Raw genomic sequence first — 57,671 nt, 5'->3', positions numbered from 1 at the left:
ATAGAGTTCAGGGAATGCGATCTCAAGGGCGCCAACTTTTCCCGGGCCCGCTTTTACAATCAAGTCAGCCATAAAATGTACTTTTGTGCGGCTTATATCTCAGGCTGCAACCTGGCCTATGCCAATTTGAGTGGCCAATGCCTGGAAAAGTGCGAGCTGTTTGAAAATAACTGGAGCAATGCCAATCTCAGCGGTGCTTCCTTGATGGGCTCCGACCTCAGCCGCGGCACCTTCTCCCGCGACTGTTGGCAACAGGTCAATCTGCGGGGCTGTGACCTGACCTTTGCCGATCTGGATGGACTCGATCCCAGGCGGGTCAACCTCGAGGGGGTCAAGATCTGTGCCTGGCAACAGGAGCAACTGTTAGAGCCTCTGGGGATAATAGTGCTTCCGGATTAGCCTGAAGGCAACTTAAGAGGCAAATATCACTTGAGTTCCGCGCTGCAACAGGGCAGATTCTGCTATAGCAGAGCATTACCGCAGGAATGCCGTTTTCTCTGCTGCCGCAGCCGACGTTATACCTTCCCTTCAAAGGAGGCATTATGAAGACTCAACTGCACGCCGAGCTGGCTCAGGTCAAGCGCTCTTTGGCAATCACCCAACTACTGGGAGCACCAGGCATCTTACTCATAGGTTTGGCACTCTATGGCCTGGTTATCGCCGAAGGAGATGCCTTCATCCAGGCGCTCAATAATCCTATCAATTGCTATCTATTAATCGCCATTGGCTCGGCCATCACGCTCTGGGAAGCATTAAAGATTATTAAGCTCTCCAAAAAACAAACTCAGCTTCTCAAACAACTCGATGAATGTAATGAGTTGTCGGAAAAGGAAAACGCTTGATGCTGAAAAACACCTAATGAATTAGACACATAGGAGAAATAATGGAATTAGAGATTCAAGTTACTTTTCGCACAGGAGACAGCATAAGAACCCGACGCTACAAGAGTGAACAAGGTGCCTTACGGGGCATTTGGAAATGGCTCAACAAGCATCAGGAGCAAGGAGATATTCAAGCCAGCTTCTTTTCCCCCGAACAGGGCCACCGCATCTTTACACAACCAGAGCAGCTCAGTGAATTTGAGCCCCAAACCATAGATAACTTTTATCAATCCAGGGCTTGGCTAGCGCTCAGATATCAGGTGCTGCAAACTCACGAGCACAGATGTGCAAAGTGTAACCGTACTAAAGCCGAACACAATATAGTGCTGCATGTTGACCATGTACTACCTCGCAGCAAACACAAAGACAAGGCATTAGATATCAATAATCTGCAAATACTCTGTGAAGAGTGCAACCTTGGGAAGTTGGACAGATGATTTATTGTTCAGTAAATCACCCGTCAAAAAAACAACTCATTTACCGCTCAGAAACAAAGCTGCTAACATTCAAAGTTGGGCAAAGCACGTAATTTTATAAAAAATATAAGTCAACAACATAGACAAAAATCAGCTTTCAACCAGGCATTCTCTCAAGCTTAGGTTTTTGAAAGCATACTTTTAAGTACTCAGCAGCAGACACATGAGTAACAACATACGGAAATTTGCATATGAAAAATATAATAATTGCGGTCTTTTTAACCGGACTAGTAGCTTGCAGCTCTACGCCAACAGCCATGGTTTTCGACGGCAGCAGTGCAGAATCCACCCAACGAGGTGTTATTAGTATCATGAGAACATTAAATTCTCATGACAAACAGGAATTCGTGATGGCCTTGATGAAAATCCAACATGCCGAATTCGACAGTCCTCTGGCCGCGATGAAACACTCAGATCAAGCGGGTCAAATTGACTTTGCCCTGGTGGGTAAAAAAATCGATGGACTCACCTTAGAGCAAGTGCTCAAACTTGCACAAAAACCAAGCAACAGGTAAAAACTGCACAACAAAGCCGCTAACACGTTAGATAATAATAGCGCGCATCAGCAGTTATCCCGACACAAAGAGCCATATTTTGGCTCTTTGTTGCAGTTGGAGGCGGGAGTCTACCGGGAGTTCTGATTGAGTAAGCATGTCTATAGCACTTCTTGCCAGGTATGAGTATCTTCTCATGCCACCAAACCAAGCTCAGTTTAGTAAGACATTGAGAGTTAGAGGTTAATTATCCAACAGCAAGTATTGAATACTGTCGGGCGCAGTGTTGCCTCTACTGCTATTATCGGCTGAAACAGCAAAAACAGGGCATAAGTCACAGTTCCCCTATCATGAATGGCAGGCTCTGCTATAATTTGTGCCCGAAATTTCTCAGCCAATTCCAGACGAGCGGTAAGTCATGTCCACTACAGGTGTTGAACTCTTTAATCCCGGCCAACAGACACAAGCCCCTGCTGCGGCCCCCAAGCAAATGGTGCAATTGGCCGATAACAAGTTAGAGCTGATGGCGCCGGCCAAGAATGCCGACTTCGGTATTGAGGCCATTCGCCACGGGGCAGATGCGGTCTATATTGGCGGCCCGGCGTTTGGTGCCCGTCATACCGCCGGTAACAGCATAGAGGACATTACCCGCCTTTGTGAGTTTGCCCATAGATATCACGCTCAGGTATTTGTCACCATCAATACCATATTGCTGGACGATGAACTGGAAGAAGCCAGGCGCCTGATCTGGGCGGTGTACGAGGCAGGTGCCGATGCCATTATTGTGCAGGACCTGGGGCTGCTTGAGCTGGACTTGCCCCCAATTGCACTGCACGCCAGTACTCAGATGGATAATCGGGTTCCGGCCAAAGTCGCCTTTCTCGAGCATGTGGGCTTTTCTCAGGTAGTGTTGGCGCGGGAGCTGAGCCTGAGCCAAATTCGCGCCGTGGCCGCCGAGACCAAGATGCGACTTGAGTTCTTTATCCATGGCGCCCTGTGCGTGGCCTACAGCGGCCAATGCTATATCAGTGAAGCCTACACAGACCGCAGTGCCAACCGCGGCGAATGCTCACAACAATGCCGGATGCCGGGTAATCTCAAGACCCGCCAGGGCGACATTATTGCCAGCAACGACCATATGCTGTCGCTGAAGGACAACAACCAGACAGATAACCTCGAAGCGCTGATCGACGCCGGGATCCGCTCCTTCAAGATAGAGGGCCGACTCAAGGACCTCAGCTACGTCAAGAATGTTACCGCTCACTACCGCCAGCAACTGGATGCTATCATGGCGCGTCGGCCCGAGTTTGAACCCTCGTCCCACGGCCGCTGCAGCTACAGCTTCACCCCGGATCCTGACAAGAGCTTTAACCGCGGCAAGACGGACTACTTTGTCAATGAGCGCAAGGCGGACATCGGCGACTTCCGCACCCCGAAATACTTGGGAATAGAGGTCGGCAAAGTCAGCAAGATAGGCAAAGACTTTATCCAGGTCGACTCGGATACCGAGTTCCACAACGGTGATGGCCTGGGCTTCTTCGCCGCCAATTATCAAAAGGCCAGATTGTCGGATGACAAGCTGACAGGTTTTCGGGTCAACCGCGCCGAGGGCAACACCCTGTATCTAAAAAACATGCCGAAAGATCTCTATGTCGGTGCCACCTTGTATCGCAACAAAGATCAAGCCTTTGAAGCCCTGCTGGCCAAAGAGTCTGCCGAGCGCACCCTGTTGGTGGACTTCAGCCTCAGCAATACCCAGACAGGTCTGGCGCTGACCGCTGCCGACCGTCATGGCCATCAGGCGACAGTGACCGCTGACTTCGAAAAACAACAGGCCAAGGATATTGGCCGCAACCGTGAATCACTCGGCAAGCATCTCGCCAAGCTGGGCAATACAGATTTTCGCCTCGGACAGGTAGATTTGGGCGATGCCGAAGCCGTTTTTGTACCGGCATCCATCATCAATGGCCTGCGCCGTAATGCCGTTGCCGCCCTGGACGAAGCGCGCATTCAAGGGTATCAAAGACCCACGCCCTGGGTACGGGACGACAGTGCCCGCTTCCCGCAGCGCAGCCTGACCTATCTTGGCAATGTGGCCAACCAAAAAGCCAAGGACTTCTATACCCGTCACGGGGTGGTATCCATCCGTGATGCCTATGAAGTACGGCCGGTGAAAGGCGATGCACCTTTGATGATCACCAAGCACTGCATACGTTACAGCTACAACATGTGCCCCAAAGAAGTGCCGGGGATCAAGGCCGAGCCGCTGGAGATGGAGCTGGGTGGCAAGCAGTTCAAGCTGGTGTTCGACTGCCATAAGTGTGAAATGCTGTTGGTAGGTTAAGGAGAAAAATATGGGATTTTTAAATGCCTTGATGGGCAATGCCAGTGAAGTGGATCTGGATAAACTCAACGAAGAACTGGCGCCTATTATGGCCGACAGCGAACAGTTGCAACTGGCCTATAAACTGGTACGCGACATCTTTGTCTTCACCAACAAGCGCCTGATCTTAATAGATAAACAAGGCATGACCGGCAAGAAAGTGAGTTATCACTCCATCCCCTACAAGGCGATAGTACACTTTGAAGTGGAAACCGCCGGGCGCTTCGATATGGATGCCGAACTCAGGCTGTGGATCTCAGGCCAGACAGAGCCCCTGGTCAAAGAGCTAAAACGCGGCACTGATGTGGTGGGTATTCAAAAGACCATAGCCAAATTCACGCTCTGAGGTTAAAAAGGGAAGGATTCCCCCTCACCTATTAGCTCGAAATGGACGTATTTACTGTGACTGTTTCGCTGGAGCGCCCTGCAAAGAATGTTAAATTTGGAGGGATTAGGGGTAGGCAAGACGGGTGTTTGCACCGAACACCAACCAAGGCAAAAGTGTGTAACGCCTTATTTTAGCCACAAAAAAAACCGACTCAAGGTCGGTTTCTGCTCTCTCTAAGAGAGATGGTACCAGAGGTCGGAGCGACGGGGCTGGTCTTCCAGCCGACACGCGCGTGGCGCAATAACCTGCCCAAACCTGCCCAAACCTGACTCGGAGCTAAAAACGAAAAAACCGACTCAAGGTCGGTTTCGGCTCTCTCTAAGAGAGAGATGGTACCAGAGGTCGGAGCGACGGGGCTGGCCTTCCAGCCGACACGCGCGTGGCGCAATAACCTGCCCAGACCTACCCAGACCTGACTCGGAGCTAAAAACGAAAAAACCGACTCAAGGTCGGTTTCGGCTCTCTCTAAGAGAGAGATGGTACCAGAGGTCGGACTCGAACCGACACGCTTTTAAGGGCGGGGGATTTTGAATCCCCTGTGTCTACCAATTTCACCACTCTGGCACATTTAGATTGTTTCGCGACGATGTCTCATCGGCGAGTGAACGGAATTATACCTGTGCTCACTTCAATGGCAAGCGCTTTACGAGCCTGTTTACCAAAATCCTGTTCGGTTGGACAAAATTCGCTCTGACTACTGGGCTCCGCGGGCAATTAGGAAGCCTGTGTACTCCTTGTCACTGCCCTGAATATGGTTGATAAGCCAGGATTTAAGGAAGGCCATCAATTCATCGGCAACATCTTCACCACTGGCCACTCGCTTCTGGAAATCCAGTACCTTAGCCACCAATTGTTGGTGCTTAAGCTTGTGCTGTTCGGTCTGCGGGTAACCGAAACGGGCAAACAACTCCTCTTCATAGGCGAAATGATTGGCAGTGTAATCCACCAGCCCCTGTACTATGCGTTTAATTGCTTCCAGGCCATAAGCTTCTTCCAGAGTGCGGTGAAGTTCATTGATCAGGGATACCAGACGTTGGTGCTGACGATTAATCTCTTCCATGCCGAGATCCAACTGCGGCCCCCACTCAACAAAGCGATGGCGTTTCTCCAACTGCTCCATCGCCCGTTTGTCGACATGGAAACGCCCAAGCAGGGAACTGATCTCCTGCGACATATTGAATACTTTCAGACTGGATAAGTTGGTACTGTGAGTTTCTTTGGCATTTTCGACCGCCACTTGCGCCATAGAGGAGATATTGTTGCTAATCTCTTCGGCAACTGTCTGCTGTTGTTCCGAAGCCGCCGCTATTTGATGCGACATATCTGTAATGCTTTCAATCTGCGCCACAATTTGCCCCAATGCCTGCTGCGCCTGATGAGCCATCTCATGGCTGGCACTGGCCTGCTCGACACTGGTTCTCATCACTTTCACGCCTTCATCGGCACCCTGTTGCAACTGCAGTATCTGCTGTTGGATATCGACTGTAGCTGTGGATGTGCGCTGCGCCAGACTACGGACTTCATCGGCAACCACAGCAAAACCTCGGCCATGCTCGCCGGCGCGGGCACTCTCAATAGCGGCGTTCAGCGCCAACAGATTGGTTTGCTCAGCCACTTGGAAAATGGTGTCAATAATGGTGCTTATGTTGTTGCTGTCTTCGGCCAGACGAGCGATAACTAACTGGGTTTGCTCAACCTGAGCCGACATATCATCTATCTGCCGTACCACCTCTTTGACGGTTTGGTCGCCGCTGCGAGCTGCCTGCATGGCTTCCTCCGCGGCATTGGCAGCACAAGCTGCGTTACGGCTGACTTCCTGTACGGTAGCAACCATCTGATTCATAGCGGTCGCAGCCAATTCAGCTTGTTTTTCCTGCTCCTCCACTCCGGTATGGGCGGCATCGCTGATAGACTTGATATCCATGGCCACGTTCTTCATCGTATCGGCAGTATTGACCAAAGACAGAATGGTGCGACCAACGTCCTCTCCCATACGGTTGATACCGTGGACCACAGAATGGAACATGCCGGCATCCTGCTCCGACAACTGATAGCTGAGATCGCCTTCTCCCAGATGACGGGCGGCATTTTCCAAGCGCTTGAGATTGGACAGCTGTCTGGCACCAAGCCAAGTCAGCACTATCAAGGCAGCCAATAGAGAACCAAAGGCGAGATAACTGCCGCCGTGTAACAGGCTCCACAAGGGGTAAAGCAACAAGAGCAACAGCAGATAAAACTGCCACCGGCTTAATATCAATTTCGAAAGACCTTGGGATGTTTGCATCGCACGCTCCTTGCCAATGAACAGTCTCAGCCCAAGCCACCCTACTCCTTTAATGTGGTGATGAATATTATCCTTTGCTCCTATTCCCTTCAGCGAAATAACGCCCTTGTTTCTCACTCAGCTAATTTAAGCAAAACATGATACAGCTCATATTTTAACAAGGCGATTTACCCAATTAACAACTCTGACAACATTTGTTGATCGAGATCAGCTTCAGTTTTAGCAAATTTGATTAGTTTAGCTTTGACTTTACAAGAAAGAGGATTTCAGTGATGGCATTCTGGTTAGATCTAATGTTCGGAAACCCCATAGGTTTACTGTCGATGATAGTTATCTTCAGTACTATCGGGATCATCTCCTACATTATGTGGATGTTTATTGTAAAGTCAGCAAAGCCTTAGCTTTGACTTCCATGTTCTTTTAAATGCAATGACATTTTTGAGTATTGCTTGGGCAGCCCTGTGGCTGCCCTCTTTTTTATTGCGATTAAGCCGCGTGTTTCCGCACTTGGGCAATAGCATTGATAAATTGCGGTCTTGCCTTGATAAGATATTGCAACTCTTCCTGACTCGGTTCTCCCGGAGGAAGACGCAACACTCTTCGATTTAAATGCTTACGGGCTGCCATCGCTATCTTGTACTCGGCGGTGGGGCCTTGAATAGCGTAATGGCGTTCATTTCCCAGGCTCTCGAGTATATGCGCCTTGAGCAGCGCCTGTACGGGAGCCTCATTTTGCGGCAGGGTCAAAACACTGGCTCCCTGCAAAAAGAACTCTCGTAACAAGGCCCGCTCGGCCGGATCCAACAACTTCACCTTAGCTTCAATCATTTCGTTGATTCGGCGCTCACTTAAACGGCTTATCGCTTCATCCAACAAAAAGTTGACAGCCAGAGCGCCGATATAGGCCAAAGCCAGTAGCAATGTCAGGCCAATATAGTGGGCATTGGTATCTACCCAGGATTCCAAATGCAACAGAGCCAGCAAGGACTTTGGCATAAACAGCAGCAATGTGGTTATCAGCAGCACCCACAGCGTCAGTTGCAATGCAGCGGCCTTGAATTTGCCCTCTTTCAATACCTCAAATTTCAGTCTCTTCATGGCTCTATCCAGCGTCAGAAAATTGTCCCAACCTCTAATCAAGCAAAACCAATGCCAAATTCATTCAAAGCACCTCGGCTTAATATAACGACAAAAAAACCGCGAAAGTCAGATGCGAAGCTATGCTTAAAGCTATCCACAGTAAGCACTTAAGATAGTTGATATTAATGCCAGGTTTTATACAGCAGCTCATCAGTAGTCCCATCGGCCGCAGGCTGACTCTGGCTATTATCCTGTTCAGCTCTCTGATCACTCTGGTAACCACAGGTTTGCAGTTGGTTTCCGATTACAAGGGGGACATTGGTCGAATCAACGATGAGTTTGCCAATATTGAAAGGGCTAACCTGGATGTGTTGGCAGCAAGTATCTGGGTAATAGATGAGAAACTTATCAATACTCAACTCAACGGTCTCAACCAACTGCCGGATACCAGCTATGTCGTCATAAAAGATGACAGCGGCAAAGAATGGACCGCCGGCGAATCCCGAGACAGAGGTGTAATAGAGAAGCGTTTTCCTTTGGTGCACAAGACCAGCAGCCAGAATTACAATGTCGGCGAGCTGAGGGTGCAGGCCGACCTCTCCAAAATCTACGACAGATTGGTGAATAAAGCCTTACTGATACTAGTGACCAATGGTATCAAGACCTTTCTGGTGGCTGGCTTCATTCTCTATCTGGTTTGGGCCAGCATTACCCGGCATCTGTTGCAACTGAGTGTGTACTGCTCACAGCTCTATTTAGAGCAAGATTATCAACCACTGCAGTTTAAGCGCCGGGACAAACAGGATGAATTTACCCAGGTTGCCCTGGCCATCAATTTGATGCAGCAACAGCTGCGCGCCTCCTTCACACAGTTGAACCGCTCCCGCTACGAACTGCAAGAAGCCCTGAGCGACAGGGAAAGACTGCTAGAACTGGAACGCAGCTATAAAGATGAGCTGGCAAGGCAGGTCAAAGAACAGACCAAAGAACTTGAACAGTCGTTGTTGGTGTTGGAACGGGCTCAACAGGTGATGGTCGAACAGCAGAAAATGGCCGCGCTCGGCGGTCTGGTATCCGGCATCGCCCATGAGATAAACACCCCGATAGGTATCTGCCTCACCGCTGCCAGTAGTCAGCTGCAGCATATCAATGAATTGGTTGAGCTATTACAAAACGATAGCGCTACGCTGGAAGAGCTCAATGCCATTCTCAACGAGTATCAACAAAGCTGTGAACTGATCATCAGTAATATTACCCGCGCCAGTAACTTGATCCAGAAGTTCAAGACGATTGCTGCCGAGCAAGGCAATGACGTGCACGAACAGATGCCGCTACCCCAGGTATTGCAGGAATTTGCCGATGCTGTAGCGCTATCTTTCAAGCAACTAAAGGTAGATGTGGAGATTCAGGTCGAGGCCGATCTTTGGCTTACCAGCAGCCACAGCCTGCTGAAACAGATAGTGACCAACATACTTTCCAACGCCTATGCTCACGCATTTGAGGGTAATTCCGACCATAAGATCCGCATCAGCGCACAACCACAGGGTCAAGAACTACAGCTGGATATCGAAGACAATGGCAAGGGAATCGCCCCCGAGATTGCCGGCCAGATCTTTGAGCCCTTCTTTACCACCAGTAGACGAACCGGCGCCACCGGGCTTGGATTGGCAGCGGCCTTCAATGCCGCCACACAGCTGAAGGGCAATATCACCCTTGTCAATAACTCCAGTCTCGGCGGCGCTCACTTTCGGGTTCGCTTCCCGGCTGTGATAGAGTCCCGCCCCGTCGAGGATGACAGGGTGGAACTCTTTATTTAGGTTACTCGGCGTATCTCTGGGTCGTTAACCTGGCGATATTGATGATCACCTCTACCGCCTTTTCCATTGACTCAAGGCAAACATACTCATGTTTGCCATGAAAGTTGTGGCCGCCGGCAAAAAGATTGGGACAAGGCAGTCCCTTCCAGGACAATTGCGCGCCGTCAGTGCCGCCGCGGATAGGTTTGATATCCGGAGTGATGTTTGCCATCTCCATCGCCTGACAGGCAATATCTGTCACATGAGGCACAGGCAAGATGCAGTCCTTCATATTGTAATAGCTGTCGCTGATACAGATCTCCAGACTACCGGCCTGCAGCTCAGCATTGCATTTAGCCACAGATTCTTGCAGCCAGGTTTTACGTTGCTCAAACTGAGCGCGGTCAAAGTCCCTTATCAGGTATACCAAGCTGGCTTCTTCTGTTTGGCCTTCCATGGATAACAGGTGGAAAAAGCCCTGATAACCTTGGCTGGTCTCTGGCGCATCATTGAGTGGCATTCTGGCATGGAACCTGGCAGCCATGGTCAAGGCATTGACCATCACCCCATAGGCACTGCCGGGATGGCAATTATTGCCCCTGGCGGTTATCACCGCAGTGGCGGCATTGAAGTTTTCATATTGAAGTTCGCCAACTGCGCCACCATCGACGGTATAGGCCCAGTCTGCGCCGAAACGCTCGAGCTCCAAACCATCAGTACCTCGGCCTATCTCCTCATCGGGTGTAAAACAGAGATTGATCTCACCATGGGGGATTTCAGGGTGCTGCAATAGATAGTGTAGTGCCGTGACAATTTCGGCGATACCTGCCTTGTCGTCAGCCCCCAATAGCGTAGTACCATCGGCAGTGATCAGTGTTTTATTGAGATAGTTCAGCAACGAAGGAAACTGCTCAGGACTAAGCTCTTCCCCCTGCTCCAGTTCAATAACTTGTCCTTGATAGTCAGCTATCACCCGAGGTTTGACCCCGGCACCGGAGTAATCCGCCGCCGTATCCATATGAGCCAGAAAGCCAATTGCCGGTACCTTGGCAGTATTCGCCGGTAACTTGGCATAAAGGCAGCATGATTCACTGAGAAAGACATCATCAAATCCCAACTCGAGCAGTTCTTGTTGCAACTGTTTGGCGAAGGCCACCTGGCCTTGAGAACTGGGAACAGACTGGGAACTCGGATCAGCTTGTGTATCCTGTTTGACATACCGCAGGAAACGATTGAGCAGCGCTTGTCGCATAAGCTTAATATCTGTAGCGAAAAAGTGTCTGGATTCTAACAACCCAGACACTTGCCACATTAGACTCAGATCATGTTTTGTGCTGTTTATTCAGCCTTGGTATTGCCGCCGGGAGTATTGGCTTCTTGCGCCAAGCGCGCCAAAACCCGGCTTGCTGCCACAAAGCCAAAGCTGCCGGTCACCATGGTCACGGCACCAAACCCTGAGGAGCAATCCATTCTCATGCTACCTTGGGCACCAGCCTTGGTGGAACAAACACTACCATCGGTCTGAGGATACTTGAGGTGTTCACTGGAAAACACGGCATCAACGGCAAAACGCCGTTGTGGATTCTTGCTAAAACCATACTCTTTACGCAGCAAGTTGCGTACCTTGGCCAGCAATGGATCCTGAAAGGTTTTGGCCAGATCCGTTTGCTGGATCTGGGTTGGATCTGTCTGACCACCGGCACCGCCGATAGTCACCAACTTAATCTTATTCCGCTTGCACCAAGCGATTAAAGCCGCCTTGGGCTTTACCGCATCTATGCAGTCCACCACAAAATCTATGCCCTTGTCCTGTGCCAGATACTGGCTCAGATTGTCTACCGCAATAAAATCTTCTATTTCATCCACCCGGCACAATGGATTAATCGCCTTAATCCGCTGCGCCATTACGGCGACCTTGGACTCGCCTATAGTGTCTGCCAGAGCATGGATCTGACGGTTGGTATTGGTGACACACACATCGTCGAGATCCATCAGGCTGATATGCCCTATTCCACTACGTGCCAAAGCTTCGGCGACCCAAGTGCCGACGCCACCTATACCTATTACCATCACATGAGCCTTGGAAAAGGCCGCCAGTGCAGCAACACCATATAAACGAGCAATGCCACCGAAACGCTGTTGGTAGGCTTCGAACTCCAACAGCTCTGAGTCTATATCTTGCATAACTTGGTTCCCAATTGTCTTCGGCGGCATTTTAGCCGAATACCCAAGTATCCCCAAGCCAAGGGGGTAACAGAATCAAAGTCTCTCTGTCATAAAGCGTATTTAACCGGCGCTTGCAGAGACCAGCGTCGACTTGCCAGGGACTGGCTTGGCGGTTTAAATGAGAACCAGAGCACATAAATGTCATTTTTGTGCTGAAAAATTTCACTTTTATTAAAACTTCATCTATCACTAATTTACATTTTGTTTTATTAAAAATAACCAACAGATACAGTCCTTCATACTGCAAAATTATCTTTTTATAGCGAAAAGATCATTGTGTTGATTTTGTGAACAATGGCTATTGATTAGTTTTTGAACCAAATGGACATTTTTGTCACAGATTGATGCTTTTCCTGACGAAACGGGGCAAAAAGTTTGATCTGGGCCACAATCTTGAAGAAACAAAACTGTAAGAATCAGCGCAGCTTTGTGACGGACAGGATGTCCGCTGCAAATCCAGGAACACTCGTTTGTTAAATAACCATAAATACATGGATTAGAACTCAGGTTCTAGGGAGCACAACACATGAAGAAGACCCTTATCTCTGCGTCAGTAGCAACAGTTCTGGCCGCAGCCTCTTTCGGTGCGCTGGCTGATGGCCCAACTCTGTATGGCCGTTTGGATCTGTCTGTAACCAACACTGACACAGGTGCCACTCTGCAAAAAGGTACCAACGATCTAGAATATGGTAAAAGTGGTACCTACATTGAGAACAACTTCTCAAACCTGGGCGTAAAAGGTTCCGAGAAACTGACTGATGGTGTAGACATCATCTATCAGATGGAATTCCAGGTAGAAAACACTTCAGGTACAGGCGATACTTTCAAAGCCCGTAACACTTACCTGGGTGCCAAGACCAATTTCGGTACATTCCTGGTCGGACGTAACGACACAGTATTCAAGCAAGCTGAAGGCGGCGTTGACGCATTCGGTAACACCAACGCGGATATCGACCGTTTGGTTGGTGGCCAAGTTCGTAGCGGTGACGGTGTTTGGTACTACTCACCAAAGATCGCTGACCTGATCACTCTGAACGCCACTTACCTGATGGAAGACAACCAGGACGCACCTGTTGTTGGCGGAGTCGAACTTGAAAAAGACGACATGTATGCTCTGAGCGCCACCCTCGGTGACAAGAAGCTGAAGGCTCAGAACTACTATGCAGCCATCGCCTACAACAAAGGCATCGGCAACATCGACGCATACCGCGCCGTAGGTCAAGTTAAGCTGGGCGACTTCAAAATCGGTGGTCTGTTCCAGAACTCCGAAAGCATTGCTGACGGTGCTGACGACGACAACACTTACTTCGTCAACGTAGTTTACAACCTGAACGGTGTAAACCTGAAGCTGCAATACGGCTATGACGAAGCTGGTTTCGGTAATTACTTCAAGAATGTTCCAGTTGACAACATTAATACTGTCAACAAAATCAAGAATGACGTTGAAGTTACCAACATCACTGTCGGTGCCGACTACCGCGTAGCCAAGTCAACTCTGGTATATGGTCACTATGCTCACTATGAAGGTGAGTTCAAAGACTCTAGCGGTGCTAAGTTTGACCTGGAAGACGACAACGTATTCACCGTGGGTGTACGTTACGACTTCTAATCTCTGTTGAGATAGTTGTTGAACTAAAGGCGACCTCAGGGTCGCCTTTTTGTTTATCGAGCTTATAACCAAGCGCCAAGCGCTGTTCACGCCTTCAACGCTTATCTTCGCCAGAAAAACTTATTTACGTTTCAAAAGATAAGCACTCTCGTTGAGCCACGGCACCTCTTTGGCAATGAACCTGGGGTTATCGGCCAACACATCGGCTTGCTCCAGCAGAGTGACCTCAAACCACTGGCTCATATGCTCCCTTATCCACTCCCGGGTCACACTGAATGGCGGCCCCTTGAGCATATCCTGAGGGTATTCCAGAGTGATCAACAGGCCACAACAACCACTCGGTAACAAGGAAGCCAGCTTGGCGGCATATTGCAAACGCATCTCCTCAGGCCAGGCGATTAACGCTGCCCTATCGTAGAAGGCACCTACCGACGCCAATTGCTGAGCCTGCAATGCAAAGAGATCTCCCTGCAGCAAAGTCATCTGCTCACTGGAGAACGCCTGCAGTTCGCCAAAGGCTTTCTGTTGATACGCAAGGCGATTCTCTTCAAAGAACTGCCTTACCGCCAACTCACTCAGTTCACAGCCGAGCAGATCATGGCCCTTCTCGGCCAAATAACACATGTCCAAAGACTTGCCACAAAGTGGAACAAAAACCTGCTCATTGCCCCTAAGCGCGAGTGTGGACCAGTACTTTACCAAGAAGGGGTTAATATCCTGCTGGTGAAAACCTATCTGCTGTTTGTGCCAGCGTTCATGCCAGAATCCGGGTTCCATCTATCCATCCTGTTCATCAGAAAATCTTGATACTCTAGCGACTCGAGTAACAGATGCAAAGTCCAACAGGTGTAAAATAATAGTCTCAGATAAAAGAATAGCCTCACAGTTTCAGACTGAAAGACGCACCAATACTCAGCTTGAGTGAATTGATGAGGAGCAGAGTTGGCTACCCACTTCCCCCGACTCACTCTGTCTGTTCGCCATCAAGAACGCCGCCCTTTCCCCAAATGACCAAGATCATTTTGAAAGCTCTGGGGCCAATCAAAAAAGGCGCAAATAGAATTTAAAAGCCCAAGAATGAATTCTCTCGCAGCGGGCTGGGTTTAAAGAATGAAAAGATTTTTTAAACAGTGAGTTAATTCACTTCCCTTTTATAAAGGCCATGCCAGAATAGCCGCCATATCCGAGTATTGTGTTGTTTCGGTGACAATCATGTCCAGCTCTCTCAAGGGAAACGCTCTGGCGGCCTTCTCTTTCGTACTTTGGGGAATATTACCCCTCTACTATCAATTGCTGCCGGATGCGGCCATCTTTGAGTTGCTGGCCTTCAGGGTCATCTGGTCTGTGCCCTTTATGCTGCTGGTCTTTGTCCTGCTCAGACGACCATTACCAGCCTTTGGCGCGCTGTGGCGCGATAAACGCTCATTGCTGCTGTGCTTTGCCGCCGGGCTTATTATGTGTATCTCCTGGGTCAGCTTCACCTGGGCCCTGACCCATGGTCAGGTACTGGCGGCCAGCCTGGGATTCTTTATCAACCCTCTGTTTGCCATCGCTCTGGGGGTACTGTTCCTCGGCGACAAGCTGAGTAAGGCGCAACTGGCCGCGGTGGTGCTGGCCATTGCCGGTATCGGCTGGCAGGTATATCAATACGGCAGCCTGCCCTGGTTGTCTCTGGTGATGGGCAGCTTTTTTGCCCTCTACGGGCTGCTGAAAAAGTTTATTCGCTTTGACTCCTTCACCTCGGTTACCCTGGAGGCTCTGCTGCTGACCCCCTTTGCTTTGGGCTACCTCTGTTATCTGCTGGCCACAGAGCAAAGCGCCGCACTGGCTGGCGGCAGCGAAGGCATTATGCTCTATATCGGTTCGGCGCCCGTGACGCTGGCGCCGCTGATCCTATTCAGCCTGGCGCTGAGATACACGAGTCTGTCCATGGTGGGTTTGCTGCAATACATTGAGCCCAGCCTGCAATTTTTGCTGGCGGTGGTTATCTTTGGAGAGGTGTTTGACGAGGTGAAACTGGTGAGTTTCTCCCTCATCTGGGCCGGACTGCTGCTGTGCTCGCTGGAGGCCTTGCCCGGCCTGCGTCGCAGCTTAAAGCGAGTCTAACTTCCAGGCGCGGGTCATCTCACGCTTGCCCAGGGCTCCCGGGTAAGCTTGTACCTGAAAACCGGCGGCCTTGAGATCTCGCTTGAACTGGCCATTGGCGCAGTAAGACACCAATAAGCCGCCCTGCTCCAGCAACCCATAGCACTTTTTGAAGTTATCCAGCGCCCATACATCCGGCTGCTTGCTGGGGGCGAAGGCATCGTAATACACCAAGTTGAAGGGTTCGCCCTGCCACTCGAGCTGCTCCAGTTTGCCCTTGACCTTACGCAGCACAAAACCCGGCATGATTTCCACATCCTGATCCCAGGGGGCGGCGTGCAAGGCATCGAACAGCGGCGCATACCAGCCGGGCAGCATGCCCTTGTAGTTCAGCCCTTCAATCAGCTCGGCGGACAAGGGATAGGGCTCTATAGTGACATAGCGCACCGGCAACGGCGCCAAGCCACTGTGCTGACGCGCCTTTGTCAGCTCCAGCACCTTACCCAGGGTCATGAGGGCATTGAGCCCGGTGCCAAAGCCCACTTCCAGAATCGCCAGATGGTCAAAGTCCTGCAACATCTGCTCGAGCCCGGCGTGGATAAACACATAACGGGATTCGGCCAACGCCCCCTTGTGGGAGTGGTAGGTCTCATTGAGCTCGGCATTAAATAGAGTGTGTGACCCGTCTTCGGTCAGCTGCAGACTTACGTGTTTCATCTCGACTCTTAATCATCTGTGCGGGGAAAACCGGGGCGCTCGCCCCGGTGACGGGCAATTATCCCAGAAAGGCGATAACTGCCGCAAGCCAATTACCCTTGGCGCTCCAGCACCTGCTGTACCACGGCCTTGAGGGTGGCATAGTCGATATAGCCGGGGATCACTTCATCACCTATGAGCAGTGTCGGCGTACCGCCAAAGCCCAGTTCAGAGAAGACTCTCACATTGGTATGCATCAACTCGTCGGCGCGGCCGCTGGGCTTGAGGTATTGTTCAGTGCCCGTGGCCTTGGCGACCTGCTGCAGTGAATTCTCTGTGTGCATACCATTTTTGGCCATCAAGAGTTCATGTACCCGGGGGAAATCCTTGCGATCCTGCTGCCAGACTTCGAGGGCAAAGCCGCCGGAGGAAAGCTCAGTGCCCTGGGCCTTTATCTGCCTCAATGGCACAAACACATTGACCACCTGCAAGTTTGGAAACTCCTTTAAAAGCTTGGCAAATTCCAGTTCCATCCGCTTACAGTAGGGGCAGTTATAGTCGGTAAAAACCACCAGCTGTAACTCGGGCTTACTGCTGCCCATAGTCGGCATCTGCGGGTTGTTGAACAACCAGTCCTTGTGCTTGGCCAGCGCTTGCTGCTGCAACTGCCGCTGCTCCACATAAGACTCTATGCTGCCGAGCACGCCGGGAATGATCTCCGGATGCTTGACCAAAATGTTGCGGATCTGCCCCAGTTGCTGTTCCTCTTGTTGGCTCAGCTGCTGCTCTGCCGCCTGTAAACTGCCGCTGGCCGCCAGCAGCCAGGCACTCAATACTATCCAATACTTCATCTTGTTATTCCTCAAATTAAATTCATTTTTGTCAGCCAGAGTCGCAGCCAGATCCCCGGCCAACTTGTGACTCCTGTGGTGCTGCTGCGGATTTCGCCCTGATAGATAAACAAAAGCGTCGGTGTCGCCGACACTCCAAGGGAGCGCGCCAAGGCGCCGCTGGGATCATTGACCACCTCAAAGCCATAACCCTTGTTTTGCAGGTACTGCTTGACCTGGGTGTTATTGCCCGACTGCAGCGCCACGGTCACCACCTGTTCGCGGTCACTGAAACCATCGACAGTGCCGGACACCAAGGGGCAGACGCCACACCAACTGGCCCAGTAGTACAAAATAACCGGGCGCTCCATACTCATGGCGGCGATATCCAGTTGGCTGCCGACCAGGCTCTGAACCGTTTGCAGTGGCAAGGTTTCCGGCATCTCGCGGCTGCGAAAAGCATCGAGGGCAATACTCACCACCAGAATGAATAGCCCATAGCCAAGCAGGGTCTTGAGCCATTGAAGCCCCTTGTGGGCCGGTTTATTTTTCTGGGTCATTGTCTGCTCTCCGCTTCGGCCAAGGCCGCCAATACCCCATCGCTACTGAGAATTACCGGTAATGGATTACCGGCGGGGGTTCCCGGGCCATAGACCTGATTAAAAGGCACCCCAAAGCGGCCATTGGCCTTGAGGTAGGCGGTAATTTCCTCGCTGGGTTTGGTCCAGTCACCACGCATCAGCAGCACTCTGTCATCGCCAAGGGCATCATAAACAGGGTTTTGCAGCAGCACTCCCACCTTGTTGGCCTGACAGGTAATGCACCAGTCGGCCGTGACATCGACAAACACTGTCTTGCCCTCATCGACCGCCTGTTTAAGCTGCACTAAATTCAGCGGTTGCCAATGGTGATCCGAAGGCAAAGGGCTAACCCAGGCATCCCGTGTCAGATAACCTACCCCGAGCGCCAGGCTGGCAAACAGAAAACTGCCGCCAATGGCATACACCATTACCTGAGTGCCGTAACGCTTGCCCAGCAGTCCCAGTGTCAGCAGCAACATCAAGGCGCCCAGCCCCAAGATGACCGCAACGGAGAAGAAGCTTTGCAGCAGACTCAGTAGCCAGAGACAGGTTGCCAGCATCATCAGCGCGAACACAGGCTTGACCCAGTTCATCCAGCGCCCGGGCTTGGGTAAACGCTGCGCCAACGCCGGCCACAACGCCAGCATCAACCAGGGCAAGGCCATTCCCAGCCCCATGGCGCTAAAGAGGGCAAACAGCATGGGGTAGTCGGCGCCGAGAGCGAAAGCCACCGCAGTACCGAGAAACGGCGCGGTACATGGCGTAGCCAGCAGTGTAGCCAGCATCCCCTGCAACAAGTGGCCGAGGCGCGAATCATCACCGGCACCGGCCAGGCGGGTTTGCCACTTGGAAGGCAGGTTGATTTCAAACACCCCCAGCAGATTGAGGCCGAAGCCCCAGGTCAGCAGCACCATAAAGCCGATAAACCAGGGCTGCTGGAACTGTATCCCCCAGCCCAGCGACTGACCGGACAACTTCAGCAAGCTAAGACCGGCGGCAATCAACCAGAATGACAGCAAAATACCCAGTGCCGAAGCCATAAAATGGCCGCGAACCTGACTGCGACTGCCCTGGCTGCTCATCATGACCCCGTGCACCTTCATGCCCAGCACAGGCAATACGCAAGGCATGATGTTGAGAATAAGGCCACCGGCCAGCGCCATCAGAAACAGGCTCCACAGCGGCAGGCTCGGCTGCGGCTTGGCAACATGCCCTGTGGCGATGGCGCCGCTCAGTTCGGCCGAAAGGTGTGTGTCGGCCAGGTGAATCAGCAGCGGCTTGCCCTCCAGCTCCGGCGTTCCCAGCCAATGTTTGACCCCGAAAGTGGCGGTCAGCCGTTTGCCATCTGTCTGGATCTGCGGCCGGGAGAAGATCAGCTCACTGACTGTCTCATCCTCGCCGAACAGAAACAGATCTGCCTGCTGCCAGGGGCTAGCAGCCTCTATGGCCAGTTGCAGCAACTGCTGTTTTTCATCCCAGACAATCGACTGCAAGACCGCGCCGCCATTGCCCTGTGGCACCCTGGCCATCGCCTCGCCCCACTGGTGCAAAAAGCCATCATCGGCCTTAAGCCCGGCGGCCTGACCGCTCAGCTCCACAGGGTAATCGGTCAACACACAGACATTGGTGCAGGAAGACAGGGTCAGGGTGCCCTTGAGCCGAAACGGCTGCCCGGGATCCTTGAGGCGAATAGTCAGTGGAAACAGGGTATCGCCCTTGTAACCCAGAGTTTCTATGCCCTGCAACACATAGCGCTGCGGCAACGGCCAGTGCCAGTCGACCGTGGCAATATTCTCCGAGGCGGACCAGTCCAGAGTCGGCGGGATCCCGCCTTCCCCCGGCGCGCGCCAGTAGGTTTTCCAGTCGCCGCTCAAGGCCACATCCAGCAAGGCGTTGAGCTCACCGACTTGGCCGGCATCAACATCGGCCAGTGTCAGTTGCACCTTAACCGGAGGATGATCCGGGTGCTTGAGCCAGCCACTGCTCAGCGGCTCTGCCAAGACTACTTGGCTGAGCAGCATCAGACATACCGCGAAGGCATGCCATATTCTTTTTAAATACATGAAATTAGCTCCAAAACAAAACATCAGAACCCGGTGTTAACCGGCAAAAGTTCAGGATGTTTTCATTCCAGATACACGCACAACACTGAGTGTCGCCTTCGTTTGGAGACTATGGGGTGGGAGAGATAAACACTGAAAGGTCGGGTACTGCCGAGCCAGTTGAGCAACAGCAGAAACAGCAACAGGGCAGTGAGTCCCAGTTGCAGTACCACAGGTTGCAGGTTCAGCATATGGGAAGACAGATGGCAGGGCTCTTCATTGAGCTGCGCCTTACCCGCATCATTGGCGTGAGTCGGCGCAGTATCAACGCCAATTTGCGTCAGTTGATGCTGAGCCTTGAGCGGGCAGGAGCCAAACAGCGAAAGCTGCTGACCAAAACAGAGCAGAATCACCAGCAGACTGATGATCAATGACACCATCGCCCTGTCTTTGAGGGAGAAGCGGTTAACACCGAGTGAAAACCCCATGCTGCACTTTGCTCTGTATGGCCCAAGAATGCCGATAGGGTTCCATGATTGACGACAAAGGTCAATCCTGAAACCGTTACTGTAACCAATCCTTGCTTGCCATCTGCGCCATTGGCAGGATAATTCCCCTACCAAGCCTCGGTTTTCGCCCCCAGATGCAGCTTAAACCTCTTACCCAAGGCAGATACTCCCAGGAGTGGCAATCAGACTTCCCTCCGGTGGAGCGGGTACTGCTCAGTTGCGTCAGCGAGCAGCGCCGCTTTGCGCCGGGCGCTTCGATATGGATGCCAAACTCAAGCTGTGGATCTCAGGCAAGCCAGAGCCCTGGTCAAAGAGCGCCAGCGCGGCACTGATCTGGCGAATGAGTGCCAACTGACTGCAACAATAAAGACTTGAGCGAACACGCCGACCGACCCTGCCAATCTAATAATGGAAAAGTAAAAAAGATTGGTGATCAGGTGTCAGTTGTTCATTTTGGCGTGAGCTCCAATAAGTGAGGATGGCGGAATTATAACCGTCTGAGACAACAAAAATCCAACTTGTCCCCTTTGGGGGTTTGTCCTTTGGGATAAGAGTGCGGATCAAAACTAAACAGGATGCTAGAGCAGTCTATGACTCAACTAAATATCATTGTTCCTTCTGACTTCTATTGACTAAATATCCTCAATAGCGGATATTTAGTCACTTATACCCTAATAGGTATAAAGCAGTATTTATCCCCTGATAGGTATAAATCAGCATTTATCCCAATAAAGGGATAAATGCAGGCTAATCCTCTAGTGGGGATATGAGATAACTTTAAAATTCATCTCTAATCATTGAGGGCTGGAACTAATGATATATAGTCCAAAGCAACTCGCAGATATGATGCTACTGATACGCCAAAAGAATGGCTGGACTCAGTCAGAGTTAGCGAAAAAAGTCGGTATAAAGCAAGCGACGATCTCGAACTTCGAGAACAACCCCAACAAAACAACGCTTTCTACCTTCTTTAAGCTTGTACAAGCTATGGATCTAACATTGAGTATCCAAGAAAAAACACAGCTGACTTCGCTAAATGAAAATGATGATGAGAGTTGGTAATGCAAAAGCTAATAGCATACATGAATGGTGAACTTGTTGGCACCTTGGCGAAGCATAAGAACGGCGCTCACACTTTTCAATATAATAAGGACTGGATAACCAATGCGAAGACTCGCCCACTGTCACTGTCTTTAAAGCTTCAATTACCGACTATCACTTCCGATGCCGTTATCAACTATTTTGACAATCTCTTACCAGACAGCCCACAAGTCAGAGATAGGATCGTTGCAAGGTACAAAGCCTCATCCAAACAACCATTTGATCTCTTAAAAGCAATCGGAAAGGATAGTGTTGGTGCAATTGCATTACTTCCTCCCGAACACCCCTATAAAAAAGAGCCACTCAGCTACGAAGTATTGGATGACAAGAAACTAGAGGCGATTCTTTCTGCATACAAGTCTGATATTCCCCTCGGGATGCTCAAAGAGGAAGAAGACTTTAGGATCTCAGTGGCAGGTGCTCAAGAGAAAACTGCACTCTTATTCGTTGATGGACAATGGTGTATCCCGAAAGGAAACACCCCAACCACTCACATTATCAAGCTGCCAATAGGCGAAATACAACAAGCTAACGCGACACTGGATCTCAAAGATAGCGTAGAAAATGAATATCTTTGCATTGAGCTAGCTAAAGCTCTGGGATTCGCAGTTCCCAGCGTCAATATAATCAAAACAGACAACCTTAAAGCTTTAGCTGTAGAACGATTTGATCGACGCAGGACAAAAGACAGAGCAGGCTTGCTACGCTTACCTCAAGAAGATATTTGCCAAGTGTTTGGTATGCCATCATCCATCAAATATGAATCTCAAGGTGGCCCAGGTATAGCACAGATCATGGAGTTATTAATGGGTTCAAGTAATGCACTTGAAGATCGATATAACTTCATGAGATTCCAGGTATTTCAATGGATCATTGGGGCTACGGATGGACATGCTAAAAACTTTTCTATCTATATTGATAAAGGAGGTAGCTATCGACTCACCCCATTCTACGACATTTTGTCTGCCTACCCATTGTTGGGAGGAAAAGGACTCAATATTAGACAACTTAAGCTCGCAATGGGGTTGAAAGCCACAAAAAGCAAGAAGTATGAAATCAATAAAATCCTGCCTCGTCACTTCTTAGATACTGCTAAAGCTGTGAATTTTAGTCAGGATAAGATGCAAAGAATAATGGATGAAATGAAAGGTGCGTTACCTGAGGCAATCTTACAAGTAAGGGCGAATCTACCGGAGGGTTTTCCAGAGCATATCTCCAACTCCATTTTTGAGAATGCCAAGAAAATAATTAAAAAAATCTAGCTATAAGATATTAATTTTAAATGCTATTTCCATAAGCGGATGCGGGTTAATGTCCTTTTGAAGTAAGATTTTCATTACCTGTGCCAATCTAAAAAAGGATGCCGCAGCATCCTTTTTATCAAGCCGTTAGCCGGAGCAACTTACTGCTGTTCGGCCGTCTGGTTTTCCGTGGTTTGCTTCAATAGCCGACTGGTCATGGTACCGGCGGTCATGGAGCCGGATACGTTCAAGGCGGTACGCGCCATATCAATCAGCGGCTCGATGGAGATCAGCAGCGCCACAATGGCCACCGGCAGTCCCATGGCAGGCAGGACAATTAACGCCGCAAATGTTGCGCCGCCACCGACACCGGCGATCCCGAAAGAACTGATAGTCACTATGGCAATCAAGGACAGCATGAAATGCAAGTCCAGTGGATCTATGCCCATGCTGGGCGCCACCATGACAGCCAACATCGCAGGATAGATACCGGCGCAGCCGTTCTGGCCGATAGTAGCGCCGAACGAGGCCGCCAGATTGGCAATGGCCGGCGGCACATTCAGCTGGGTCACCTGAGCCTCGACATTCAATGGAATAGTCGCCGCCGAACTGCGCGACGAGAAGGCAAAGGTCAGCACGGGCCAAATTTTACGGAAGTAGTCCAGCGGGCTGACGCCTACCATGGCCACCAGTATGCCGTGAACAACAAACATCAGCAGAATGGCGACGTAAGAGGCCAGAATAAAGCCCAACAAATTGAGCATATCGGCGCCGCTGGAAGAGGCGACCACCTTGGCCATCAGCGCGGCAATACCATAGGGAGTCAGCGCCATAATCATCTTCACCAGGCGCATAACAATCGCCTGTGCACCTTCAACAAAGGTCCGTATGGGCGATTCCAGTTGCTCTTTCTCATGCATCACCTTGCGGGCCGCTATCCCGAGGAGGATACCGAAAATCACCACGGCAATGATGGAAGTGGAACGGGCACCGGCCAGATCGGCAAAAGGATTTACCGGAATAAAGCTCAGCAGCATTTGCGGTACAGTCAGATCAGCAATCGAAGCCGCCTTGGTATCCAATACCGCCATTTGCGCCGTTTCCCGGCTACCGGCGATCAGCCCCTCGGCAGAAATCCCCGAGATGGAAGTGACCAGAATACCTATCAAAGCCGCTATGGCCGTGGTCGCCATCAGAATAAATATGGTCAGGGAGGAGATCTTGCCGAGCGAGCCGCCCTTATCCAACTTGACCACGGCCGCGACCATGGACACCAGTACCAGGGGCATAATCACCATCTTCAGCAATGCCACATAGCCACCGCCGACTATGGCAATCCAACTGAGCGTCTCTGCAGTGACCGGGCTGTCCACGCCGAAGTATGACTGCATCAGGAAACCATAGGCACTGCCGAGGATTAAGCCGATCAGCACCAGACGGGATAATTTGTGCTCTTTTTGCTGTTGGTGAAACAGAATAAACAGAACGCCGAGAAATACCGCAATGGCTGCGATAACTGCAATAGACATATGGAACCTTATACGGGAAACGGTATATAAAGAGAGAATCTACCGCATAATAAGCGCTAGTTTAAGCACGACAAAATATTAAGTTATTATTCTTTATAGCCTCTGATTATAAATGACCTGACTTAACCCCCACACAAAACGGCCAAATTTCACACGATACCGTACCAGCGCTAACAGAAAGTTACACAAAATAATCCCATCAAACCGTGCCCGGATAAGCTTGTTTTCATCATCCGGGGATATACTCCCGAGGCAGCCTTCGCTGCCAAATATAATAACTATCTGTATCTAAAGGAGACTTTCCGTGAAGAAGGTTGGAATTCTATTACTCTGCCTCTTGATGCCACTGGCATCGGCGTGGGCAGAGCCGGGCAAGCCCTTGTCGGTTGAGCTATTGTGGCAACTCAAGCGTATCGGTAACCCGGTAGTATCGCCCGGCGGCGAGCATATCATCGCCCCCGTGACCGAGTATGATGTCAAGGCCGACAAAGGGTCGACCCAACTTTGGTACTTTGATGCCGATGGCAAACATCAACGCCCACTGACTGCCGCCGGACTCAAGGTGAGCAACCCGGTATTTTCTCCCGATGGCAACACTCTGGCCTTTGTCAGCCAGCGCAATGAGGACGATGCCGGGCAGATCTATCTGCTGCCGATGAATGGCCCGGGTGAAGCCCAGCGGCTGACCGAGGTGCCTACCGGCGTGTACGGCATCAAATGGGTAGGTAACCATCTCTATTTCATCAGCAATATCTTCCCCGGGCAGGACTGGAAGCAGATGCAAGAGCAGCTGAAAGCCGACAAGGACAACAAGACCTCGGCCAAGCAGTGGAATGCTCTGCCCTATGCCCAGTTCGATCATTGGCTGGATGAACGCCGTCAGGCGCATGTGTTCCGAATTCCTGCCAAGGGCGGCGAGATAGAAGCCATTACTCAAACACTGGGCCATGAGCTGCCTCGTTCGAGTCAAAGCGCCGGCAGCTATGATGTGTCTGCCGATGAGAAACTGATCGCCTTCAACGCCTACGGCTCCGACAACCGGGTCGATCCCAAGCTGGATATCTTCCTCGGCAAGATAGGCGCAGACAAGGCAGAAAACCTGACACCGGACAACGAAGCGCCCGATAGCCGCCCAAGCTTCAGCCCTGACGGCAAGACGCTGGCCTTCACTCGCCAGAAGATCCCGGGTTTCTATGCCGACACCTCCAGGCTGATGCTGCTGGATATCCACAGCCGTAAGCTCAAGACCCTGACCGCCAATTGGGACAGATCTGTGTCTCAGTTCAGCTGGACGCCGGATGGTAAAGGCTTCTACGCCGCCATTGATGATGCCGCCACCAGCCGTATCTATCATATTGATGCCAAAAGCGGCAAAGTGAAGGCGATCACCAAGGACACCAACTATGGTCAGCCGCAGATAGGCAAGAAAGGCACCCTGATTGCCCTCAACGACAGCTTCCTTTATCCGGCGCGACTGCTGGCGATCAATCCCAAGAACGGTAAAGGCCAAAGGCTGGAGCAGTTCAATGATGAACTGCTCAAGGATGTGGATCTGGGCAGCTATGAGTCTGTGACCTACAAGGGTTACAACAACCAGGATATCCAGATGTGGGTGCACTACCCACCGGGTTTCGATCGCAGCAAGAAGTACCCGCTGTTTATGCTGGTACACGGCGGCCCACACAACGCTATCAGTGATGGTTTCCACTATCGCTGGAACGCCCAGACCTTTGCCTCCTGGGGTTATGTCACCGCCTGGCCCAATTTCCACGGTTCCAGCGGCTTCGGCCAGGAGTTTGCCGATGCCATCAACCCGGACTGGAAAAACAAGTCTCTGGATGATGTCCTCAAGGCAGCCGACTGGTTTGAACAAAAGAGCTGGATCGACAGCGATCGCATGGTGGCCGGTGGTGCCAGCTACGGCGGCTATCTGACCTCCATCATCCTCGGGCAGAAACATCCGTTCAAGGCGCTGTTGATCCATGCCGCCGTGTACGACATGTACTCCCAGATGGCTTCCGACTTCGCCGTGCACAGCACCCGCTTCGGCCATTACTGGGAAAAACCGGAGATCTACCAGTCGATTTCACCCCATTACTTTGCCGCCGGTTTCAATACACCGACCCTGGTGAGCCATGGTCAGCTGGACTACCGGGTGCCAGTGGGGCAAGGTTTTGAGTTGTTCCGCACCCTGCAAAGCCGTGGAGTGGAATCGCGGATGATTTATTTCCCCGATGAAAACCACTGGATCATGAAGCCCAACAACTCCATCTATTGGTATAACCAGGTCAAAGACTGGATGACCCATTATGCCGAGCCGGGCCCACGTTAATCGTCGATAATCGGCATCCAAGCAAGAAGGCGACTCAGGGTCGCCTTTTTTAGTGCCAAAAATGAGCCTAAATATAAGCTGCAACAACTAAGAGGCACCATCAATCCATCACTCAATAATTTTCCAAACTTCAAGATACTGTCATTCAAACAAGAAACCGCATAACAAGCGGTATTGCTGGCGACACTTTTTATCCTTGGGTACCATTGAACAATAAAGAAGCGCCTGGACATGCCGGCGCCAGGGAAAATGGATACCTGAATGGAATTGAGATACGCGTTGCTGTGCCTGTTTTTGCTACTAACCAGCCTAAAACTATTTGCATTAGAGCAGGTTAAGCTTCCCGTTATTAATATAGAACAAAACAGCGTCGCGCTCGAAAAGTTCAAAATCGGCTATTTTATTGATAACAGCCAGAACCTTGGCTTTGAGCAGGCACGCCAGAAACCTTTCGGCGTAACCGATAATGTCACCACTTTGGGTACCAACGCCAGGGTCACCTGGTTCAAGCTGATACTGCACAATAGACTCTCGCAGGAAAAGCCGCTGTTGTTGCACCTGCCCCATGCCTACCATGTGCAGCAAATCGACATCTATGAGGAAAGCGGCCAACAACTGCAGCGACACGAGCAGTTGGATCTCGAACAGGCCGCCGACAACCCACTTATGTATCGGGGCACAGTGGTCTACCCACTGACTCTGGCGCCAGATCAGATAACAACCTTGTATATTCGTAGCCACGCTTACTCCCATCAATGGTTTGCCATGACACTGATGGATGGAGAAAATTCGCGGCGCGCTCTGGTGAGTACTCACTATGATATTGCGATCATGGTGGGGATGTTGCTGGCGCTGGTGTTCTACAACTGCCTGCTGTATTTCGCCAGCAGCAAGAAAGAGAACATCTACTATTCGCTGTACCTAATCTCCGGTCTGGTGTGGATTGCCTTGTCCTATGGCCTAGTCGCCAGCGTGTTCAACGCCTACGGCTCGAACGTCTTCATGCTCAATCTGTCGCTGCTCACCATGCCGATTTTCCTGCTGCTGTTTATGACGGCTATCTTCGAAACCAGGCAGTTCTACCCCACAGAGCACAAGGTGTTGCAATTGTTGTTGTTGCTGCTATTTGCCATTCTGATTTGGGGGCTGTTTGATATCTCAGCGGCACTCAAACCCGCCAGCAGCCTGGCAGCACTCATGATGCTGGTGACCTTCTCTGTGAGTATCTCCCTCTATCGCAAGGGCAACCCCCTGGTGAAGTACTTTCTGGTGGGCCACAGCTTCTTCGTGATCTTCAACGGCATAGCCGTGCTCTTCTACAAGGGCTTGATCTCTCCGAGCTATCTCAGCAGCCACGGAGTCGGCATAGGCATTATGCTGGAAGCCCTCACCCTGGCGTTTATCATCTCCTATAGGATCAAAATTCTTGAGGATATTCGCGCCTCGCAGGAAGAGCTTAAACGCCAGGCGGCCACCGACCCTCTGACCAAACTCTATAACCGGCGCTATTTCTATTCCGAAGCCGACTATCAACTTAAGCTGGCCGGCCGCAATGGCGAGGCTATCTCTGTGCTTATTCTGGATATAGACAGTTTCAAGCAGATCAACGATAACTTTGGTCATCACTTGGGCGACAGAGTGATAGTCGCCCTGGCCAAATTATTGAAACAACACTGCCAAGGAGCCGAGATGGCGGCCCGCTTCGGCGGTGAAGAGTTCGTGATCTTGCTTCCGGGAGCCTCCCTAAGCCAAGCCTTGCAGCGAGCCGAGCAGCTGCGCCTCAATGTCGAAGCTATGCAGCTAACCGCCGACACGGGAGACAGGATAAGTTGCACCATAAGCTTGGGCGTGGCCGAGGTTGAAATTGCAACAGAATCGATAGAAGCGGCCGTAAAACGAGCCGACCGCGCACTATACCAAGCCAAAAACAGTGGCCGCAATCGGGTCGTCGCCAATTCAAGCGCTAGCGACCAAGGGTTAATTACCGACATTGAAATCAATCCAGGTCTTTAAGTGTTTGCAGCCCCAATTGCCGCATCTGCTGCTGGATCCAGTCGGCGCGGCGGTTCATGTAAGCACTAGGCGGATTGATTTGATATTGCCAGGGATTGGGTAACAAGGCGGCCAGCAAGGCCGCCTCGCGGGACGACAACTGAGCGGCGTTCTTATGAAAATAGTATTGCGCCGCCGCTTCAACGCCGTAGATCCCCGGGCCGAATTCAACAATATTCAGATACAACTCAAGGATCCTGGGCTTATCCAACACCAGCTCCAAAAGCAAGGTGAACCAGGCTTCAGCCCCCTTGCGAATAAAGCTACGCGAAGACCACATAAACAGGTTCTTGGCGGTTTGCTGGCTCAAGGTGCTGGCGCCTCTGAGGCGCTCCCCCTGAAGCTTATCTTCTATGGCAGTCTGAATCGCCTTGAGATCAAAACCGGAATGAAGGGCAAAACGCTGATCTTCACTGGCGATCACCGCCAGCTGCATATTGGCAGATATCTGAGTCAGCGGCTGCCACTGATGCTGCACCTGGCGCTGTACCTGTGTTACCGGCGCCGGTGGAAACCAATAGCGTTCAATACGCCAGCTCCACAGCGGTGGGTTAACAAACTTAAGGGCAATCACCATCAGCAGAGACAGTATCATCAGCCCCAACAACAGTTTTATCAGCCAGGCCGTCAGTCGCCTAAACCATCCCTTTTTCGCGGCCAAATTCGCTCCTGATAAATAAGCCCACCTGAAACTGAGTGCACTTGAAACTGAGTGCATCTGAAACTGAGTGCACCTGAAACTGAGTGAGCCAGGAAACCCTCTGTGAATAATAATTGAGTATTTTGCCAGGTGCGAACCCGGCCCAAAATTCCAATCTGTAAGCTTATCCGGCGCACCAGAGAAACTCAGCGGCCCTCATTTCCCCTTAGCCAAGCTCTAATACCCCTAGCTTATTAGTCAGCGCTCATGAGTCAGCGCCAAAGCGGCCGCACTCAAGAAAGCTCTGTACCGCCGCCAGCGTATCCTGATGCCAATGTATGGCCTTATGGCACAGGGGCAACACCAGCCAATCACTGGCATCATCACAACGGGTAGAAGCCAGGGGTACCCGGCCATCGGACTCGCCGTCAATCAAGGCGCCCAAGGGATCCTGAGTCCCACTGCCGGCGATGATCCCAAGATGAGCCCGGCTATCCATGCGCCAGCTTGCCCAGCGCTGCCCCGGCAGCAAAGATTGCAGCGGCTGAAATAGCCGGGAATATCCCGGAAGCTTATCGGCCAGGCTCGCCAGCGGTGAACCATCATGGGGCGTGGCAATAAACACACTGTGACCCAGATTGCCGGGCGGCTGCTCTGCCAGCAGTTGCCGGACGATTAAGCCTCCCATACTGTGAGCCACAAAGTGCACTCTGGGATACTGCTGCCATTTCTGCTCATCCAGCGCCTGGCGCAAGGTCACTACCGCTTGTTGCAGTGAGCCGAAACGGGTGGGTAATCTGGGGCACAGGATCCTGTATTGCCGAGCCAAGCCTTGGGCCAGAAACCCCATATCACGTTCATCTTTATTGAAGCCATGCACCAACACTACCAAGGCTTTGTTGCTATCTAGCATCAAGCAGGCTGACTCTTGAGCCACTGCTGAAATGCCTGTTTGGGCATAGCACCGGCCTGCTGGGCTATCATTCGGCCATTTTTGAACAGCATTATGGTCGGAATGGAGCGGATCCCATACTGGGCCGCCAGCGCTTGCTGAGCCTCGGTATCCAGCTTGCCGAACCGAAACTCCGGCTCCAGTTCGGCAGCGCTCTGCTCGAATATGGGAGCAAACTGTTTGCAGGGTCCACACCAGCCGGCCCAGAAATCCACCACCAACGGCAGCTCTGACTTATGGGCATGGTTGGCAAAGTTGGCATCAGTCAGTTCTACTGGAAGGCCTTGAAACAAAGGCTGCTTACAATGGCCGCACTTAGGGCCTTGAGACAGGCGTTCTTCCGGCACCCGGTTCATTCCAGCGCACTGGGGACATGCAATCAACATAGGATTCTCCTCTCAAGCGGCGTTATCGCCGCACACTGTAAAATAGGGGGACGATATTAAACCGATTCAAGTCAGATGAGGTCGCAACGCGGCCAATACCTGAGGATAATCGGCCTGATTATCCAAGGTCAGACTCAGATAGCCATCGCCGCGAAAAGCCCGGTCCAGCTCCAACAAGATATGGGTTTGCTTTCCGGCAGGTACCAGGGTGAGCTCCACTTCACGCAAAAGGCGGATCCCAAGCCCTGCGGGCACAAACTCCAACTCCTGATAGCAACCTGAACCACTGCGAAACCCAGAGGTGTTGATATAGCCTTGCTCGACATCGGCTTTTTTAAGGACAAAGCCCAACTCTTCCATGGCCTGCAGCAGGTGCAGCAACAGCTGGGTAGGCTGGATCTGCAGCAGATCCTGATCGCCCGGATCTATAGCGTAATCTATCGCCAGCCCGGTTTGCAGCCAGACCCGGCATTGATTGTTACGCACCGGCAACTCGGTAAATGGGGTCTCAGGATGCAACTGACCGATAAAAGGCAACTCTCTCACCTCTCCGGCCTGAAGTTCAAAGCCCTCGCTGATGCGCCAGCTGGCCAGACAATGATTGATAAAATGACTGCTGTCGCCATCACTGACCTTAACCCGAGTCATAAGGGCCAGCTCCAGGCCGGCAATACTCTGGCTTACCTCGCCGCCCTTGAGCACGATTCGGGCTTCGAAGGTTTGCCCTGGTTGCAGGTTGGCATTGAGTAAGCGGGTATCGACACTGGCGCCGCCAACGCCAACTGCAGCGAGCAATTTCTTAAACATCCTCTGTTCCTGATTTACTTAAAAGGCCTTGCCGCATTTAAGCCCCTTTTCTTCGGCGAGTAAAGGGTGGGCGCATCGGCTGTAAATTCCCAAACCCAATAAGCAGGCAGCAACGAAATCATTCTGAGCCAGTTAAAAACCAAAAGCCGGCAAAATCATCGTCCTAATCAGGGATGGCGTAAACAGACTTCTGCCAAAATCGGTGTATGGTCGCTCGCCTGGGCATCCAGCTCAAACTGCGGCCGCAGCAGGTGCCTGTCATAAACCCGGTAATCCACCACTTCAGCCAGGCTATGCTGGCTACGGGCATCAAACTCCTGACTCAACAACAGATAGTCGATCACCCCGCCTTGAGAGCCGTGAAAATGGGTCACGGGCCGAGTCACTGTCACTCGCTCGCCACTTTGCTCAGAAGCTTCTCGCCAGAGCTGCCAGGCGTCAAACAGCTGAAAATGCGCCAGCTGCAGTTTCAGCCTTTCATCGGGCAGGCCGTAAAGGCCCGCGGCGCGAATATCCCCGTTATAGAGCTGCCCGACACCCACCAACAGCCCCTTGAGTTCACTGGAGTCTATGCCGGCGTTAAAATCCCCCATCAGTACCACAGCGTTGCCGCTTTGCTGGCGCCGCTTGAGTATCGCCTGATACAACAACATCGCCTCACTGCCACGCTGCAAAGTGGCTGACCAGCGGCCCAGCGCACTCTCGGCCAGCAGCCCGGCGGCACCTTGCTGCTCGACCGCGCCCTTGGGCAACTTATTGCGTGGTGATTTGAAATGCACCACATAGGTATCACAGTGGCCGATCCCAGGCAGCATCAAGGTGGCTCTCAATATCTGACGACTGCTTTGAAACTCATCCTTGAGCCCCAGTGAAAATGCCAGTTCGGCATCCAGCGCCACCGCCGCCAGGGAAACGATTGGATAACGGCTTGCCAGAGCTACTACACTCTTGCGGGCAATAAAGCCTTCTATGACCGGCGAATCCACCAGCGCAAAGTGGGCAAGACCGGCAGCCTGACACAATTCACGCAGCGGCTCGGGGCTGAATACCTCCTGCCAGCCCACCAGATCTGGCTGTGCTTGCTGCAGCCAGCGGGCTATCCAGTCGCACTTTTGTTGCCACTGTCCTTGGGTATAGATGTTGTTGAACTCATGAAACGCCAGCGGCGGCATGGCAAAATTGAACAGATTCAGGCTGGCGATACGGATATTGGAAGACATGAAAAGCGCTGCGGCTCCGGTAACCCTACTGAGTAATAGTGTTGATATTAAGCCGCTGCTGGGATTTGTCCAATAGCCCCCCAAAAAACAACTTCCCGGCTACCCATTCCCCCCAATGGCGCCCAATAGCACAACAAACAAACAACAAAAAGCCGCTATTTGTGGCTAAACAACCCTGTTTAACGCGCTTTTTCAATCTCCCGCTTGACTTGTTTGCTTGCAACCATACAATCGCCGCTTAATTAACCATACGGAGACCCACTGTGGACACACACATAGGTGACAGTAGATGCCCTGTCAGTCAGACAGGATTATTTGCCCGGCACTAGTCTGCAGCTTCGCAAACTACTGCCGAGCCTGGCAGTAGCGTATTAAAGAATCCTTTTTTCCGTTACTCCCCATAAAAACCTTGTTGAGCTTGACATGCTCACGTATGCCGCAGTGTTCTCCTGTGGCTGCAAACTAATGCAACCACAAAGGTTTTTACTTAGGACAGCCTTGCTGCCCCATCTACGACCTTGAGTGTTCCCCCACACAGGAGGAACAAACATGACACTCAGATATACCACTTGGCTGCTGGGCGGCCTGCTCTGGCACGGACAACTGCATGCCGGCATTCAGTTGCTGGAAGATCCCGACATCGCCACAGTAACTGAGCTGGCAATCGACTGGCAGCGGCAAACAGGCAACAACGACTTTGCCCTGGGGCTCAACCAAGCCGTCTTTGGCGGCGAATTGGCGCTGGAACTGCAAACAGACAACCGGGATGCCCCCTGGGACAGACATGAGAGCCGCGGCTGGCAGCTGGGCTACAAACAACCGCTGGCAACAAACGGCTTATCCCAGGTTCAGACTCAGGCTCTGGCACTGGAGCTGGGGCGTCATCACAGAGATGGCTGGCAGGGCCACGCCCTGGTCAGTAGCGATCTGCCGATTGCCACCCAGGGCTTCTTTGTGCGCAATAACTTAGGGCTGAGCCTGGAGTCGGGTGAAGGCCCGGCGATGATTTTTGGCCTGGGAGCCGGCTTCAAAGTACAGCAACACACCCTGCTATTTGAAAACCAGTATCTGGGCCAAGGCGACTATGGCTACCAGCTACTCTGGCAAAACCAACCCAACGCCCGTTGGCAGTGGCAACTGGGTTATGGCAATCAGTATGGCGGTGGCGCCCGCCAATTTGGCGCCGGCCTACAACTTTTCTTTTCTTGATAGCTCATTGGGAGAATGACCTATGAACAGCAACAACATCATACTCAACCTGCATCTGATCCTGACCAACAAAGACGCCAAGGCGATGCAGATGCTGGCATCTGAGCTTCATCCTGCGGACATAGCCGCCGTGCTGCCGACCTTCGACTGCCAGCAAACGGCCTCAATACTGACCCTGTGCCAGCCCAAAACCGCGGCGGCGCTGCTGCGGTATCTACCCCATCAGCAGCAAAAGCTGCTGGCAGAAGCGCTGGATCATCAAACCCTTGGGAAAATTATCATGGAGATGGCAGCGGACGAGCGCGCCGATCTCTACAACGAGTTGGAGATTGAGCAGCAGGCCCTGCTGCTGCCCACTCTGGCCAAGGCGGAGCGCGAGGATATGCGTACCCTGGCGGCCTATGATGACTCCAAGGTCGGCTCCATTATGACCTCTGACTATGCCCTGCTGCGGGTCAATCAAACCGCGGAAGAGGCCATAGACAGCCTGAGGAAAGTGGCCGCAGATCTGGAAACCATCTACCAGACCTATGTGGTGGATGAGCGCGGCCGCCTGATAGGCAATGTGTCGCTGCGTCAGCTCATCATCGCGCCGCCCAAGGCGTTGGTGAAAGAGTTTATGAAAGAGCAAACCATTGCCATAGAAGCGGAAGCCCTCAAAGAAGAAGCGGCGCAGATGATAGCCCACTATGACCTGCTGGCGCTGCCGGTAGTCAACGGCAAAGACCAACTGGTCGGCATAGTCACTTATGATGATGCCATGGATGTAGCCAGTGCCCAGGCCGATGCCGAATTCAACAAACACGGCGCCGTGGGTCAATTGGCCTGCTCTTTTAAGGAAGCCAGCATTGGCATGCTTTATCGTAAGCGAGTCTTTTGGCTGGTATTGCTGGTGTTCGGCAATGTGTTATCCGGCACTGGGATCGCCTACTTTGAAGATACCATCACAGCCTATGTTGCTCTGGTGTTCTTCTTGCCACTGCTCATCGGCAGCAGCGGCAACGCCGGTTCGCAGTCTGCCACCTTGATGGTCAGGGCACTGGCCACCGGGGAGGTCGTCCTCAAAGACTGGCTGTCGCTGCTAGGCAAAGAGCTGTTTGTGGCCGGTTTACTGGGTGCCACCATGGCGATTGCGGTATTTACCCTGGGTTATTGGCGTGGCGGCGATATCGCCCTGGTGGTCGCTCTGACCATGCAACTTGTGGTGATTATCGGCAGCCTGATAGGCATGTCCCTGCCCTTCTTGCTGAGCAAGTTCAAGTTGGATCCGGCCTCGGCCAGCGCGCCGCTGGTGACTTCGATAGCCGATATCATAGGTGTCATCGTCTACTTCAATGTCGCCACCGCTATTTTGGATTTTCCGCCTGTCAGTGGTTAATTGACCTTGGCATAACCTATGGAAACCTAGGTTATGCCAGAAAACGCCTTGTCATGGCTGAACAATTTCATCCAAACTCACCGTGGATCGGCTGGTAAAATGTAAGTCAATTATCAGCCAAGCAAGATCCCCGGCTTTCCATCCAAGGAGCGGGCAATGGCACGGCGCTCCTCTGCTTCAGTGAAATCTTTGCTCAGAATGCTGTCCACATAGAACCACTCGCTGACCACCTCTTCGCTGCTGAAGGTCAGCGTCATATAACCCCGGTTCAACAGGTTGGCGTATTTAAGGTCATCCACCAGCCCTACAACGGCCGCCTCTGTCGCCGGGATCTGCTCTGGTGGCAGGTTGAGGTAGTACTCAAGCCCAGGGGAGGAAACCGAACTGGTGGCAAACTCAACCCCAACCATGTTGCCATCTTTGTCCTTGAGATCATTGGCCCAGGCATTGTGGGTATCACCGGCAATCACCACCAGGTTTTTACCCGAGGCCCTGGCAGTGGCCAGCACAACTTCACGTTCATAGGCATAGCCATCCCAGGCATCCAGGTTGTAAGGAATCGACGGCAGTTGCAACAGTGCCAGCACTTCCGGCGTCAGTTTAGCTTGGTTGGCAGCCAGATAGGTCAGTTCCGCTTGGGTCAGTGTCGGATCGCCGGCCTGAGCACGAGCCGCCAACTGGGCCAATGCCGCCAACTCGGCAAACTGCGGAATAGACAGCTGCTGAGTGGCTATCGCCGCCGGCAACATCATCCGCCCCATCAGAATCTGCTGCCCCAAAAGCTGCCACTTGGCGCTGGATTGCAACAGTTTCCCCTGCAGCCACAGCAGTTGGGTCTGGCCCAGAAGCGTACGCTGAGTGTCGGTCACGTCGGCGAGAAACTGCTTATCGTTGAAAGCGCCGGTAGCCGGATCCAGATAGTTACCATAGTCCAACTGTTTATCACGGGCCAACACCCGGGTATCCAGCATATGCAGATCCAGCAGATCGCCGAAGCTGAAACTGCGGTAGATCTCTTCATGATTGCCCTCGCGCCATGGGCGGATAGGCAGCCATTCGAAGTAAGCCTGCAATGCCGCCTGTTTACGGGCATCGAAATCCCCTTCCCCTTGGTTATGGTTTTCGGCGCCATCCTTCCAGGTGTCGTTGGCCACTTCGTGATCGTCCCAGACGGTAATAAACGGCAGCTTGGCGTGCAGCTTCTGCAAACTGGCATCGCCGCGATACTGACCATAGCGGCTACGGTAATCGCTCAAGGACAGCAGCTCTCCCGCCGGCAACACCTCCCGGCCCAGCTCGGCGGCATGTTCACTGGCATAGCCACCACGGCCATATTCATAGATATAGTCGCCCAAGTGCAGCATGGCGTCGAGATCGTCCCGCTGCGCCGCCAGTTCATAGACATTGAAGTAACCGGCCGGGAAATTGGCGCAGGACATCACCGCCAGTTTAACCGAATCGACCGCGCCCTCGGGCAGGGTCTTGGTCATACCGACCGTGGATGTCTTGTCACCCGTCATAAAACGATAGAAGTAGCGGCTGCCGCTCTCCAGCCCTATGGCATCGACTTTAACCGTATAGTCACGCTCGGCATTGGTCACCATTTCACCTGTGGTCACCAAGTCGCTGAAGGCACCATCACGGGACACCTGCCAGGATACTCTGACATCCCCCGCCGTTTGCGGTGTAACCCGGGTCCAGATAATCACGGCATCCTGAGTGGGATCACCGCTGGCGACACCATGAAGAAAATCGGCGGCGACTGTATTGTCATCATTGTCACTGGAGCAGCCCATCAGGCCGTATGAAAGCACGGCAGCGCCAACACCTTTGGCTGAGAGGGCAATAAAGTCACGACGGGAGAAGTTACGGGTCATTGTTATTATTCCTTTAAAAACGCTTCATCATGCTGGTATGAGGTCGGATGTCCAGATTGTGAAGTCAAACTATTGCACAATTGTGACAAACAGGTAAATACCTATTGGTATTCAAATGAATTCAGTAAGTTAAATAAAATGATGCCCGCTTTAAGCCCCTTAACTTGCAGACATTGATAACAGGGGGCAAAATGCCTTACAGGACAGATAATTAGCCCTATCAGGGCCCTGCTGAAGGAACAAAACAATGAAAGTCAAAGACATCATGAGTACCCAGGTGGTGTGTATCAGTGATGGCGCCAGCGTCAAGGACGCCCACCAACTAATGCATTCCCGCGGCGTACGCCATCTGCCGGTGATCTCAGAAACCAGCGGCACTCTGGTTGGAATACTTACCCATAAGAAGATGATTGCCACAGTAGTCAATCTGCTGACCCGCTACGGCCAGGGGGCGCTGGAACGAAAGGAACGCGGCACCCTGATAGCCGATCTGATTGAAACCGACTTTGAACCACTCATGGCCGATGCGCCGCTGACTCAAGTGGTGGATTATTTTATTGCCAACAAGCATGGCTGTCTGCCGGTTGTGGACGAGCACAACAAGGTGCAGGGCATAATCACCTCTTCTGACTTCGTCAAACTGTGCCGGGAATTGCTCAAGGCCTGAATCCATCAAAAAAGCGTGCTTAAAGCACGCTTTTTTGGACAGAGCTTTGGTTCAAGCTGAATCTATTAAATGAACCAGGTCTTAGATCTTAATTCTTAGGCCTCTGGTTCTATCTTATTGATACTGCCCTTATAGCCGGTTTCATCCACCGCCTTTATCAACGCATCCATATCAAAGCCTTCAGGCACTATCACTCTGGCCTGTTGGGTCTTGAGCGAGGACTTGGCCTTAATCACGCCCTCTGTCTTGCGCAGCGCCTTGTTGATTACCGTGACACACAAAGGGCAGGTCATGCCTTTAACATCCAGGGTGACCACCAGATTGCCCGCCCAGGCAAACGGCGTGCACAGCAGCAGTAAAACCAGTAACAAGCTTCTCATTCAAACACCTCTAACAGCCAAGGTAATACAAAAGGGTAAAGTTGAAATGCCAATACCACAGGCACGGCCAGCCAGTAGAGCAGTAACATACTGGTACGGCTCATGGTCGCGGTGCACAGGGGCTTTTTGGAAAAATACAAACGCCAAAAGCCCAGGAGGATCAACAGAGTCGACAGCGCCAACATAGGCACTTGCAGCCAGCCCAGCTGTTCAACACCCGACAGCGAGGCCGCCGATACCCCAAACACCAGATAGATCAGCGGCCCAATACAGCACAGACTGGAGGCGACAGCGGCAACAACGGCGGCCGCCAGTGTCGCCAAAAAACCCTTAGAGCTGTTCTGTTGACTGGAAATCATAGGCGAAAACTTTAGGGTCATAATAGTTCACAGGGTCGCCATCCACTTCGGCATAAGGATAACCAAAGTTGTTCAGCGGCGTCTGCTCGGCCATGGGCGCCAGATCAAAGTCACGACCGAAGTTGAAACCAACCCAGTTCATTTCCCAGTTACCGAACAGATAGTCGTTGACCGCCTGCACATCGGGATCCTGGTGTTGCTTGTTCTCGGTCAAACGCATCTTGGTCACATCCGCAGGGTCGGCCGGCAACCAACCGTAACCCGCCAGATAGAACATGGCACGGCAGTGCTGACCACCACTGACCTTGGCCAGGCCATTGGCATCACTGCTACCGAAAGCTTTCTTGGAGTATTTGCCCATCTTAATAGCCTGTCCGACCCGGATCCCGAACATCTCCCGCGCCGGAATACCGGCGGCGCGAGCCAAGGCCACAAATACCGAGTTGATATCAGTACACTTACCCCCCAGTTTGCCGCTCTCGAGAATAGTGGCCACATCACCTGTGCCGCAGCCGATAACGTCATTGTCGCGGAACATATTGGCACTGACCCAGTTGTAGATAAGGCGGGCCTTTTTCAGCGGGTCGGTTTCCTTGCCAACAATCTTGTCTGCAGTCTGCTTCACTATTCCATCAATGGGCATATGCTTGGTGGGCAGCAGATAGCGCTCCACATCCACCGGGTACTGGATAGTTTTTGGGGCGCGATAATGCTCGAGTTCACCGTTTTTCAGCGGTTCCCAGTCGAGGGTTTCCAGCTCCATCACCAACTGCAGCTCCATCTTGCCTTTGGCATCAGGCCAGGTGGCAAACAGTGTCTTGGCACCATAACTGTTATCGGCAGTGATATAGGCGTCCTGGAAATTGCCTTTGAAGTTCAGCTTACGAACTTGCTGAAACTGAGTGTCTTCCACCAGCGGGATCCACAACTTGACCACGCCCTCTGAGCCCTCGGGTGCGATCAGTTGGTAATCTTGAGTCAGGGTGAAGTGTCTGCGGCCGTCAGCGGAATAATGCTCGACGGCCTTGGTCTTCGATGTGGCCGCCATCACAGGGCTGATGATACCGGCCGTCGACAAAATAGCCGCAGTTTTTAAAAAATTGCGTCTCTGCATTATTCAATTCCTTACGTTTGATTAACAGACGAGTCAATGAGGTGCCCGCTGGCGGGCCGAAGCATTATAAGTGGCGGCCCCTGGCACCGCAACAAAGCCGCAGACGCAAGGGCCGTGCAGCCAGAGTCATCAGTAAGGTGGAATAATAAGAAAAATTAACAAGTTTGCGAGACAAAACAACCATATTGGTCATCTTGTCTCGCCTTGAGTTTTACCAATGTAAAGCCGGTATGGCAGAGGGAAAAACCGGCGCCGGATCACATTCTTACCTGGGCTTATCTCAGCCCCACTTCCACGTCGCGGATAATGAAGTTACCCGAATAAAGCGGATGGGGTTCACCCAAAGGCTCCAGGGCAAAGAAGCGCTTGTGCTCTTCACTGAGCCCTTCGAAGCCACCTATCACCTGATAGAGCCAGCTTTCCGGATCCCAGGACAGCTGTTGCTGCTGCAGATATTCCAGCGCCGAAGTGTTGCGGCCCGAGTCAATGACGGCGCAGAAGTACTCATCCACTGCCTCTTTGAGCGGGTTATCCGGCATATCAAAGTCTTCCTGAGGACTAACCGCAACCGGCACGTCGTGCTCCTGCAACCTCTTGGGCAGATGGTCACGACTGATAGCCTTGATACGGGCCACCATCTCCATCAATTGCAGTTCCTGACCGCTGTTGTTCACATCCACAGATGCCGGTGCCAGCAAGGCCTCGGCATGATTGAACAGCACAGGCACCTGCTTGTGCGCCACATGGTCGGCCACCTGATAGTCGGGGTGCAAATCTGTATACAGCAACCAGCCTTTGAGCAAACGGGTACGACCGCGGATCTGCCTGAAGCGTCCCAGCAATTCCAGTAGCCGCCCCTGCACCACGCTCAGCTCCTGGGTGCAATCGCTGAGGGTATCCTGCAGCATGGTCACCAGCAGGCGGCGCAGCTCACGGATATCCCCGGCAATTTCGCCAAGCTCGGTAAACTCAAACAGCTCCAGGCCGTTAAGCAGTTCCGATACCTGGCTCTGGGCCAGCTCGTTTTCACGGATCTTGGCGTTAATTGAACCCACATAACCGAACTCGTTATTGATCCGGCCCCAGAGCACACGAATGGAGTAACGCAGGCTCTCGGTGAAGCTGAATACGTGTTCGGTCAAGTCCGCCAGATAGGCCTCGGCGGCGCTGTAATCCACGCTGGCGCGCGCCTCACGGTAGTGATTGGCCAAGGTCTTGATGGTGGCCAGGGCCGAACCGACGTTGGCGTTGATCTGGCGGTTACGCTCATCCTTGAGGCCCTCTTCCAGCAGGGCCCTGACATTACGCGACAACCTGAGCGGTTCGTCCGGCTCGGGACGCCAAAGAATACCGTTATCGGTAAGCTTCTTCAGCAGCGCAGGTTCCTGCTGGGTCTCATCCAAGCTACCGGAAAGATAGGCGTCCATCACCAGTTCGGCGTTACGCCCAAGCAGCCTCAGCAGCTTGACCCCGGCCTGATGCAGGTTGCTGCTCATATCAGATCCCTCTGGGTGGCGGTTTCAGCCTGAGCCTCCAGACTAAGGCCCTCGGTTTCATCGATAAAACGGATCACTTCGTAGAGGTAATCCAGCTTGCCGGTGGCGATATAGATCTGTTTTTCCGGATTCGGCCGCACCAGATAACCCAGCTCCTGCAAGCGCTTGAAAACCAGTTTGATCTGGCCATCGACACTGCTTGAGCTGGAGCCGAACAAGCGATACTGGCTCAGCTTGGCCAGTTGCTCGCGAAACGCCGGCGTATCCTCAATGCGGCTCTGCAATTCGGTAAGCCGCACCGCCGCGCCTTCGGTCAGAGGCGCGTCCTGGCCGCTGGCTTCCTGCACCAACACCAACCATTCCACCATGGGGATCAACGCCTGGCAGATATCGCGAAACTGCGCCGAAATCACTTTACGCTCGTCCTCCCCCAACTGCAGATAACCACAGAAGAAGACTTCGCCCTCGGCGGCCTGGGCCACAGTGCGATTGATTTGGTTGAGATAGGCCTCGACTCTGTCACGGGTGGCCGGGCTCTCAAGTGAGCGCCAACCTTCCTCATCCGTGGTGCGGCAGATAAATTCACCCTTGAGCAGGCGCTCAATCAGGGCGCCGGAGCCGACGATAGTGCTTTGCAGTTCGCTCATTACACCGCCTCCCTGGCCAAGCGCTCAGAGAGCTTTTGCGCTATGGGATCGACCTTGGGTTTAACCACCTGCAGTCGCTTGGTCTGCTTATTGATGATGTAGCGGTTGGCAAACAAATTCAGTACCTCGGACTCAGGGTTGGGGAAAGCACCCAACACGCTGATATTGTTGTTTTCACAGGCATCGAAGATCTTCTTCACGTTAGCGTGGTGCAAGGTGCCCAGCTCATCAATCGGCCAGTGCACAGTGACATCCGCCTTGCCCCGCAGCAAGCGGGTAAAGGCCAGCAGGAACTTACAGAGGATCAGATAAGCCATACCATGACTGGATGACTCGTTGAGCTGACGGTCGGTGCGGATCACCAGATCCGAGTTGCCCTCCTTGAGGCGCAGCTCAATCTCCAGCAGCTTGGCGATACCGCCGGTCAGGGCCGAGCGGCCTATGATATCCAGGGCCCGGCGCATGCTGTTGGTATAGTGCTCATCCGGCAGGCCGGTGAAGCCTTCGGCCTTCCAGGCGCGGAACGCCTTGACGAACTGCTCCAGCTCCGGCCAGAACTCCAGTTCGCTGATCCGCGAGCGGATCCTGACCGCAGATTCGGAGACGCCTTCAAGGAACAGCTCCTCCCCGACTTCGCGGGTAATACGGGCACTTTGGGAGGCAATACGGCGGTCGATATCGGCCAAAACATCGTAGAAGGCAGTCAGGTCGACACCGAAGATCCGGCCCTGTTCACGCAGCGCGGTAATCGACTGCGGCACCATCACATTGAGCAGTTGGGCCAGATGCGGCACCAACTTGCGGTAATCCAGCAGGCGAATGCCCTTGTCATTGACTGAGCTGGACTCTTCACGGGCCTTTTCCCAGAACTCGGATAGGCTGGAGCCTGACTTGCTGGCAATCACCTGATCGAAATGATCCACATACTGCCTGACCGAACCCAGCAGATGCTCCCGTTTGAGCAACAGCTCCTCGCCCTGACGCAGACGTTCACCCAGGCTGCCCTGGGGCTCTTCATCGTTGCGCGGCAATTTCAGCTCGGCCAGCTTACGCAGCAAGGCGCGCAACTTGGTGAGGTTTTCCGAGGCCTCTACCTGAGCGGCATCGGACTGGCGCCTTTGTAGCTCCAGTTGCTGGCGGGCATGTTTGACTTCGTTGGCCTTGGTTTTCAATTGCTGATCCAGCTCGGAAGCGGCGCGCTTTACTTCGCCCAGGTCGGTCACCAGCTTGGGTTTACGCACCAGCCAGGTGTGCTGATACCAGTCGTCATAGCGCAGCACTTCACTGCGGCGCTGCTCGGCGGCGGCAATGGCACCTTCCAGCTCACGGATCTCCCGCTTGAGGGCGAGAATTTTGTCTTCATCCACCCCGCGGGACTTAAGCTCGTTCTTGTACCACTGCTCGCAGGCTTTTTGCTCCTCTTTGGCACGACTGCGACGCTGATTGATGCTCTCTTTGAGCTGCTCCAGATGCAGCTCCAGCGCGCCGACCACTTCCTGCCAGTAGGCGTTCTTTTCCATTCTGGCATCCAGTGCCTGCTCTTTGAGTTCCTCCAGCCATTCCAGGTGCTGGTTGCGCAGCTGTTTCATCTCCTGATCCAGCAGCGTCAGGCGTTTACCGGCCTGCGCCTTACGCTCAGCCAACGCCTTGTTGATCTGCTCCTGCACAGTGCGGCGTTCCTCGAACAGACGCCGCAAATCGTCACGCAAATTCTTGTATGCCGTGCGGGCAAAGGTCAGCTCGCGGCTGAGTTTATCCAGCGCTTCGTTGGCCTGCACCAGGCGCTCTTCCGCTTCTTCCTGCAGCCCATAGGCGTTTTGCAGCGCATCTTCGGCCTTGGCCAGCTTGGCCCTCAGCTCAGGCTCTGAACTGGCGTATTCGGGGATCTCCAGCGCCTTGAGATCCAATGAGATCCCAAAAAGGCTGTCGCTTTCGGCGCCAACATTGGGGTGCAAGTCAGTGCGGTGCAGCAAGTCGGGATGTACCACCTTACCCAGGTGCTGCTCCCAACCCGGCACTTCTTTTCGCAGGAACTCCAGTAAGGTATGGGACTGGGGGAACAGCATGTGTTTGAGATCGTCCAGATCGCCCTGGCGCTCCGTGACTCTGAGCGCGGCAATTCTGAGTGATTCGCTCGCCTGATCCCTGAGTGAGCGCTGCTTGCGCTCTTCGCTCATCAGCCGCTCCACCTTGGCGTTGGCAGCCTCCTGCTCGGCATCGGCACGGTCGATACGCTCGTCGAATACCGCCAGGCTGAGCTTCTCCTCCTCGGTATAAGTCACGCTGTCGACCTGCAGCTTGAGCTCGGCCGCATTGAGCTTGAGCTGGTACTCCTGCTCCTGGAATTTGGCCTTGCCGTTTTCCTGCTGCTCACGGAATTCGGCATCGAGGCGCGCCAAGTCTTCCCGGGCCACTTCACGCTGCTTGTCGCGGGCCTCGCGTTGCTTATCCAGCTCCTGCTGCAGCTTTTCCAGCTCCTTGTTGAGCTGTTCGCCAATCTTGCTGCGGCGGGCGTTATAGGCGGCTTCTATGTCCTGGTGCTTCTCTGTTTGCAGCTTGTGTCTTTCGCTGAGGTTCTCAAGGTCGCTGCGCCACAGCGGCAGCTGTTCCAGATTGGCCTTGGCCTGTTCGATATCGGCATCGAGAAACGCCGCATGCTGGTTTTCGATGGCGTCGAGTTCATATTCCAGCTTGGCGACATCGCCCTTGGCGGCAGACAGCTCCTGGTTAAGCTCGTCGCGCTGCTCTTTCCACTCATCATCCAATGCTTTGAGACGGAAGTTCAGCTCCCGCGACAGGGTCTGATTTTGCTCCTGACGCTGGGCCTCCAGCACTTCGTCATTGCGATAGCCCTTGGCCAGGCTGCCAAGACGCAGTTCGGCCGACAGCAGCTCGTTGAACTCCTGCTCCAGCTTGTCAAATTCGGGACGGATCTGCTCGAACCCGGCGATCAGCTGGCTCTCGCGGATCCAGGCCTCGACTCGTTGTGGATTGAGCCTTGATGCCGGCGGGTTAACGCCATCCTCTTCCAAAATGGCGGCGATCATCGACTTGACCGTTTCCATTTTGCCTTCTTTGGAATGCACCGCCTTGGCCAGTTTTTCGATATGGCGCAGTGAATGATCGGCCTCGCACAGAGAGAACAAACGGGCATAGCTGCGCAGCTCAGTGCGGCTGGTGCCTGTGTTGAGCAAGGTACGGTCATTCTGGATGATGGCGCGAAACTCTCGGGTATTCAAAAGCTTGGTATGGTTCACTCCAGCGCGTTTCATCTCGCGGCCCAGTTCGGCCATGGTATGGCACAAAATAGTGTCGCCGTTTTGGGACTTGATATAGTCTTCCAGTTCAAATCCCTTGGCGATAAAGCGATAGTTGACCCCTTTGCCGTCGCCGGCCGAGGCCAGCACCGCCTGATACAGCAAGCCATCACTCTTTTGGTATTCGTAAATGATATAGCTGGATTCTCTGGGCAGATACCAGCGCTCGAAGCTGTCACGGGTCGAAGGCACGACCCGGCTGGGGTATTCACCATAAAACACAGGCACCAGACGCTGCAGCGTGGTCTTACCCGAGGCGTTGGTACCACAGATATTGGTATGGCCATCGAGCTTCAGTTCCACCACGCCCGGCAGATGGGTGTCGATCAGCACTATTCGAATCAAGCTTGGCATATAAATCCTTATGCAGACAGCAAGCCCCAAGCGGCCAGAGGCCCCGGCACTCGCGGCAACAGACGGGCAAACCGCCTCAATACAGCAAAACCCTTAAATTAATGGAAAGACCCACCCTTGGCAATTGAAGGGCCGGTAAAGAAAGCGGGATCCGCTGCGGGTTTTAAAGAATATTATTCAGGTTTGAACAGGCCAATCACTTCACCGGTCGCCTTGTCACTGACCTTGTCATCGGTCTGCTGCTCGCGGTAATCACACTCGACACACTCGACCGTTTCTATACCATTCTCCTTGAACAGCACTATGCTGTCCTGAGCCTGACATTTGGGACATTTGGCACCGGCCACAAAGCGTTTCTTGATCCTGTTCATCTTCTGAGTCTGGTTGATAAGCAATGGCATTATTTTGCCATATCTGTGGCTGCCATGGCGCATTTTAAACAGCGTTAGGATAATGTTTGTGCCATTAATGAATAAACCATATAAAAACATATGGTTATAACTAAGATGGATATGTAGCAGATTATTTGGAACTGATCCCAGATAAAGAATGGTATCGTGCAATTCCAATACCATTCCATCAGGAAGTTCGCTTAGCCCAATAATCCGGCATCACTGAGTGGCAAGTCAAACTTGGGGGTGGGGTGGTATCAGGCTAATCTGGCCAGGGTCTCCTGCACCTTGCGCAGCCAATTGCAGTTATCACACTGACATTTGCGCCGTGACAAATGATGCGGGCTCAGGCTGGAATCGACAAAGTCGACCGCTATCAATAACTGCTGCCTCAACTCTTCGAGTGATTTCTGCTCCAGATCCACCAGCTCATCATTCTGGTTCATCCAGATACATTCCATGCCCTGATGACAAAAATTACAGCGCTCATCCACTGGATTATAGAAACCCGCATGGGGACAATGACGCAATTCCATCGACTGTATCACCCTGGGACGGGCATACTCGAACAATGCGATCAGCTCCTGCTTATCTGGCACTGACATAAGGCCTCCAAATCTCTTCTGCCACTGCGGCTTGTTGCAAACAGGTTACTCTGGGGAGGGCGCAATGAAATTGATATAGGTCAAAGTGCCGTCCAAAAGGATACGCTAGGAAGCCTTGTTCTGAGCTGGATCCCAGAGTCACAACTTGCCGCGGTTATCCCTTGCTGTTTTAATGAGCTTCTGCTTGTTGTTATTTTGTATCCTTGCCTCTGCCAATGGAGAAATCGCTTGCAAACACCTGAGCTGCAGCACTTTTATATTTCTGAAGAGCAATCTGTCTATCTGCTCAAGGCCGATGACGCTCGCAAGCACAGAGCCTGGATCCGCCTCTGCCGCCAGCAACTAATCAAGTTGGGCTATGATGACCCGCAACTGATAGGCAAAGGCGCCTATGGTTTTGTGTTCGCCGGACGAAACCGCCATGGCCAGGAACATGTGTTCAAGTTCTCCCGCATCACCCTGCCCCAACAGGTACAGGACAGACTGGAAGAAGAAGCCTTCATGCTGTCTCAGGTCAATCATCCCAATGTGCCACCACTGATAAAGTTCGACAGAGTTGGACGCCAGGGGATCCTGGTGATGGCCAGAGCTCAGGGCCAGGATCTGGATCAGCGCTGTCGTCGGCATGGAGCCTTACCTGTGGCGGAAATCATGAGCATTGCCAGGCAGTTGGCAGATCTGCTGCAATATCTGCGCAGCGGCAGACCCTTGGTTCATGGGGATATCAAACCTTCCAACCTGGTTTATGACCCAGAAGAAGACAAGTTGTCTTTGATTGACTGGGGCTCGGCGGTATTTGCCCAGCGCGATGCCGATAACCGCCCGGTCGGCGGCAATGTGATGGAGCTAATGTCGAGCGATCAACAGCATACCAACGCCCGCATGGGCGATGTTTATTTTATCGGCGATGAGCAACTCTCGGGGGCGCTTTCCAGCCCCAGATTTGATGAACAAGGGGTTGCCGCCACCCTCTATGCTCTGGCGTCCGGCCAGGCCAGCCGCTTCGGTTCCCAAGTGATCCCGCCCACCAGCATAGGTCTGCCGCTAGAACTGGCCAGGATCCTCGAAGGCATGTTGGGCTCAGATCCACTCACCCGTCTCAAGGCCGGCGACTACTTCCTGCGCAGCATGAGATACAGCCAGCATCTTTTACTGCCACCGTTGCCACAGGAGCTGAATGCCGAGATCCCCGTCTGGGTACAGAAACGGGCCCGGGACGTGGAAACAGTCAGCTACAGTTCGCGGAAATCGTTTCTGCGCAGCCATCATCCGGACGCCGATGCCGAGGCTATTCGCGCCGAAGATATTCAACTGGAGAAGTACTACCGCAACTTTCTCGCCGGCATGGGAGACACAGAGAAGGGCTTTATCGCCGCCGTTGGCCGCCTGGGTCAGTATCCGATTGTGGGCGGTTTGGCGATTCATTGGCAGGAGACAGGCGTCTATATCGACTCCAACCTGGCCCTTTATGATGAAGAACTCAGGCCGGCATTAATTCAAGCGGTCAACAACATGGTGACTCTGGCCCGGGGAATTCATCGCATAGGTATCTTCAAGGCCTGTTTCTTCAACGCCAAAGATACCCTGCACCTGGAACGCAGCGGCCCTGCAGAGCCGTTCAAGGCCAAGGCAGATCAGCTGCTGCCCTTTGAGGTGGGCGATGTGCCGACACTCGAAGATCAATCCCGGCTGCACTCCTACTTTGAAGATGGCCGGGATCCGGATGAAAACCTGGAGCTGCCTGCGGAAATCATGACTGAACTTGGCTGGCTCAACCAGATACACCACACAGGCTGTATCATCTTCGAAGCCCTGCCAACCCATATGAAGATCCACAGTTACCTTAGACTACTCAACCCGAGAAAACAGGCGCAGTTTCGCGCCTGTCTGGACAGGATCCTCAGTCATGTGGACAAGATCCAAGGTCAAGGGGTCTCGGGGTTTATGAAGCTGCCCTATAAAAATACCCGCAGGTTCGAACACCTGCAGCGCAAGCCGGAGCGCTTCTATCCGAGAAATCCCAAAACCAGCGCTTAGTTGGCGTAAGTTGTCGTCACACTCAAGCGGCGATCATTCTGAAGATACTCTCGAGCCACGGCTTCCAGGGCTTCACCATCCAGTTGCCCCAGTATTTGCTGTCGTTGTTGAAATCCCAGCCAACGGCCCGGCCGAGTCTGGGCCGTTGCCGCCAGATCCAACCAAAAGTCGTTGCTGGCAGGAGCACTTTGCAACCATTGCAGCAAGGGCTGACGCGCCCGCTCCAGCAGTTCAGCATCTATGCCACCCTTGGCCATGACTCTGGCTACAACCGCGGCAAAGCCCTGTTCGGCCGCCTTCAGCTTGGCGGCATCTGTGACAGTAAACAGCCCCAGATAACCGTAACCTGTTGGATGCCAATCGACATAATTAAAGGTATAGGGCGAATATCCGGCGCCGGCTTTTTCCCTGACTTCTTCATTCAACAAAATGTCCATCACCTGTTCGAGTAATATCAGCTCACTGTGACGCCGAACATCCTGCATATCGGTGGTCGGCCACAGCCAGGCCAATGCCGCCGAATTCTCGGCTCCCCGATGGAAAATTTGGCTCTGTGCCGGCACCTTGGGGAATACCAGCCGCTCGAAAGCCGATGCCTTGGCCGGATGCCGCTCGATGGCAGCGAATGTCTCGGCGACCGCTTTTATCCCCTGAGCCTCATCGAAATCTCCCACCAGCGCGATTTCCAGCATTCCCTTATCCAGCGCCGATGCCAATACCTTGGCTATTTCTGCAAAGTCCCGCTGCAACACCTGCTCTTCCCGGCCGTAACCATATCGGGGATCGCCGGGGTGCAGGAGTCCACTCAGACCATCCCAGAAAGCGCTATTAGGATTGGCGTTGCGGCTTTGACTTTCTGCCTTAACTTGCTGCCGAAAGAGGTTGATGGCTTCCTGGCGCCAGCCCGGGGCGGTTAAAAAGGCGGCCTGTAACCCCAGCTGAGTTCTGAGTTCATCGGCATTGGTATTGGTCACGCCGCCAAAGCCTTCAGTACTGACGCCAATATTTGCCGAGATATTCTGCCCGGCAAAGATATCCCCCAGCTGTTGCCAGGAGTGCTGCTCCAGCCCACCGTAAATAAAAGCATTATTGAACAGAGTGCCCAAACCTTCTTGGCGCGGAAATGGCAAATCACCGAATCCCAATGACAAGCTGATAGCCACATTGTTCTGTTCAAATTCGGTGGATTTAAGGTTAAGCAGAGTGCCATTGGCAAAACGTAACTGGCGTATTCCGGTATCGGGATCCCGTTTATCGGCCACTATCTTCCCGGGTTCACCAAAGCTTTGATAAGCAAACTCGCTGGCTTGTTTAGCCTTATAGGGAGTAACCGGCTGCAGCTTACTCTGCTCATATGCCGCCAAGAGTTGTGTTTCTACCGCGGTTGGCGCCTTGGCAGCGGAAAGATAGATACCGGGTTGTCCCTGCCAGAGTTCGGCCAGTGTCTGTTGGATAAGCGCCGGGGTAATTTGCGGCGCCAAGGCCTCAAAAATAGCCAGCTCATCTGCTGGTTCTATCAGTATCATGGCCTCGGCATCCATTGATACCAAAGCCTCGGCCATATTCAGGCTGTGAATGGTGTTACTGCCGGCCAGACTGCGCTGGTAGTGCTTATGTTGGCTCTTCAGCGCCTGCTGCAGCTCTTCACTGCTGAAGCCATATTGCAGGGTCTGACGTATGGTCTGCTCCAACAGAGCCACAGCTTGCGGCCAGTTGTCTTCCTGGGTCTCCAGAGCCAATTCCACCCTTACCGCTGTGCCAAACTCTTCACCTAACTCAACAGAAGCATGGCTCATACCTTCCTCGGCAAACAGGTGTGGCAGCAACCTCTGATAAAGCATACTCCCCAGCAGCGACTCAAGCATCTGCTGTTGACGCTTTTCAATACTGTCAGGCTTTGGTGTTCTGGGAGTCAACACCCCAAGAGAGACTTGAGTCGGCAAACTGGGGTCGAAGAAAGTGTCTGCCTGAGGCTGCTTTCTGACTACAGGCGGAGAAAGCTTCACCTGTGCCGGGGCAACCGCCTGAGGGTGCGGCTTCCAATCGGCGAACAACTGCTTGATTTGGGCTTCAGTACGGACAATGTCCAGGTCACCGACCAAGATCAATGTTGTCCGCTCCGGGGTATAGAAACGTTGGTACAAAGATCGCAGCTTGGCGACATCTGCCGCCTTGATGATATCTGCTTCGCCAATAGGGAAACGCTTTGATAGTAGGTTGGAGGGATACCAGAAACGCAGTTGGTTACGATAATTTTCAAGCTCAGCCGACTGACGTTCTTTAAGCTCGGCCAGCACCACGGCTTTTTCCTGTTCAAGCGCCTTGGGATCCAGAGTGAGCCTGTCGGCAATTTCCCGCATCAACATCAGCCCGGTATCCAGCTTTAGCTCATTCCCTTGAGTGATGTTGAACTTATAGACTGTCTGGGTAAATTCAGTCACGGCATTGGTATCGGCCCCAAAACTCAAACCAAGACGCTGCAACCTTGGGATCATATCCCCTTCCGGGATAGCGACGGAGCCTTTAAATGCCATATGCTCCAGCAGGTGCATTAGCCCCTGCTCATTTTCCGCCTCATTCAGTGAGCCGGAAGCGATCCGCATCCGCATCACTATGGCATTCGCCGGAGTCTTGTTATCCACCAATTGATATTTAAGACCGTTATCCAGTTGGCCCTGGTGTACGCGGGGGCTAAGGCTTAGCCCATCGGCCTTGGCAATGAAACAGAGCAGCAGCAATAAGCTGCCAAGCCAGACTCTGAGAAACAGAATTTTTGGCATAACCAATTCCCTAAAAAAAACAGAGGCTCGGTGCAAAATGGGCCCGAACCTCTGGAACATGAAAGATGCCAATATAAGGTAATAAAATAATTATGTCACATAATCAATACCTTACGACGTACTAAATCGGCGAGCCCGGTGGCATTTCCGCAGGTTTATTGATCGCTCTAACCCCGGCTTGTTTCAGTGCCTGCTCAAGCACAGCTTGCAGTTGTCCATAGTGAGCCGCCTTGTAACCTGAACTTCTTTTTTCCTTTCTGGGCAACTGCTTAAGCAGATAATCCAGCTTCATTCTCAATATGGCTTTAACTTCCGGACTACTGGCGTCACTCTCGAAACTCTGCAACATGCCATCCAAAACCACAGCATTGACCCGCATCGCAATACTGGTCTGATCTCCCGAAGGCAGAGATTTCAGCAGTGTCTTAGCCAGCAATCTATCCAGCAAATCCTCTACCGACAGCTGCTCTGTGTCCCTGGTAAAGGCCTGATCCACTCGGTTGAGCCGCTCAGGGTTCAACAGCGTCGACACTGTATGGCGACTGAGCACTTCTGCCATGCTCAGCTGATCCACGGCAACCCCCAGAGATGAGGCAAAACTCTCGCGGCTGCGGTAATAGTTACCGGCCTTGGGCACCAGTTGCTCCAGAAGCTCAGTTGGCAGATACAGTTCTCTGGGATCCAGAGTCGCCAGCACGGTATCGAGTGCCCGCTTCTGCAATTCCGGCGCAATAAAATGCCAGTTACCGCTATTGGCATCTGCCAGGTAATTGTAGTCAATGCCGCCGACAAACTTGGCCGCGGCGCTGATCTGGTAACGATTCAACAGATAGATGGGCACAAGGGCATCACTGAGTTCGCCCAAGGGTTGCTCCGGCAACAGCGCCTTGGCGGAGAATGTCTCAAGCGCCTGGCGCCTGACCAGCTGCATTCTGGCCAACTCCTTGACCGGATCCTCGCCTCTGTCCCAAAGACTGGCATAAGCATGGGCGGCTGAAGCCGCTCGCGAGTCACCCTCGCCTATGTATCTCAGCCCCTGTTGCTGCACCTCTTTGAGCAGCGATTTGAGCGCGGCCTGGGTTTGGGCCTCATCACCAAAGTCACCATAACCGTACTTGATGGCAAACTTATCCCAGGCGCCCAACCCTTCGGCGTAAGGCTGGCTGATGTCCACCCGTTTGCCGTCGAGGCGTACATAGGGATGGGGGTAATCCATCACAGAGGCGTTGTTATTGGTGGAGGCGGCAAAGTTATGATCCAGCCCCAGGGTGTGACCGATTTCATGAGCCGATAACTGGCGAATACGCGCCAGAGATAAGGCCATGGCGGCTGCATCGGCCGCTTGTCTGTCTTCCCACCCGGCAGTGAGACCACGGGCAATCAGGTGATCCTGACGCACCCGCAGACTCCCCAGAGTGACCTGGCCCTTGATGATTTCACCGCTGCGGGGATCTGTCACCGCCGCACCGTAGGACCAGCCACGACTGGCCCTGTGTACCCACTGGATCACGTTGTAGCGCACATCCTGAGGGTCGGCACCTTCCGGCAATAGCTCCAACTTGAAACCATTTATAAACCCCGCCTCATTAAAAGCCTGCTCCCACCAGCGACCGCCTTCGAGCAAGGCACCACGAATCGGCTCTGGTACACCGGGATCCAGATAATAGGTAATGGGTTCAACCACTTCGCTTGGCTCGGGGCCGGGATTGACCTTCTGCAGCCGGTGGCGCAGCAAGAAGCGCTGGTTGATATCCTGATCTATGGCGGTGGCATAATCCTTGTACTCATCAGACAGATAACCACTCATGGGATGATAACGGCGCGCCTGATAACCCGGCTCAGGTAAGGCGATAAAGGAGTAGCGTAGTCTCAGAGACAGTGCCTGACCATCCGGAGTCACCTCGGCGACTCTGGCGCCGGCCTTATCACTGGCAAAGGTCAGCTGCACATCCACATCCGAATTACGCTCGAACGACTTGACCGAGGTTGGCAACACCACTGAGCGGCTGGTGTCCAGACGATAATGCCCTTGGCCCCTGGCCGCCAACTGTTGGCTGATGCCGTGTAGGTCCTGCAACATCAAGTCATTGACCGGCACCAGCAGACGTTTTCCCGGCAGGAGTTTGCCGCGCCAGAGCACAGATTCGGCAAAAGCTTCATGCACGGCTCTTTGCTCGGCTTGGTCATCGGTATCGGCACGAAAACGGGTGTTGAGCTGTTTGAGCAGAATATAGGGCCCCTGGCGTTCAAATTGCACCATGCGGGTATATCCCAGTTGCCCCCGGTCGAGCCCTATGTCGTTAGAGCCAACGCCGTGGGGCAAGCTGGAGAGCAGCAACATAGGCTGGTTGAGTCTGCTCGGTTCCAGATACAGCTGCCCGGCCTTGGCATCATAAAAGAGATTGATAAAACCTTCGGCCTGAGTGCTTTCGCTGATGACGTCGGCGGCCTCCCTCTCCTGTGCCGCCTGCGCCAATCCGGGTACCGCGATCAGCGCCAACAACAAGGTCCAACTTTGAGGTTTCATCCCATCTCCTGATTGTTATCTGTAAGTTGCCATTCAAGTTAAGGGATCGGCCGGTTTATCTCAAGTCCTGCCCACCCATTCACTCAAGGTATCAAAGAGTTCATTGAGCATAATGGGCTTGGTGATATGAGCGTTCATTCCCGCCGCCAGACTCTTCTCACGATCGCCAGACATGGCATGGGCCGTCATGGCGATAATCGGCAGCGTCTCCCTGTCGTATTTTTTGCGCAATTCCCGGGTCGCCGTCAGACCATCCATCACAGGCATCTGAATATCCATCAATACCGCGTCATATTGACGCTGCTCCACCATCTCAAGGGCAATCTGGCCATTGTCGGCCAAATCTACCTCATAGCCGGCGCTGCGCAGCAGTTCGGAGGCTACCTGCTGGTTAATCAGATTATCTTCCACCAGCAGCACCAAGCCTTTGTGACCACCACTCTGATTGTCAGTAATTTCAGCCACAGTCGCCGGGTGAGGTTTCTCGGCAAAGGCTGAGATTATCTCATCAAACAGAGTCGAGGCCTTGAAGGGTTTTTGCAACAGCGCAAACACATTGGCATCTTCCACTTCCTGGGCCAATGGACCGGCGGCATAGGCCGTCATCATAATCACCACGGGGCGCTTGCTTATTCTGCCATCGGCCACCATTTCATCCAGGGTACGGATCACCTCGCGGCCATCCATTTCCGGCATCATCCAGTCGATAAGCAGCAGGTCGGTTTCCTGTTTTTCCAGCTTATAAAGGGCTTCGGCACCGCTGGCAGCCGTGTCCACCTCGAAGTGGAAGTCGCGCATCAGGGTCGAATATATCTGTAGCGCCGTGGGGTTATCGTCCACCACCAGCGCCCGCAGGCTGTTGAGCTGTTCCGGCATCACCAAAGGTTCAATCTTGGCCTCTTCGGCGATCTCAAAGCTAATGGTAAAGCTGAATACACTGCCGACACCCGGCTCACTCTGCACCTGCATCTTGCCGCCCATCATGGACACCAGATGCTTACTGATGGACAAGCCAAGGCCTGTGCCGCCATATTTACGGGTGGTGGAGCCATCTGCCTGGGCAAAGGCATCAAACAGTATCTCCTGCTGCTCCTTGCTGATCCCTATGCCAGTGTCCCGAACCCAGAATTTGAGGGTGATGCGATGATCGCGTTCGCCGACATCTTCACAACCGAGTTCAATCTCCCCTTCGGAGGTAAACTTAACCGCATTGGACAGCAGATTCACCAGCACCTGACCAAGACGCAAAGGATCGCCCTTGAGCATAAGCCCGGCGGTCACAGGGGCATACAGCAACAGCTCGACTCCTTTCTCCTGCGCCTTGAGCGAGTTGATATCCAGGGCGTGCTCCAACACCTTATCCAACGGGAAGGAGACCCGCTCCAGCTCCAGCTTTCCGGCTTCAATCTTTGAGAAGTCGAGAATGTCATTGATGATCCGCAGCAATGATTGGGCCGAGAAACCAGCCTTCTCCAGATAATCTTTCTGCTGCGCCGTCAGGTTGGTGCGCTGCGCCAGTTGCAGCATACCTATGATGGCATTCATCGGCGTGCGGATCTCATGGCTCATATTGGCCAGGAATTCACTCTTGTATAGATTGGCCAGTTCCGCATCTTTCTTGGCCTCCAGCAAGGCCACTTCGTTGCTCTTGCTGCGGGTAATGTCCTTGTGGGTACCCAGCATACGCCTGGGCTCATTGTTGGTGGTAAATTCCACCACCCGACCACGGGACAGCACCCAGTGATACTGACCACTCTTGCCGCGCATTCGGAACTCTATCTCATAGGCGCCTATGGGATCGGCTAGATACTGCTCGCGATACTCTTCAACCCGGATCCTGTCGTCCGGATGGATCAGCTCGTCTATGGTCGACAGCAACGCCGGAAACTCATTGGTCTTGTAGCCCAGCATGGTGTAGTAGGCAGGATTGCAGATGATCTGCTCCGAATCCAGATACCAGTCCCACAGGCCATCTTCCACCGCGTCCATCGCCAGGTGATAACGTTCTTCCGACAATCGCAACTGCTCGGCTGCTTCATATTCGCGGGTCACATCACGCCAAACTGCAATCAAGCCCAGCATCTCACCGCGGCGGTTATAAAACGGCAGCTTGAGGGTATCGAGCAGTACAGGCTTGCCCGCCAGTTCAACCTTTTCCTGATAGCGCAGTGGCGCCCTGTCCTTGAGCACCTGTTCATCCTCGGCGCGAATTCTGGCGGCCTGCTCCGGGGTGGTCAAAGTGTCTGAATTCAGGCCGATCATCTCGGCCTCGGTATAGCCAAGTACCCGCTCGGCCGACTTGTTGCAGCCGAGGTACTTACCTTCTTTATCTTTGAAGACAATGGCTTCAGGAATGGAGTCCAGCAAAGAGCGCAGCAGGGCGTATTCCCGCTCCCGCTTTTCTGTGGTTTCCTTCAGCCGTTCGGTGCGCCGGGCCACCAGTTTATCCAGACGCTTGTTCTGCTCTGCCAGGTGACGGGTATATTGCTGGTTTTCTTCAAAAATGCGGCTGACCAACTGGAACCAGGGCTCCCAGCCCTGGGTAATCTTCGCCGGCGGCCGGATCGGCTCACGGGAACAGTCTTCCAGGTGTGACAGTAGGCGCGAGGCCGGACTGACGAAAGAGCGGCGAGTCTGCCAGTGCACTATGGTCACCAGTACGGACAGCGCCAGTACCACCAAAATAAAGCTCAGCTGCAGCTTCTCAAACGAGTCCAGAAACAGATCATCGACATCCTGCAGATAAAGCAGGCGCCAGGGGGCGTTGTGCAGCGCCACCGAGTGAATGTAATAGCCATTGCGGATCATCCCTTCATGGGCATCGAACAGTTCAGACTCAGGCAGAGAATGCAGCTCGGATGGGATCCGTTGACTGATGTGGTAGACCCGGTTAATGCTGGAGGTATCAAAATCGCTGTGGGAGAGAATATTATTGCCCTGATCCAGCAAAATCACAGTGCCCGGCATCTTGAAATAGAGACGTATCTGTTTGGCGAGCGATGCCAGTGTCATGTCCAGATTGATAGAACCGATAAACTCATCTTCGAGATAGATGGGCACCCCAAGGGTAGTCAACAGACCATTGCCGGCCGAGTCCACATAGGCCTCACTCCAGAACACACTGCGCTGGGGGTTCATCGCCGGTGTCGCCAGTTGAAACTGTTTCTTATTCAGCAGTTCATCGCGAAAACGCTGCTCATCCGAAGGCCAGGGGTAGTAAGACATCATCCGCCGCTTGGACAGATAATAGATGGCCGAAGCCTTGGGCGCGGCCTCCTTGGCGACCGGGAACGACAACGACAGCTCAAACAGCATCTCCAGTTCCTGATAGAACTTGTCGCTACGGCCATCGAGACTACCCGAGCCGGTTATCCGCCCCATGTTGGTGAAGGGTTCGCCACTCCTGGCGTAATTGGGCTCCAGGGTAAAAAACTGACCACTTTCGTTAAATTTTTCGTACTGGGGCAGCCTGTCCTTGCGTACCTGTTCGGCCAGGCGCAAGTGGTCCACTGCCACATTACGCAGGCTCTTGACCGCACGGATACTGGATTCCAGCAACAGGTCAATCTGCATCACATGGCGGTCGACCTGTTCTTCCCTGAGCTCCATCTGTTGGGTCTTCTGGCGCTCAAAAAACACCCAAGCCGTGAGCAACGCCAGTACAATCACCCCCATATAGGTGTAAAACACTGCACGGTTGTAATTTTTCTGGATCGGAGATTTCAGCTGCAGATCCGGCTCACTCAATTTCATCCATTACCCTTGCATCACGGCCCATCCCCAAGCGGTGGGGAAGAAAGATATCATATACTTAATTTGGCTGCATATGCAGTACCCCGCACAAAGCAAAGGCCCCGATATGGGTAATGCCGTTCACTTAGTGTGAACGGCATTTTTCTTAGGCTTAATGGG

The 57,671-nt window shown here is 52.9% G+C and carries 47 protein-coding genes and 1 tRNA gene (1 of these 48 running past the window's edge); 19 read left to right on the top strand and 29 right to left on the bottom strand.

Annotated elements, in window-relative coordinates; translation table 11 throughout:
* From RC73_RS12655 to RC73_RS12635, 6 genes are all read left to right on the top strand, one after another.
* Positions 1-399, top strand: partial view of a quinolone resistance pentapeptide repeat protein QnrA2 gene (locus RC73_RS12655; protein ID WP_039034975.1) — the 3' portion only. Its footprint begins 258 nt before the window's first position; only the last 399 of its 657 coding nucleotides appear in the window; its start codon lies beyond the left edge, outside the window; its stop codon occupies positions 397-399.
* 143 nt (positions 400-542) lie between these two features.
* Complete coding sequence (locus tag RC73_RS12650) at positions 543-842, top strand: hypothetical protein (protein WP_039034974.1); 300 nt, start codon at positions 543-545, stop codon at positions 840-842.
* Between the two features lie 41 nt (positions 843-883).
* The gene (locus RC73_RS19905; protein WP_052248180.1) at positions 884-1,318 is read left to right on the top strand and encodes an HNH endonuclease; all 435 of its coding nucleotides are present in this window, start codon (positions 884-886) and stop codon (positions 1,316-1,318) included.
* 230 nt (positions 1,319-1,548) lie between these two features.
* A complete protein-coding gene (locus tag RC73_RS20525; protein WP_143078423.1) occupies positions 1,549-1,872 on the top strand; it encodes a DUF6694 family lipoprotein in 324 nt (107 codons plus the stop codon).
* A 469-nt stretch (positions 1,873-2,341) separates the two neighbouring features.
* A complete protein-coding gene (locus tag RC73_RS12640; protein ID WP_039034992.1) occupies positions 2,342-4,195 on the top strand; it encodes a peptidase U32 family protein in 1,854 nt (617 codons plus the stop codon).
* A gap of 10 nt (positions 4,196-4,205) precedes the next feature.
* The gene (locus RC73_RS12635; protein ID WP_039034973.1) at positions 4,206-4,580 is read left to right on the top strand and encodes a PH domain-containing protein; all 375 of its coding nucleotides are present in this window, start codon (positions 4,206-4,208) and stop codon (positions 4,578-4,580) included.
* 519 nt (positions 4,581-5,099) lie between these two features.
* Here the strand turns inward: RC73_RS12635 and RC73_RS12630 are convergent.
* A tRNA-Leu gene (locus tag RC73_RS12630) sits at positions 5,100-5,186 on the bottom strand.
* A gap of 130 nt (positions 5,187-5,316) precedes the next feature.
* Positions 5,317-6,906 carry a bacteriohemerythrin gene (locus RC73_RS12625; protein ID WP_052248179.1) on the bottom strand — a complete coding sequence of 530 codons (1,590 nt, stop codon included), beginning with the start codon at positions 6,904-6,906 and terminating at the stop codon, positions 5,317-5,319.
* Positions 6,907-7,178: 272 nt separating this feature from the next.
* Between RC73_RS12625 and RC73_RS20135 the strand changes: the two genes are divergently transcribed.
* On the top strand, positions 7,179-7,307 hold the full coding sequence (locus tag RC73_RS20135; RefSeq protein WP_071237139.1) for a DUF3149 domain-containing protein: 129 nt from the start codon (positions 7,179-7,181) through the stop codon (positions 7,305-7,307).
* Between the two features lie 85 nt (positions 7,308-7,392).
* Here RC73_RS20135 and RC73_RS12620 read toward each other — a convergent pair whose 3' ends face one another.
* Positions 7,393-8,004 carry a superinfection exclusion B family protein gene (locus RC73_RS12620; protein ID WP_039034972.1) on the bottom strand — a complete coding sequence of 204 codons (612 nt, stop codon included), beginning with the start codon at positions 8,002-8,004 and terminating at the stop codon, positions 7,393-7,395.
* A gap of 167 nt (positions 8,005-8,171) precedes the next feature.
* Here RC73_RS12620 and RC73_RS12615 point away from each other — a divergent pair, with 167 nt between their 5' ends.
* Complete coding sequence (locus tag RC73_RS12615) at positions 8,172-9,803, top strand: sensor histidine kinase (RefSeq protein ID WP_039034971.1); 1,632 nt, start codon at positions 8,172-8,174, stop codon at positions 9,801-9,803.
* Position 9,804: 1 nt separating this feature from the next.
* Here the strand turns inward: RC73_RS12615 and pepT are convergent, their stop codons facing one another.
* Both pepT and tcdA read right to left on the bottom strand, forming a co-directional pair.
* Complete coding sequence (gene pepT, locus RC73_RS12610; protein WP_039034990.1) at positions 9,805-11,034, bottom strand: peptidase T; 1,230 nt, start codon at positions 11,032-11,034, stop codon at positions 9,805-9,807.
* 86 nt (positions 11,035-11,120) lie between these two features.
* Positions 11,121-11,966, bottom strand: coding sequence for a tRNA cyclic N6-threonylcarbamoyladenosine(37) synthase TcdA (tcdA, locus tag RC73_RS12605; RefSeq protein ID WP_039034970.1), 846 nt, complete (start codon positions 11,964-11,966; stop codon positions 11,121-11,123).
* 568 nt (positions 11,967-12,534) lie between these two features.
* Between tcdA and RC73_RS12600 the strand changes: the two genes are divergently transcribed.
* Entirely contained in the window at positions 12,535-13,617 is a 1,083-nt protein-coding gene (locus RC73_RS12600) for a porin (RefSeq protein ID WP_039034969.1), read from the top strand.
* 120 nt (positions 13,618-13,737) lie between these two features.
* On the opposite strand, the gene RC73_RS12595 is transcribed toward RC73_RS12600, so the two are convergent.
* Positions 13,738-14,394 (bottom strand): thiopurine S-methyltransferase, encoded by a 657-nt coding sequence (locus tag RC73_RS12595; RefSeq protein ID WP_039034968.1) that lies wholly within the window; start codon positions 14,392-14,394, stop codon positions 13,738-13,740.
* A gap of 435 nt (positions 14,395-14,829) precedes the next feature.
* On the opposite strand from RC73_RS12595, the gene rarD reads away from it, so the two are divergent.
* A complete protein-coding gene (rarD, locus tag RC73_RS12590) occupies positions 14,830-15,723 on the top strand; it encodes an EamA family transporter RarD (RefSeq protein WP_039034967.1) in 894 nt (297 codons plus the stop codon).
* Here the strand turns inward: rarD and mnmD are convergent.
* The 5 genes from mnmD to RC73_RS12560 all read right to left on the bottom strand — a co-directional run bounded on the left by mnmD (position 15,709) and on the right by RC73_RS12560 (position 20,339).
* On the bottom strand, positions 15,709-16,419 hold the full coding sequence (gene mnmD, locus RC73_RS12585) for a tRNA (5-methylaminomethyl-2-thiouridine)(34)-methyltransferase MnmD (RefSeq protein WP_039034966.1): 711 nt from the start codon (positions 16,417-16,419) through the stop codon (positions 15,709-15,711). The two genes, rarD and mnmD, sit on opposite strands and share 15 nt — an antisense overlap.
* A 92-nt stretch (positions 16,420-16,511) precedes the next feature.
* A complete protein-coding gene (locus RC73_RS12580; RefSeq protein ID WP_052248178.1) occupies positions 16,512-17,249 on the bottom strand; it encodes a DsbA family protein in 738 nt (245 codons plus the stop codon).
* 11 nt (positions 17,250-17,260) lie between these two features.
* Positions 17,261-17,788 (bottom strand): protein disulfide oxidoreductase, encoded by a 528-nt coding sequence (locus RC73_RS12570; RefSeq protein ID WP_039034963.1) that lies wholly within the window; start codon positions 17,786-17,788, stop codon positions 17,261-17,263.
* A complete protein-coding gene (locus RC73_RS12565; protein WP_052248177.1) occupies positions 17,785-19,872 on the bottom strand; it encodes a protein-disulfide reductase DsbD family protein in 2,088 nt (695 codons plus the stop codon). The genes RC73_RS12570 and RC73_RS12565 overlap by 4 nt, the downstream gene beginning before the upstream one ends.
* Before the next feature lie 62 nt (positions 19,873-19,934).
* Positions 19,935-20,339: a hypothetical protein gene (locus tag RC73_RS12560; protein ID WP_039034962.1), complete on the bottom strand. Its 405-nt coding sequence runs from the start codon at positions 20,337-20,339 to the stop codon at positions 19,935-19,937.
* A 196-nt stretch (positions 20,340-20,535) separates the two neighbouring features.
* Here RC73_RS12560 and RC73_RS21480 point away from each other — a divergent pair, with 196 nt between their 5' ends.
* The 3 genes from RC73_RS21480 (at position 20,536) to RC73_RS12550 (ending at position 22,723) form a co-directional block, all read left to right on the top strand.
* Positions 20,536-20,715 (top strand): hypothetical protein, encoded by a 180-nt coding sequence (locus RC73_RS21480; protein ID WP_152608441.1) that lies wholly within the window; start codon positions 20,536-20,538, stop codon positions 20,713-20,715.
* 458 nt (positions 20,716-21,173) lie between these two features.
* Positions 21,174-21,422, top strand: coding sequence for a type II toxin-antitoxin system antitoxin HipB (hipB, locus tag RC73_RS12555; RefSeq protein ID WP_039034961.1), 249 nt, complete (start codon positions 21,174-21,176; stop codon positions 21,420-21,422).
* A complete protein-coding gene (locus RC73_RS12550) occupies positions 21,422-22,723 on the top strand; it encodes a type II toxin-antitoxin system HipA family toxin (protein WP_039034960.1) in 1,302 nt (433 codons plus the stop codon). Before hipB ends, RC73_RS12550 begins: the two co-directional genes overlap by 1 nt.
* A 140-nt stretch (positions 22,724-22,863) precedes the next feature.
* Here the strand turns inward: RC73_RS12550 and RC73_RS12545 are convergent, their stop codons facing one another.
* On the bottom strand, positions 22,864-24,231 hold the full coding sequence (locus RC73_RS12545; protein ID WP_039034959.1) for an L-cystine transporter: 1,368 nt from the start codon (positions 24,229-24,231) through the stop codon (positions 22,864-22,866).
* A gap of 304 nt (positions 24,232-24,535) precedes the next feature.
* On the opposite strand from RC73_RS12545, the gene RC73_RS12540 reads away from it, so the two are divergent.
* Together RC73_RS12540 and RC73_RS12535 are read left to right on the top strand one after the other, a co-directional pair.
* Positions 24,536-26,563, top strand: a complete 2,028-nt coding sequence (locus tag RC73_RS12540; RefSeq protein WP_039034958.1) for a S9 family peptidase — start codon at positions 24,536-24,538, stop codon at positions 26,561-26,563.
* A gap of 261 nt (positions 26,564-26,824) precedes the next feature.
* A complete protein-coding gene (locus tag RC73_RS12535; RefSeq protein WP_071476741.1) occupies positions 26,825-28,576 on the top strand; it encodes a sensor domain-containing diguanylate cyclase in 1,752 nt (583 codons plus the stop codon).
* Here RC73_RS12535 and mtgA read toward each other — a convergent pair.
* The 5 genes from mtgA to RC73_RS12510 form a co-directional block, all read right to left on the bottom strand.
* On the bottom strand, positions 28,560-29,276 hold the full coding sequence (mtgA, locus tag RC73_RS12530) for a monofunctional biosynthetic peptidoglycan transglycosylase (protein WP_039034957.1): 717 nt from the start codon (positions 29,274-29,276) through the stop codon (positions 28,560-28,562). The genes RC73_RS12535 and mtgA overlap by 17 nt on opposite strands.
* A gap of 244 nt (positions 29,277-29,520) precedes the next feature.
* Entirely contained in the window at positions 29,521-30,168 is a 648-nt protein-coding gene (locus tag RC73_RS12525; RefSeq protein WP_052248176.1) for a lipase family alpha/beta hydrolase, read from the bottom strand.
* Positions 30,168-30,593, bottom strand: a complete 426-nt coding sequence (trxC, locus tag RC73_RS12520) for a thioredoxin TrxC (RefSeq protein WP_039034956.1) — start codon at positions 30,591-30,593, stop codon at positions 30,168-30,170. Before trxC ends, RC73_RS12525 begins: the two co-directional genes overlap by 1 nt.
* Positions 30,594-30,659: 66 nt before the next feature.
* Complete coding sequence (locus tag RC73_RS12515; protein WP_039034955.1) at positions 30,660-31,400, bottom strand: sporulation protein; 741 nt, start codon at positions 31,398-31,400, stop codon at positions 30,660-30,662.
* Positions 31,401-31,567: 167 nt separating this feature from the next.
* Positions 31,568-32,620, bottom strand: a complete 1,053-nt coding sequence (locus RC73_RS12510) for an endonuclease/exonuclease/phosphatase family protein (protein ID WP_052248175.1) — start codon at positions 32,618-32,620, stop codon at positions 31,568-31,570.
* 549 nt (positions 32,621-33,169) lie between these two features.
* On the opposite strand from RC73_RS12510, the gene RC73_RS12505 reads away from it, so the two are divergent.
* Entirely contained in the window at positions 33,170-33,829 is a 660-nt protein-coding gene (locus RC73_RS12505; RefSeq protein ID WP_039034954.1) for a hypothetical protein, read from the top strand.
* 22 nt (positions 33,830-33,851) lie between these two features.
* Positions 33,852-35,207, top strand: coding sequence for a magnesium transporter (gene mgtE / locus RC73_RS12500; protein WP_039034953.1), 1,356 nt, complete (start codon positions 33,852-33,854; stop codon positions 35,205-35,207).
* A 113-nt stretch (positions 35,208-35,320) separates the two neighbouring features.
* Here mgtE and RC73_RS12495 read toward each other — a convergent pair whose 3' ends face one another.
* Complete coding sequence (locus RC73_RS12495) at positions 35,321-37,084, bottom strand: alkaline phosphatase D family protein (RefSeq protein ID WP_039034952.1); 1,764 nt, start codon at positions 37,082-37,084, stop codon at positions 35,321-35,323.
* 247 nt (positions 37,085-37,331) lie between these two features.
* Between RC73_RS12495 and RC73_RS12490 the strand changes: the two genes are divergently transcribed.
* Positions 37,332-37,751, top strand: a complete 420-nt coding sequence (locus tag RC73_RS12490; RefSeq protein ID WP_039034951.1) for a CBS domain-containing protein — start codon at positions 37,332-37,334, stop codon at positions 37,749-37,751.
* Between the two features lie 95 nt (positions 37,752-37,846).
* On the opposite strand, the gene RC73_RS12485 is transcribed toward RC73_RS12490, so the two are convergent.
* The 8 genes from RC73_RS12485 to RC73_RS12450 all read right to left on the bottom strand — a co-directional run bounded on the left by RC73_RS12485 (position 37,847) and on the right by RC73_RS12450 (position 46,415).
* Complete coding sequence (locus tag RC73_RS12485) at positions 37,847-38,131, bottom strand: heavy-metal-associated domain-containing protein (protein WP_025011288.1); 285 nt, start codon at positions 38,129-38,131, stop codon at positions 37,847-37,849.
* Positions 38,128-38,445: a membrane protein gene (locus RC73_RS12480; RefSeq protein WP_039034985.1), complete on the bottom strand. Its 318-nt coding sequence runs from the start codon at positions 38,443-38,445 to the stop codon at positions 38,128-38,130. Before RC73_RS12480 ends, RC73_RS12485 begins: the two co-directional genes overlap by 4 nt.
* Positions 38,446-38,461: 16 nt before the next feature.
* Positions 38,462-39,604 (bottom strand): transglutaminase-like domain-containing protein, encoded by a 1,143-nt coding sequence (locus tag RC73_RS12475; protein ID WP_039034950.1) that lies wholly within the window; start codon positions 39,602-39,604, stop codon positions 38,462-38,464.
* A 275-nt stretch (positions 39,605-39,879) separates the two neighbouring features.
* Positions 39,880-41,100 (bottom strand): hypothetical protein, encoded by a 1,221-nt coding sequence (locus RC73_RS12470; protein WP_039034949.1) that lies wholly within the window; start codon positions 41,098-41,100, stop codon positions 39,880-39,882.
* Positions 41,097-41,747: a hypothetical protein gene (locus RC73_RS12465; protein WP_039034948.1), complete on the bottom strand. Its 651-nt coding sequence runs from the start codon at positions 41,745-41,747 to the stop codon at positions 41,097-41,099. The genes RC73_RS12470 and RC73_RS12465 overlap by 4 nt, the downstream gene beginning before the upstream one ends.
* On the bottom strand, positions 41,747-45,418 hold the full coding sequence (locus tag RC73_RS12460) for an ATP-binding protein (RefSeq protein WP_039034947.1): 3,672 nt from the start codon (positions 45,416-45,418) through the stop codon (positions 41,747-41,749). Before RC73_RS12460 ends, RC73_RS12465 begins: the two co-directional genes overlap by 1 nt.
* Positions 45,419-45,591: 173 nt before the next feature.
* Positions 45,592-45,789, bottom strand: a complete 198-nt coding sequence (locus RC73_RS12455; RefSeq protein WP_039034984.1) for a YheV family putative zinc ribbon protein — start codon at positions 45,787-45,789, stop codon at positions 45,592-45,594.
* A gap of 278 nt (positions 45,790-46,067) precedes the next feature.
* Positions 46,068-46,415: a hypothetical protein gene (locus tag RC73_RS12450; RefSeq protein ID WP_039034946.1), complete on the bottom strand. Its 348-nt coding sequence runs from the start codon at positions 46,413-46,415 to the stop codon at positions 46,068-46,070.
* A gap of 228 nt (positions 46,416-46,643) precedes the next feature.
* Between RC73_RS12450 and RC73_RS12445 the strand changes: the two genes are divergently transcribed.
* Positions 46,644-48,452: a protein kinase domain-containing protein gene (locus RC73_RS12445; protein ID WP_039034945.1), complete on the top strand. Its 1,809-nt coding sequence runs from the start codon at positions 46,644-46,646 to the stop codon at positions 48,450-48,452.
* Here RC73_RS12445 and RC73_RS12440 read toward each other — a convergent pair.
* From RC73_RS12440 to RC73_RS12430, 3 genes are all read right to left on the bottom strand, one after another.
* Positions 48,449-51,232 carry a M16 family metallopeptidase gene (locus RC73_RS12440; RefSeq protein WP_039034944.1) on the bottom strand — a complete coding sequence of 928 codons (2,784 nt, stop codon included), beginning with the start codon at positions 51,230-51,232 and terminating at the stop codon, positions 48,449-48,451. The genes RC73_RS12445 and RC73_RS12440 overlap by 4 nt on opposite strands.
* A 121-nt stretch (positions 51,233-51,353) precedes the next feature.
* Positions 51,354-53,759 (bottom strand): zinc-dependent metalloprotease, encoded by a 2,406-nt coding sequence (locus tag RC73_RS12435; protein WP_039034943.1) that lies wholly within the window; start codon positions 53,757-53,759, stop codon positions 51,354-51,356.
* Between the two features lie 60 nt (positions 53,760-53,819).
* Positions 53,820-57,512 (bottom strand): response regulator, encoded by a 3,693-nt coding sequence (locus RC73_RS12430; RefSeq protein ID WP_039034942.1) that lies wholly within the window; start codon positions 57,510-57,512, stop codon positions 53,820-53,822.
* Between the last annotated feature and the right edge of the window lie 159 nt (positions 57,513-57,671).

The sequence above is a fragment of the Shewanella sp. ECSMB14102 genome, from assembly GCF_000813075.1.
GTDB lineage: Bacteria > Pseudomonadota > Gammaproteobacteria > Enterobacterales > Shewanellaceae > Shewanella > Shewanella indica.
Note: the sequence above shows the minus strand (reverse complement) of the source record. Positions and strands in the feature narration are given on the sequence as shown.

What these genes read in the sequence shown, in the direction of transcription:
- RC73_RS12650 (WP_039034974.1), top strand. Translation starts at nt 543, where the DNA reads ATGAAGACTCAACTGCACGCCGAGCTGGCTCAGGTCAAGCGCTCTTTG.
- RC73_RS12430 (WP_039034942.1), bottom strand. Translation starts at nt 57,512, where the DNA reads ATGAAATTGAGTGAGCCGGATCTGCAGCTGAAATCTCCGATCCAGAAA.
- RC73_RS12580 (WP_052248178.1), bottom strand. Translation starts at nt 17,249, where the DNA reads ATGAAGTATTGGATAGTATTGAGTGCCTGGCTGCTGGCGGCCAGCGGC.
- RC73_RS12435 (WP_039034943.1), bottom strand. Translation starts at nt 53,759, where the DNA reads ATGAAACCTCAAAGTTGGACCTTGTTGTTGGCGCTGATCGCGGTACCC.
- RC73_RS12565 (WP_052248177.1), bottom strand. Translation starts at nt 19,872, where the DNA reads ATGTATTTAAAAAGAATATGGCATGCCTTCGCGGTATGTCTGATGCTG.
- hipB (WP_039034961.1), top strand. Translation starts at nt 21,174, where the DNA reads ATGATATATAGTCCAAAGCAACTCGCAGATATGATGCTACTGATACGC.
- RC73_RS12455 (WP_039034984.1), bottom strand. Translation starts at nt 45,789, where the DNA reads ATGAACAGGATCAAGAAACGCTTTGTGGCCGGTGCCAAATGTCCCAAA.
- RC73_RS12560 (WP_039034962.1), bottom strand. Translation starts at nt 20,339, where the DNA reads ATGGGGTTTTCACTCGGTGTTAACCGCTTCTCCCTCAAAGACAGGGCG.
- RC73_RS12635 (WP_039034973.1), top strand. Translation starts at nt 4,206, where the DNA reads ATGGGATTTTTAAATGCCTTGATGGGCAATGCCAGTGAAGTGGATCTG.
- RC73_RS12615 (WP_039034971.1), top strand. Translation starts at nt 8,172, where the DNA reads ATGCCAGGTTTTATACAGCAGCTCATCAGTAGTCCCATCGGCCGCAGG.
- RC73_RS12465 (WP_039034948.1), bottom strand. Translation starts at nt 41,747, where the DNA reads ATGAGCGAACTGCAAAGCACTATCGTCGGCTCCGGCGCCCTGATTGAG.
- mgtE (WP_039034953.1), top strand. Translation starts at nt 33,852, where the DNA reads ATGAACAGCAACAACATCATACTCAACCTGCATCTGATCCTGACCAAC.
- RC73_RS12525 (WP_052248176.1), bottom strand. Translation starts at nt 30,168, where the DNA reads ATGCTAGATAGCAACAAAGCCTTGGTAGTGTTGGTGCATGGCTTCAAT.
- RC73_RS12515 (WP_039034955.1), bottom strand. Translation starts at nt 31,400, where the DNA reads ATGTTTAAGAAATTGCTCGCTGCAGTTGGCGTTGGCGGCGCCAGTGTC.
- RC73_RS12490 (WP_039034951.1), top strand. Translation starts at nt 37,332, where the DNA reads ATGAAAGTCAAAGACATCATGAGTACCCAGGTGGTGTGTATCAGTGAT.
- RC73_RS19905 (WP_052248180.1), top strand. Translation starts at nt 884, where the DNA reads ATGGAATTAGAGATTCAAGTTACTTTTCGCACAGGAGACAGCATAAGA.
- RC73_RS12570 (WP_039034963.1), bottom strand. Translation starts at nt 17,788, where the DNA reads ATGACCCAGAAAAATAAACCGGCCCACAAGGGGCTTCAATGGCTCAAG.
- trxC (WP_039034956.1), bottom strand. Translation starts at nt 30,593, where the DNA reads ATGTTGATTGCATGTCCCCAGTGCGCTGGAATGAACCGGGTGCCGGAA.
- RC73_RS12535 (WP_071476741.1), top strand. Translation starts at nt 26,825, where the DNA reads ATGGAATTGAGATACGCGTTGCTGTGCCTGTTTTTGCTACTAACCAGC.
- RC73_RS12510 (WP_052248175.1), bottom strand. Translation starts at nt 32,620, where the DNA reads ATGTCTTCCAATATCCGTATCGCCAGCCTGAATCTGTTCAATTTTGCC.
- RC73_RS12495 (WP_039034952.1), bottom strand. Translation starts at nt 37,084, where the DNA reads ATGACCCGTAACTTCTCCCGTCGTGACTTTATTGCCCTCTCAGCCAAA.
- RC73_RS12545 (WP_039034959.1), bottom strand. Translation starts at nt 24,231, where the DNA reads ATGTCTATTGCAGTTATCGCAGCCATTGCGGTATTTCTCGGCGTTCTG.
- RC73_RS20525 (WP_143078423.1), top strand. Translation starts at nt 1,549, where the DNA reads ATGAAAAATATAATAATTGCGGTCTTTTTAACCGGACTAGTAGCTTGC.
- RC73_RS12595 (WP_039034968.1), bottom strand. Translation starts at nt 14,394, where the DNA reads ATGGAACCCGGATTCTGGCATGAACGCTGGCACAAACAGCAGATAGGT.
- rarD (WP_039034967.1), top strand. Translation starts at nt 14,830, where the DNA reads ATGTCCAGCTCTCTCAAGGGAAACGCTCTGGCGGCCTTCTCTTTCGTA.
- tcdA (WP_039034970.1), bottom strand. Translation starts at nt 11,966, where the DNA reads ATGCAAGATATAGACTCAGAGCTGTTGGAGTTCGAAGCCTACCAACAG.
- mnmD (WP_039034966.1), bottom strand. Translation starts at nt 16,419, where the DNA reads ATGAAACACGTAAGTCTGCAGCTGACCGAAGACGGGTCACACACTCTA.
- RC73_RS12470 (WP_039034949.1), bottom strand. Translation starts at nt 41,100, where the DNA reads ATGAGCAGCAACCTGCATCAGGCCGGGGTCAAGCTGCTGAGGCTGCTT.
- RC73_RS12640 (WP_039034992.1), top strand. Translation starts at nt 2,342, where the DNA reads ATGGTGCAATTGGCCGATAACAAGTTAGAGCTGATGGCGCCGGCCAAG.
- RC73_RS12600 (WP_039034969.1), top strand. Translation starts at nt 12,535, where the DNA reads ATGAAGAAGACCCTTATCTCTGCGTCAGTAGCAACAGTTCTGGCCGCA.
- RC73_RS12475 (WP_039034950.1), bottom strand. Translation starts at nt 39,604, where the DNA reads ATGCAGAGACGCAATTTTTTAAAAACTGCGGCTATTTTGTCGACGGCC.
- pepT (WP_039034990.1), bottom strand. Translation starts at nt 11,034, where the DNA reads ATGCGACAAGCGCTGCTCAATCGTTTCCTGCGGTATGTCAAACAGGAT.
- RC73_RS12440 (WP_039034944.1), bottom strand. Translation starts at nt 51,232, where the DNA reads ATGCCAAAAATTCTGTTTCTCAGAGTCTGGCTTGGCAGCTTATTGCTG.
- RC73_RS12485 (WP_025011288.1), bottom strand. Translation starts at nt 38,131, where the DNA reads ATGAGAAGCTTGTTACTGGTTTTACTGCTGCTGTGCACGCCGTTTGCC.
- RC73_RS12450 (WP_039034946.1), bottom strand. Translation starts at nt 46,415, where the DNA reads ATGTCAGTGCCAGATAAGCAGGAGCTGATCGCATTGTTCGAGTATGCC.
- RC73_RS12625 (WP_052248179.1), bottom strand. Translation starts at nt 6,906, where the DNA reads ATGCAAACATCCCAAGGTCTTTCGAAATTGATATTAAGCCGGTGGCAG.
- RC73_RS12550 (WP_039034960.1), top strand. Translation starts at nt 21,422, where the DNA reads ATGCAAAAGCTAATAGCATACATGAATGGTGAACTTGTTGGCACCTTG.
- RC73_RS20135 (WP_071237139.1), top strand. Translation starts at nt 7,179, where the DNA reads ATGGCATTCTGGTTAGATCTAATGTTCGGAAACCCCATAGGTTTACTG.
- RC73_RS12505 (WP_039034954.1), top strand. Translation starts at nt 33,170, where the DNA reads ATGACACTCAGATATACCACTTGGCTGCTGGGCGGCCTGCTCTGGCAC.
- RC73_RS12620 (WP_039034972.1), bottom strand. Translation starts at nt 8,004, where the DNA reads ATGAAGAGACTGAAATTTGAGGTATTGAAAGAGGGCAAATTCAAGGCC.
- RC73_RS12460 (WP_039034947.1), bottom strand. Translation starts at nt 45,418, where the DNA reads ATGCCAAGCTTGATTCGAATAGTGCTGATCGACACCCATCTGCCGGGC.